The organism is Streptomyces sp. NPDC001663, from assembly GCF_042893105.1.
In the GTDB taxonomy this organism is placed as follows: Bacteria; Actinomycetota; Actinomycetes; order Streptomycetales; family Streptomycetaceae; genus Streptomyces.
Window position 1 is genome coordinate 1 of sequence record NZ_JBIAUR010000026.1, and the last position, 55,753, is coordinate 55,753.

General features: G+C 70.6%; 52 protein-coding genes and 1 pseudogene. 19 read left to right on the forward strand and 34 right to left on the reverse strand.

Features of this window, described 5'->3' with window-relative positions:
• Positions 1-699: 699 nt before the first annotated feature.
• On the forward strand, positions 700-1,734 hold the full coding sequence (trpS, locus tag ACFY1L_RS50500) for a tryptophan--tRNA ligase (protein WP_388841897.1): 1,035 nt from the start codon (positions 700-702) through the stop codon (positions 1,732-1,734).
• Here trpS and ACFY1L_RS50505 read toward each other — a convergent pair.
• Positions 1,665-2,690 carry a GlxA family transcriptional regulator gene (locus tag ACFY1L_RS50505; RefSeq protein WP_388841900.1) on the reverse strand — a complete coding sequence of 342 codons (1,026 nt, stop codon included), beginning with the start codon at positions 2,688-2,690 and terminating at the stop codon, positions 1,665-1,667. The genes trpS and ACFY1L_RS50505 overlap by 70 nt on opposite strands.
• 75 nt (positions 2,691-2,765) lie before the next feature.
• Between ACFY1L_RS50505 and ACFY1L_RS50510 the strand changes: the two genes are divergently transcribed.
• Positions 2,766-3,350, forward strand: a complete 585-nt coding sequence (locus tag ACFY1L_RS50510; RefSeq protein ID WP_388841902.1) for a cysteine hydrolase family protein — start codon at positions 2,766-2,768, stop codon at positions 3,348-3,350.
• Between the two features lie 22 nt (positions 3,351-3,372).
• Here ACFY1L_RS50510 and proC read toward each other — a convergent pair whose 3' ends face one another.
• The 3 genes from proC to ACFY1L_RS50525 form a co-directional block, all read right to left on the reverse strand.
• The gene (gene proC, locus ACFY1L_RS50515) at positions 3,373-4,185 is read right to left on the reverse strand and encodes a pyrroline-5-carboxylate reductase (protein WP_388841904.1); all 813 of its coding nucleotides are present in this window, start codon (positions 4,183-4,185) and stop codon (positions 3,373-3,375) included.
• Between the two features lie 280 nt (positions 4,186-4,465).
• Positions 4,466-5,257 carry an ABC transporter permease gene (locus ACFY1L_RS50520; protein ID WP_388841906.1) on the reverse strand — a complete coding sequence of 264 codons (792 nt, stop codon included), beginning with the start codon at positions 5,255-5,257 and terminating at the stop codon, positions 4,466-4,468.
• On the reverse strand, positions 5,254-6,063 hold the full coding sequence (locus ACFY1L_RS50525) for an ABC transporter ATP-binding protein (protein WP_388841908.1): 810 nt from the start codon (positions 6,061-6,063) through the stop codon (positions 5,254-5,256). The genes ACFY1L_RS50520 and ACFY1L_RS50525 overlap by 4 nt, the downstream gene beginning before the upstream one ends.
• A gap of 297 nt (positions 6,064-6,360) precedes the next feature.
• Between ACFY1L_RS50525 and ACFY1L_RS50530 the strand changes: the two genes are divergently transcribed.
• Positions 6,361-7,794, forward strand: coding sequence for a SulP family inorganic anion transporter (locus tag ACFY1L_RS50530; protein WP_388842165.1), 1,434 nt, complete (start codon positions 6,361-6,363; stop codon positions 7,792-7,794).
• Here the strand turns inward: ACFY1L_RS50530 and ACFY1L_RS50535 are convergent.
• The 4 genes from ACFY1L_RS50535 to ACFY1L_RS50550 all read right to left on the reverse strand — a co-directional run bounded on the left by ACFY1L_RS50535 (position 7,758) and on the right by ACFY1L_RS50550 (position 9,850).
• On the reverse strand, positions 7,758-8,528 hold the full coding sequence (locus ACFY1L_RS50535; protein WP_388841910.1) for a class I SAM-dependent methyltransferase: 771 nt from the start codon (positions 8,526-8,528) through the stop codon (positions 7,758-7,760). The two genes, ACFY1L_RS50530 and ACFY1L_RS50535, sit on opposite strands and share 37 nt — an antisense overlap.
• Positions 8,529-8,610: 82 nt before the next feature.
• Positions 8,611-9,114: an EamA/RhaT family transporter gene (locus ACFY1L_RS50540; RefSeq protein WP_388841912.1), complete on the reverse strand. Its 504-nt coding sequence runs from the start codon at positions 9,112-9,114 to the stop codon at positions 8,611-8,613.
• A gap of 43 nt (positions 9,115-9,157) precedes the next feature.
• Positions 9,158-9,445 (reverse strand): SH3 domain-containing protein, encoded by a 288-nt coding sequence (locus ACFY1L_RS50545; protein WP_388842167.1) that lies wholly within the window; start codon positions 9,443-9,445, stop codon positions 9,158-9,160.
• A 78-nt stretch (positions 9,446-9,523) separates the two neighbouring features.
• Positions 9,524-9,850, reverse strand: coding sequence for an SH3 domain-containing protein (locus ACFY1L_RS50550; protein WP_388841914.1), 327 nt, complete (start codon positions 9,848-9,850; stop codon positions 9,524-9,526).
• Between the two features lie 182 nt (positions 9,851-10,032).
• Between ACFY1L_RS50550 and ACFY1L_RS50555 the strand changes: the two genes are divergently transcribed.
• On the forward strand, positions 10,033-12,141 hold the full coding sequence (locus ACFY1L_RS50555) for a serine/threonine-protein kinase (RefSeq protein WP_388841916.1): 2,109 nt from the start codon (positions 10,033-10,035) through the stop codon (positions 12,139-12,141).
• Between the two features lie 68 nt (positions 12,142-12,209).
• Here ACFY1L_RS50555 and ilvD read toward each other — a convergent pair whose 3' ends face one another.
• The 4 genes from ilvD to ACFY1L_RS50575 form a co-directional block, all read right to left on the reverse strand.
• Positions 12,210-14,063 (reverse strand): dihydroxy-acid dehydratase, encoded by a 1,854-nt coding sequence (ilvD, locus tag ACFY1L_RS50560; protein ID WP_388841918.1) that lies wholly within the window; start codon positions 14,061-14,063, stop codon positions 12,210-12,212.
• A 156-nt stretch (positions 14,064-14,219) separates the two neighbouring features.
• Positions 14,220-14,828 (reverse strand): TetR family transcriptional regulator, encoded by a 609-nt coding sequence (locus tag ACFY1L_RS50565; RefSeq protein ID WP_388841920.1) that lies wholly within the window; start codon positions 14,826-14,828, stop codon positions 14,220-14,222.
• A complete protein-coding gene (locus ACFY1L_RS50570) occupies positions 14,825-15,649 on the reverse strand; it encodes a sugar phosphate isomerase/epimerase family protein (protein ID WP_388841922.1) in 825 nt (274 codons plus the stop codon). Before ACFY1L_RS50570 ends, ACFY1L_RS50565 begins: the two co-directional genes overlap by 4 nt.
• Before the next feature lie 115 nt (positions 15,650-15,764).
• On the reverse strand, positions 15,765-16,706 hold the full coding sequence (locus ACFY1L_RS50575; RefSeq protein WP_388841924.1) for a Ppx/GppA family phosphatase: 942 nt from the start codon (positions 16,704-16,706) through the stop codon (positions 15,765-15,767).
• A 71-nt stretch (positions 16,707-16,777) separates the two neighbouring features.
• Between ACFY1L_RS50575 and ACFY1L_RS50580 the strand changes: the two genes are divergently transcribed.
• The gene (locus ACFY1L_RS50580) at positions 16,778-17,626 is read left to right on the forward strand and encodes a hypothetical protein (protein WP_388841926.1); all 849 of its coding nucleotides are present in this window, start codon (positions 16,778-16,780) and stop codon (positions 17,624-17,626) included.
• A gap of 21 nt (positions 17,627-17,647) precedes the next feature.
• Here the strand turns inward: ACFY1L_RS50580 and ACFY1L_RS50585 are convergent, their stop codons facing one another.
• Positions 17,648-19,348, reverse strand: a complete 1,701-nt coding sequence (locus tag ACFY1L_RS50585) for a hypothetical protein (RefSeq protein WP_388841928.1) — start codon at positions 19,346-19,348, stop codon at positions 17,648-17,650.
• 197 nt (positions 19,349-19,545) lie between these two features.
• Between ACFY1L_RS50585 and radA the strand changes: the two genes are divergently transcribed.
• Positions 19,546-20,955 (forward strand): DNA repair protein RadA, encoded by a 1,410-nt coding sequence (radA, locus tag ACFY1L_RS50590; RefSeq protein WP_388841930.1) that lies wholly within the window; start codon positions 19,546-19,548, stop codon positions 20,953-20,955.
• An 80-nt stretch (positions 20,956-21,035) separates the two neighbouring features.
• Positions 21,036-22,160 carry a DNA integrity scanning diadenylate cyclase DisA gene (gene disA, locus ACFY1L_RS50595; RefSeq protein ID WP_388841932.1) on the forward strand — a complete coding sequence of 375 codons (1,125 nt, stop codon included), beginning with the start codon at positions 21,036-21,038 and terminating at the stop codon, positions 22,158-22,160.
• Between the two features lie 35 nt (positions 22,161-22,195).
• On the opposite strand, the gene ACFY1L_RS50600 is transcribed toward disA, so the two are convergent.
• Positions 22,196-23,002, reverse strand: coding sequence for a hypothetical protein (locus ACFY1L_RS50600; RefSeq protein WP_388841934.1), 807 nt, complete (start codon positions 23,000-23,002; stop codon positions 22,196-22,198).
• Between the two features lie 165 nt (positions 23,003-23,167).
• Between ACFY1L_RS50600 and ACFY1L_RS50605 the strand changes: the two genes are divergently transcribed.
• The 5 genes from ACFY1L_RS50605 to cseC all read left to right on the forward strand — a co-directional run bounded on the left by ACFY1L_RS50605 (position 23,168) and on the right by cseC (position 27,681).
• Entirely contained in the window at positions 23,168-24,067 is a 900-nt protein-coding gene (locus ACFY1L_RS50605; RefSeq protein WP_388841936.1) for an A/G-specific adenine glycosylase, read from the forward strand.
• Positions 24,068-24,329: 262 nt separating this feature from the next.
• The gene (locus ACFY1L_RS50610; RefSeq protein ID WP_388841938.1) at positions 24,330-24,869 is read left to right on the forward strand and encodes a SigE family RNA polymerase sigma factor; all 540 of its coding nucleotides are present in this window, start codon (positions 24,330-24,332) and stop codon (positions 24,867-24,869) included.
• Positions 24,857-25,492, forward strand: coding sequence for a hypothetical protein (locus ACFY1L_RS50615; RefSeq protein WP_388841940.1), 636 nt, complete (start codon positions 24,857-24,859; stop codon positions 25,490-25,492). Before ACFY1L_RS50610 ends, ACFY1L_RS50615 begins: the two co-directional genes overlap by 13 nt.
• A gap of 105 nt (positions 25,493-25,597) precedes the next feature.
• Positions 25,598-26,302 carry a two-component system response regulator CseB gene (cseB, locus tag ACFY1L_RS50620; protein WP_388841942.1) on the forward strand — a complete coding sequence of 235 codons (705 nt, stop codon included), beginning with the start codon at positions 25,598-25,600 and terminating at the stop codon, positions 26,300-26,302.
• A 71-nt stretch (positions 26,303-26,373) separates the two neighbouring features.
• Positions 26,374-27,681 carry a two-component system sensor histidine kinase CseC gene (cseC, locus tag ACFY1L_RS50625; RefSeq protein WP_388841944.1) on the forward strand — a complete coding sequence of 436 codons (1,308 nt, stop codon included), beginning with the start codon at positions 26,374-26,376 and terminating at the stop codon, positions 27,679-27,681.
• Positions 27,682-27,703: 22 nt separating this feature from the next.
• On the opposite strand, the gene ACFY1L_RS50630 is transcribed toward cseC, so the two are convergent.
• From ACFY1L_RS50630 to ACFY1L_RS50645, 4 genes are all read right to left on the reverse strand, one after another.
• The gene (locus tag ACFY1L_RS50630; protein ID WP_388841946.1) at positions 27,704-28,561 is read right to left on the reverse strand and encodes a class I SAM-dependent methyltransferase; all 858 of its coding nucleotides are present in this window, start codon (positions 28,559-28,561) and stop codon (positions 27,704-27,706) included.
• Entirely contained in the window at positions 28,558-28,992 is a 435-nt protein-coding gene (locus tag ACFY1L_RS50635; RefSeq protein WP_388841948.1) for a VOC family protein, read from the reverse strand. The genes ACFY1L_RS50630 and ACFY1L_RS50635 overlap by 4 nt, the downstream gene beginning before the upstream one ends.
• Positions 28,989-29,480 (reverse strand): helix-turn-helix transcriptional regulator, encoded by a 492-nt coding sequence (locus tag ACFY1L_RS50640; RefSeq protein WP_388842169.1) that lies wholly within the window; start codon positions 29,478-29,480, stop codon positions 28,989-28,991. Before ACFY1L_RS50640 ends, ACFY1L_RS50635 begins: the two co-directional genes overlap by 4 nt.
• A 1,095-nt stretch (positions 29,481-30,575) precedes the next feature.
• Complete coding sequence (locus ACFY1L_RS50645; RefSeq protein ID WP_388841950.1) at positions 30,576-32,168, reverse strand: MDR family MFS transporter; 1,593 nt, start codon at positions 32,166-32,168, stop codon at positions 30,576-30,578.
• Between the two features lie 175 nt (positions 32,169-32,343).
• Here ACFY1L_RS50645 and ACFY1L_RS50650 point away from each other — a divergent pair, with 175 nt between their 5' ends.
• A complete protein-coding gene (locus ACFY1L_RS50650) occupies positions 32,344-32,952 on the forward strand; it encodes a TetR/AcrR family transcriptional regulator (RefSeq protein ID WP_388841952.1) in 609 nt (202 codons plus the stop codon).
• Positions 32,953-32,965: 13 nt separating this feature from the next.
• Here ACFY1L_RS50650 and ACFY1L_RS50655 read toward each other — a convergent pair whose 3' ends face one another.
• Positions 32,966-33,661 carry a M23 family metallopeptidase gene (locus ACFY1L_RS50655; protein ID WP_388841954.1) on the reverse strand — a complete coding sequence of 232 codons (696 nt, stop codon included), beginning with the start codon at positions 33,659-33,661 and terminating at the stop codon, positions 32,966-32,968.
• A gap of 389 nt (positions 33,662-34,050) precedes the next feature.
• Between ACFY1L_RS50655 and ACFY1L_RS50660 the strand changes: the two genes are divergently transcribed.
• The 3 genes and pseudogenes from ACFY1L_RS50660 to ACFY1L_RS50670 form a co-directional block, all read left to right on the forward strand.
• Positions 34,051-37,221, forward strand: coding sequence for an NACHT domain-containing protein (locus ACFY1L_RS50660; protein ID WP_388841956.1), 3,171 nt, complete (start codon positions 34,051-34,053; stop codon positions 37,219-37,221).
• A gap of 116 nt (positions 37,222-37,337) precedes the next feature.
• A complete protein-coding gene (locus ACFY1L_RS50665; protein WP_388841958.1) occupies positions 37,338-37,937 on the forward strand; it encodes an HAD family acid phosphatase in 600 nt (199 codons plus the stop codon).
• 115 nt (positions 37,938-38,052) lie between these two features.
• Positions 38,053-38,172: pseudogene (locus tag ACFY1L_RS50670) on the forward strand (hypothetical protein); the annotation flags it as partial.
• Between the two features lie 206 nt (positions 38,173-38,378).
• Here the strand turns inward: ACFY1L_RS50670 and ACFY1L_RS50675 are convergent.
• A complete protein-coding gene (locus ACFY1L_RS50675) occupies positions 38,379-40,904 on the reverse strand; it encodes an ATP-dependent Clp protease ATP-binding subunit (RefSeq protein WP_388841960.1) in 2,526 nt (841 codons plus the stop codon).
• A gap of 430 nt (positions 40,905-41,334) precedes the next feature.
• Here ACFY1L_RS50675 and ACFY1L_RS50680 point away from each other — a divergent pair, with 430 nt between their 5' ends.
• A complete protein-coding gene (locus tag ACFY1L_RS50680) occupies positions 41,335-41,922 on the forward strand; it encodes an SCO3374 family protein (RefSeq protein WP_388841962.1) in 588 nt (195 codons plus the stop codon).
• 38 nt (positions 41,923-41,960) lie between these two features.
• Here the strand turns inward: ACFY1L_RS50680 and ACFY1L_RS50685 are convergent, their stop codons facing one another.
• The 10 genes from ACFY1L_RS50685 to ACFY1L_RS50730 all read right to left on the reverse strand — a co-directional run bounded on the left by ACFY1L_RS50685 (position 41,961) and on the right by ACFY1L_RS50730 (position 50,191).
• Entirely contained in the window at positions 41,961-42,296 is a 336-nt protein-coding gene (locus ACFY1L_RS50685; RefSeq protein WP_030942666.1) for an Lsr2 family protein, read from the reverse strand.
• Between the two features lie 265 nt (positions 42,297-42,561).
• The gene (locus ACFY1L_RS50690; protein ID WP_361275225.1) at positions 42,562-43,113 is read right to left on the reverse strand and encodes an amino-acid N-acetyltransferase; all 552 of its coding nucleotides are present in this window, start codon (positions 43,111-43,113) and stop codon (positions 42,562-42,564) included.
• 9 nt (positions 43,114-43,122) lie between these two features.
• A complete protein-coding gene (locus ACFY1L_RS50695) occupies positions 43,123-43,554 on the reverse strand; it encodes a BlaI/MecI/CopY family transcriptional regulator (RefSeq protein WP_388841964.1) in 432 nt (143 codons plus the stop codon).
• 169 nt (positions 43,555-43,723) lie between these two features.
• Positions 43,724-43,903, reverse strand: coding sequence for a hypothetical protein (locus ACFY1L_RS50700; protein WP_388841966.1), 180 nt, complete (start codon positions 43,901-43,903; stop codon positions 43,724-43,726).
• A gap of 72 nt (positions 43,904-43,975) precedes the next feature.
• A complete protein-coding gene (locus ACFY1L_RS50705; protein WP_388842171.1) occupies positions 43,976-44,647 on the reverse strand; it encodes a hypothetical protein in 672 nt (223 codons plus the stop codon).
• 123 nt (positions 44,648-44,770) lie between these two features.
• Positions 44,771-45,568, reverse strand: coding sequence for a type III pantothenate kinase (locus ACFY1L_RS50710; protein ID WP_361275217.1), 798 nt, complete (start codon positions 45,566-45,568; stop codon positions 44,771-44,773).
• Positions 45,569-45,577: 9 nt separating this feature from the next.
• Positions 45,578-46,555 carry a carboxylating nicotinate-nucleotide diphosphorylase gene (gene nadC / locus ACFY1L_RS50715; RefSeq protein WP_388841968.1) on the reverse strand — a complete coding sequence of 326 codons (978 nt, stop codon included), beginning with the start codon at positions 46,553-46,555 and terminating at the stop codon, positions 45,578-45,580.
• Between the two features lie 5 nt (positions 46,556-46,560).
• Complete coding sequence (locus ACFY1L_RS50720; protein WP_388841970.1) at positions 46,561-48,276, reverse strand: L-aspartate oxidase; 1,716 nt, start codon at positions 48,274-48,276, stop codon at positions 46,561-46,563.
• On the reverse strand, positions 48,273-49,265 hold the full coding sequence (panC, locus tag ACFY1L_RS50725; protein ID WP_388841972.1) for a pantoate--beta-alanine ligase: 993 nt from the start codon (positions 49,263-49,265) through the stop codon (positions 48,273-48,275). Before panC ends, ACFY1L_RS50720 begins: the two co-directional genes overlap by 4 nt.
• Entirely contained in the window at positions 49,262-50,191 is a 930-nt protein-coding gene (locus tag ACFY1L_RS50730; protein ID WP_388841974.1) for a Rossmann-like and DUF2520 domain-containing protein, read from the reverse strand. Before ACFY1L_RS50730 ends, panC begins: the two co-directional genes overlap by 4 nt.
• Before the next feature lie 173 nt (positions 50,192-50,364).
• On the opposite strand from ACFY1L_RS50730, the gene ACFY1L_RS50735 reads away from it, so the two are divergent.
• Positions 50,365-51,528 carry a threonine aldolase family protein gene (locus ACFY1L_RS50735; protein WP_388841976.1) on the forward strand — a complete coding sequence of 388 codons (1,164 nt, stop codon included), beginning with the start codon at positions 50,365-50,367 and terminating at the stop codon, positions 51,526-51,528.
• A 3-nt stretch (positions 51,529-51,531) separates the two neighbouring features.
• On the opposite strand, the gene ACFY1L_RS50740 is transcribed toward ACFY1L_RS50735, so the two are convergent.
• Positions 51,532-51,735, reverse strand: coding sequence for a hypothetical protein (locus ACFY1L_RS50740; protein WP_388841978.1), 204 nt, complete (start codon positions 51,733-51,735; stop codon positions 51,532-51,534).
• A gap of 160 nt (positions 51,736-51,895) precedes the next feature.
• Here ACFY1L_RS50740 and ACFY1L_RS50745 point away from each other — a divergent pair, with 160 nt between their 5' ends.
• Positions 51,896-52,999, forward strand: coding sequence for a DUF5937 family protein (locus ACFY1L_RS50745; RefSeq protein WP_388841980.1), 1,104 nt, complete (start codon positions 51,896-51,898; stop codon positions 52,997-52,999).
• A 21-nt stretch (positions 53,000-53,020) separates the two neighbouring features.
• Here ACFY1L_RS50745 and ACFY1L_RS50750 read toward each other — a convergent pair whose 3' ends face one another.
• The 3 genes from ACFY1L_RS50750 to ACFY1L_RS50760 all read right to left on the reverse strand — a co-directional run bounded on the left by ACFY1L_RS50750 (position 53,021) and on the right by ACFY1L_RS50760 (position 55,658).
• Entirely contained in the window at positions 53,021-53,653 is a 633-nt protein-coding gene (locus ACFY1L_RS50750; RefSeq protein ID WP_388841982.1) for an AAA family ATPase, read from the reverse strand.
• A gap of 68 nt (positions 53,654-53,721) precedes the next feature.
• Positions 53,722-54,393, reverse strand: a complete 672-nt coding sequence (locus ACFY1L_RS50755; protein ID WP_388841984.1) for a response regulator — start codon at positions 54,391-54,393, stop codon at positions 53,722-53,724.
• A gap of 65 nt (positions 54,394-54,458) precedes the next feature.
• The gene (locus tag ACFY1L_RS50760) at positions 54,459-55,658 is read right to left on the reverse strand and encodes a sensor histidine kinase (RefSeq protein WP_388841986.1); all 1,200 of its coding nucleotides are present in this window, start codon (positions 55,656-55,658) and stop codon (positions 54,459-54,461) included.
• Positions 55,659-55,753 lie beyond the last annotated feature (95 nt).

Genomic DNA, 55,753 nt, shown 5'->3' on the forward strand with positions numbered 1-55,753 from the left:
GGCGTTGATTTTTGGCACGCTGTTGAGTTCTCAAGGAACGGACGCTTCCTTCGTACTCACCCTCACGGGCTTTCCTTCGGGCGCTTCCCTTCGGTCTTGCGTTTCCGACTCTATCAGACCGTTTCCCGGCCCGATTTCCTCGGCGCTTTCCAGGTTCCCGCTTTCGCGTTTCCCTTTCCGGCGATTCCGACTCTATCAGATCCTTTCGGACCTGACTCCCAGTCAGCGGGGCTTGTCCTCGCGGCCCGCTGGGCCGTTCCGACGAGTGAGACTTTAGCGGATTCCCGGCTCCCGAGCTAATCGGGACCGCGTCCTTTCGAACGGGGATTCCTCATTTCGCAAATACACATGCCAATTAATCGACGCCGGACAGATCGACTCGGCTGCCGAGTAGTGGTTGGTACTTGCGGAATGGCTGTCCGGGGACCGACCGAAGTCGGCGCTCACGTCGGACAACTCGGAGAACACTACGTACCGGGCCGAGGCGTGTCAACTCGCCTCCGGGCCGCACCCGTGAGGCGTACTCTGGCGCCATGACTACGCGTACGTGCACCCAGCTGTGGTGGGCCGCCTGACGGCGGCCGAGTTCACGTATGCACTCAACGGCCGCCGCCTCGGCGGCCGTTCTCGTTTCTCCCTCCAGAACTCCTGAGGGGCGGCCGGCCGGGACGGCGGCTCCGACCAGAAGGTGGAGTGGAGATGACACGGGTTTTCAGCGGGGTCAAGCCGACCGGGCACCTGACGCTGGGGAACTACCTGGGAGCCATGCGGCAGTGGGTCACGGTCGACCAGCACCGGGCGGACGCGCTGTTCTGCGTCGTAGACCTGCACGCGCTGACTGTGGACCACGATCCGGCGCGGGTGCGCAGGCTCAGTCGGCAGGCGGCGACGCTGTTGCTGGCGGTGGGGCTGGATCCGGAGCTGTGCACCGTGTTCGTCCAGAGTCATGTCGATGAGCACGCGCGGCTGTCGTACGTGCTCGAGTGCGTGGCGACCGACGGTGAGATGCGCCGGATGATCCAGTACAAGGAGAAAGCGGCTCGTGAGCGGGAGCGGGGCGGAAGTGTGCGGCTGTCGCTGCTGACGTATCCGGTGCTGATGGCGGCGGACATCCTCGCGTACGGGGCCGACGAGGTGCCGGTGGGGGACGACCAGGCGCAGCACGTGGAGCTGACACGGGATCTGGCCGTGCGGTTCAACCAGCGCTACGGGCATACGTTCGTGGTGCCTCGGGCGACGCTTCCGGCGGTGGGCGCGCGGGTCATGAACCTGCAGGATCCGATGTCGAAGATGGGGAAGAGCGACGATGCCGGGCCTGGGATCGTCTATCTGCTCGACGAGCCGGATGTGGTGCGGAAGAAGGTCATGCGGGCCGTGACCGACAGCGGGCGGGAGGTCGTGTACGACAGGGAAACGCGGCCGGGCCTCGCCAATCTGCTGGAGATCCTCGCCGCGTGCACGGGTGGGAACCCCGAGGAGCTGAGCGGTGTATATGAGTCGTACGGGTCCTTGAAGAAGGACACCGCAGCAGCCGTGGTCGAGCTCCTCAGGCCCGTACAGGAGAGGCACAGGGCGCTGTGCGCCGATCCGGGCTATGTGGAAGGGGTGCTGCGGGATGGTGCGGAGAAGGCTCGGGCGATGGCCCGGCCGACCGTGGATGCCGCTTATCGCGCGATCGGGTTGCTGCCGGCGGCGCCGGTCGATACCGGACTCGTGCTGAAGGCCGCTCGGTAGGCGCGTGGGCTGGTGGCGAGTCGCGATGCGAAGTGCTGGCGCATCGTGACCTCGCTGCCGAAGCCGGCGCGGCGGGCTACTTCGGGCATGGGCAGGTCGGTTCGCTCGAGGAGTTTCTGGGCTGCGGCGAGGCGCTGGTCGAGGAGCCAGCGGAGCGGTGGTGTGCCGGTCTCTGCCGTGAAGTGGCGGGCGAAGCTGCGCGGGGACATGCCTGCGCGGGCAGCCAGGTCGGCGACCGTGAGTGGTTCGTGCAGGTGGCGCAGGGCGTGTTCGCGTACGGCGGCGAGGGTGTCGGCGTCGCGGTCGGCTCGCGGAGTCGGGTGCTCGATGAACTGTGCCTGGGTTCCGGTGCGGAAGGGGGCGGTGACCATCGAGCGGGCGATGGTGGCGGCCGCTTCGGCACCGTGGGCCTGGCGGACGAGGTGGATGCAGAGGTCGATGCCTGCTGCGGTGCCTGCCGCGGTCCAGATGTTGTCGTCCTCGATGAAGAGAGCGTCAGGGACGAGGGTGACTTGGGGATGGTGTGCGCGGAAGAGCTCGACGAGGTTCCAGTGGGTGATGGCGCGGCGGCCGTCGAGGAGGCCGGCTTGGGCGAGGGTGAAGGCGCCGCCGCAGAGTCCGGCAATGGTGGTGCCGCGGGCGTGCGCGCGGTGGAGGGCTTCGAGGACGGGGGTGGGTGCGGGTGTGAGGTGGTCGTCGAGGCCGGGGATCACGATCAGATCCGCGCGCGACAGCCAGGCGAGGGAGCGGTCGGGGAGGAGAGCCATGCCTCCGCGCATCGGAATGGGGGTGGTGTCGGTGGCGACGCGGCGGAGGTCGAAGGCGGGAGCTCCGCGGTCGGTGCGGTCGGTGCCCCAGACCTCGGTGATGACGGAGACGTCGAAGGCGCGGATGCCGGGGAAGGCGACGAGGGCGACGCGGTAGGTGTTCTCTGCGGCCTCTGCGGCGTTCTCCATGGCTGGCAGTAAACCATCGATCGCTGTCTTTTCACCCTCTGGGGAGAGCTCGCTGCCGGCGGGAGGATCGTGGGCATGGAGATCGCGGAGAACGCAGCACTGGTGGTCGTGGACGTGCAGAAGGGCTTCGAGGAGGCCGACTTCTGGGGGCCTCGGAACAACCCGGGAGCCGATGACAACATCGCGGCGCTCATCGACGTCTGGCAGTCGACGGGGCGGCCGGTCGTCTTCGTACGGCATGACTCGCCGAAGCCTCGGTCGCCGCTGCGGCCGGGGTACGAGGGGAACGACTTCAAGGAGTACGTGCAGGAGAGGAGGGGGAAGGGGGCCGGTGCCGAGCTGTTCGTCACGAAGACCGTGAACTCGGCCTTCCTCGGGACGCCGGATCTGGCTGCCTGGCTGACGGCGGAGGGGATCTCGCAGTTCGTGCTGGTCGGGATCCAGACCAACATGTGCGTGGAGACGACGGCTCGTATGGGAGGGAATCTCGGGTACGACGTGGTGGTCGCGTACGACGCGACGTACACCTTCGATCTGGAGGGGCCGTTCGGCTGGCGGCGCAGTGCGGACGAGGTTGCGCAGGCGTCGGCGGTGTCGCTGCACGGGGGCGGCTTCGCGCGCGTGGTGACCTCTAAGGAGGTGGTGGACGCCGCGGGGTGACCGCCCCCGGGCGGTGGGAGCGTCAGCTCTTGTTGCCGGAGGCCAGTTCGCGGCTGCGGTCGCGGGCGGCTTCGAGGGCGGCGATGAGTGCGGCTCGTACGCCGTGGTTCTCGAGTTCGCGGATGGCGTTGATGGTCGTGCCCGCGGGGGACGTGACGTTCTCCCGGAGCTTGACCGGGTGTTCGCCGCTGTCGCGGAGCATGGTCGCGGCGCCGATCGCGGACTGGACGATGAGGTCGTGGGCCTTGTCGCGGGGCAGGCCGAGGAGGATGCCGGCGTCCGTCATGGCTTCGACCAGGTAGAAGAAGTAGGCCGGGCCGGAGCCGGAGAGAGCGGTGCAGGCGTCCTGCTGGGACTCGGGGACGCGGAGCGTCTTGCCGACGGCGCCGAAGATCTCCTCGGTGTGGGCGAGGTGGTCGGCGGTGGCGTGGGTGCCGGCGGAGATGACGGACATGGCCTCGTCGACGAGGGCGGGGGTGTTCGTCATGACGCGGACGACCGGGGTGCCGGTGGCGAGGCGGTCCTCGATGGAGGCGGTGGTGATGCCGGCGGCTCCGCTGATGACCAGGCGGTCGGCGGGGACGTGGGGGGCGAGTTCGTCGAGGAGGGCGCCCATGTCCTGCGGCTTGACCGTGAGGATCAGGGTGTCGGCGGTCTTGGCGGCTTCCGGGTTGGTGACCGGGGTGACTCCGTAGCGGGTGCGGAGTTCTTCGGCTCGTTCCTGGCGGCGGGCGGTGACCAGGAGGTCGGCGGGGGCCCAGCCGCCGCGGATCATTCCGCTGAGCAGGGCTTCGCCGATCTTGCCGGTGCCGAGGACTGCGACTTTCTGGGTCATGGCGCGGGTGCCTCCGGTGGTTGCGTCGTCCGGGTTCATCCTTGCACCGGGGGCGGGTGTGCGGCTCGGGTGTCCGGTGGGCGGGACGTTGCCCTGCGGGTGGGCGTCGGGCTTTTCTCGCCCCCGCCGCCCCTACCCGTCCCGTCCCAGGGGCGCTGCCCCTTCGGCCCCGCCAGGGGGCTCCGCCCCCTGGACCCCCGATCGGCCTGAACGGCCTCGTCCTCAAACGCCGGACAGGCTGGATGGTACCGACCGGCATCCACCGGGCCGGCCCGCTCCGTCACGCTGTCCTTCGCCTCAGTGTTGCGGCTCCCAGGCCAAGTACAAGCAGGGCGCAGCCCGCCACGATCAGGGCGTCCCGTACGAAGTTGGCTGTCATGTCCGTGTGTTTGAGGACCTCGTTCATGCCGTCCACCGCGTAGGACATGGGGAGGACGTCGGAGATGGCTTCCAGGGCGGGGTGCATGTTGTCGCGTGGGGTGAAGAGGCCGCAGAGGAGGAGCTGAGGGAAGATCACCGCCGGCATGAACTGGACCGCCTGGAATTCGGAGGCCGCGAAGGCCGAGACGAAGAGGCCGAGGGCGGTGCCGAGCAGGGCGTCGAGCAGGGCCACCAGGAGCAGGAGCCAGGGGCTGCCCGTGACGTCCAGGCCCAGGAACCAGACCGCGAGGCCCGTGGCCAGGGCCGACTGGATGATCGCGAGGGTGCCGAAGGCGAGGGCGTAGCCGGCGATCAGGTCGCCCTTGCCCAGCGGCATGGCGAGGAGGCGTTCGAGGGTGCCGGAGGTGCGTTCGCGCAGGGTGGCGATGGACGTGACCAGGAACATCGTGATGAGGGGGAAGATGCCGAGGAGTGACGCGCCGATGTTGTCGAAGGTGCGCGGGCTGCCGTCGAAGACGTAGCGCAGCAGGAACAGCATCACGCAGGGGATGAGGATCATCATCGCGATGGTGCGCGGGTCGTGGCGGAGCTGGTGCAGGACCCGGGCCGCGGTGGCGGTGGTGCGGGAGGCGTTCAGGGCGCTGGTGGGCGCGGGCGTCATCGTCGTACCGGACGGGGTCGTCATGGTCATGGGGTCGTCTCCTTTTCGCGGGCGGCGGCCGTCGCCTCGTCGACCAGGTGCAGGAAGGCCGCCTCGACCGTGTCCGAGCCGGTGCGGGTGCGCAGGGCGTCGGGGGTGTCGTCGGCGAGGATCTCGCCCTCGCGCATCAGGAGCAGGCGGTGGCAGCGCTCGGCCTCGTCCATGACGTGGGAGGAGATGAGGAGGGTGGCGCCGCGGGTGGCGGCGATGTCGTGGAAGAGGTTCCAGAGGTCGCGGCGGAGGACCGGGTCCAGGCCGACGGTCGGTTCGTCGAGGACCAGGAGTTCGGGGGTGCCGAGGAGGGCGACGGCGAGGGAGACGCGACTGCGCTGGCCGCCGGAGAGGTTGCCGGCGAGGACGTCGGCGTGGCTGGTGAGGTCCACGTCGGTGAGGACGCGGTCGACGTCCTGGCGGCGGTCGGCGCCCGCGCGGCCCGGGGCGAGGATCGCCGTGAAGTAGTCGAGGTTCTGACGGACCGTCAAGTCGTCGTAGACGGAGGGGGCCTGGGTGACGTAGCCGATGCGGGTGCGGAGGGTGGGGTGGCCGGCGGGGCGACCGAGGACGTCCAGGGTGCCGGTGACCTTGGCCTGGGTGCCGACGATCGAGCGCATGAGGGTCGACTTGCCGCAGCCGGACGGGCCGAGCAGGCCGGTGATCTGGCCACGGGGGACGGTGAAGTCGAGGCCGCGCAGGACGGTTCGGGGGCCGCGGACGACGGTCAGGCCCTCGGCCCGGACGGCGGTACGGGCGCCTTCCGGGTCCGGCGGGTCGGCGGCGTTCCGGGTTTTATTCATCATGCGATGAACATTCCTCCTCCGGAGCGGGCCGTGTCAAGCGCGGCATGTCAGACGGGATGCAGGCGGGTCGTACGGGGGCGCAGGCGCGCGTGGGTGCGAACGGAGCGAGGGGGTCCGGTTCCTATGCCTCCGGGTTCACCGGGCGGACACATGTGCCCAGTGCGCGATCAACTCCCCTGACCGACAATGGATTTCAGTGCGAGGTCATATGCCGCGCACGGAACTTCGCCGTGCCCTCCCCCGGTTCGGCACCCACGCATCTCCCGCTCGATCACCGGAGGTGCTCCCGTCATGCGCATGCGTTGTGGCGTACGCAAGGCCGATCTGTTCGCTTCTCTCGTCGTGTTTCTCGTCGCGCTTCCGTTGTGCGTGGGCGTGGCCATCGCCTCGGGTGTGCCCGCCGAACTGGGGCTGGTCACCGGCATCGTCGGCGGGCTGGTCGCCGGGGCGCTGCCCGGCAGCAGCCTGCAGGTGAGCGGGCCGGCGGCCGGGCTGACGGTGCTCGTGTACGAGGCCGTCGACTCGTACGGCGTCGAGGTGCTCGGCGTGCTGGTTCTCGGCGCCGGGCTGGTGCAGCTGGGGCTCGGGGCGCTGCGCCTGGGGCGGTGGTTCCGGGCCGTGTCGGCGGCTGTTGTGCAGGGGATGCTCGCCGGCATCGGGCTGGTGCTGGTCGCCGGGCAGGTGTACTCGCTGGGCGACGCGGCCGCGCCCGCGACCGGGCTCGGGAAGATCGCCGGGCTGGTGTCGCTGCCGGGCCTGGTCGATTCCGTGGCGTTGTCAGTGGGGGGTGCCACCATTGCCGTATTGCTGCTGTGGCCGCGTTGGCGCAGGGGTGCGCGGGTGGTGCCTGCGCCGTTGGTGGCGGTGGCGGTGGTGTCGGCGGTGACCGGGGTGTTCGACCTGGGGGTGCGGCGGGTCGACGTGCGCGGGCTCGTCGACGCGGTGCGGGTGCCGGAGGCGGCGGACTTCGGACGGCTTACGGAAGTGGGGGTGATCGGGACCGTTGTGGCGTTCGCGCTGATCGCGTCGGCGGAGTCGTTGTTCAGCGCGGCTGCGGTGGACCGGCTGCATCGCGGGCCGCGGACGGATTACAACCGGGAGCTGATGGCGCAGGGCGCGGGGAACGCGGTGTGCGGGGTGCTGGGGGCCCTGCCGATGACCGCGGTGATCGTGCGCAGCGCGGCGAATGTGCAGGCGGGGGCGCGGACCAAGGCCTCGCGGGTGCTGCACGGGGCGTGGCTGCTTCTGTTCACGGCCGTCGTGCCCGGGGTGCTCGGGGTGATTCCGGTGGCGGCGCTGGCCGGACTGCTGGTGTACGCCGGGTGCAGGCTCGTTCCGGTGCGGGAGGTGCGGGCACTGTGGCGCGGGCACCGGGGCGAGGTGGTCGTGCTGGTGGTGACGGCGGGAGCGATCGTCGTCGGGAATCTGCTGGAGGGCGTGTTGGTGGGGCTGGCGCTGGCCGTGGGCAAGACCGCGTGGGACGTCAGCCATGTGCATGTGGAGACCGAGGACCGGGGGGACGCGGGGGTCGTCGTACGGGTGTTGGGGCATGCGACGTTCCTGCGGCTGCCGAAGCTGCTGGAGGCGTTGGAGGCGCTGCCGCACGACCGGGCTGTGCGGCTGGAGTTGGGCGGCTTGCGGCATGTGGACCATGCGTGTGCGGCGGCCCTGGAGGGGTGGGCCGCCGCGCGGGGTCATGAACCGATGGCCACGAGCAGCTCGACGACGTAGGTCTCCTCGACGATCCCGTCCGGGAAGACGGCGAGCAGGTGGTCCCGCTCCTCGGCGAGGAAGGCGCGGGCGTTCTCCTCGCCGTGGACGAGGAAGATCGAGTGGCTGCCGATGTTGGCCAGGTGCCGGTCGACGGGGACGTGGCGGCTCCAGCGGACCCTTCGGTGCTCGAAGTGCAGGCGGCCGGTGGGGTCGGCGAGGGCGGAGCGGACACCGCTGCCGTTTCTGTCCACGATCCCGTCGCCGCCGAAGTGACGCCCGATCCGGACCGTCTGCTCGTCGATCCACGGCACGTCCAGGGCGCTCGTGTTCCACCACAGCGCGAGCGCCCCGCCCGGCCGCAGCACGCGCAGGGCCTCCGGCACCGAGTGGGCCGGGTCGGTCCAGTGCCAGGCCTGGGCGTAGGTGAGGAAGTCGGCGGAGGCGGTGGCGAGCGGGAGGGCGTTGCCGCTGCCGCGGACGATCGGGACGTCGGGGAGGCTGCGGCGGAACTGTGCCGCCATGCCCTCCCCGGGCTCCACGGCGATGACGTCGGCGCCGCGGGCGCGCAGCAGGGCGGTCGCGATGCCGGTGCCGGCGCCGATGTCCGCGACGCGGGCGCCCGTCAGCGATCGGCCGGCCATGTCTTCGACCGCGTCGAAGAGGGCGGGCGGGTAGGAAGGGCGGTTGGCGGCGTACTGGGCTGCGGCGACGTTGAAGGAGTGCGCGCGGGTGGTGTGGGAGGAAGCCGTCATACGGCCATGGTGGCCCGGATGCGTGCAGGGGGCAGTGAGTTTTTGGTGAGAGGCGGCTGAGGCCGCCGCCGAGATCCGTCGGCTAGGAGCGGCGGCGCTTCTTCCTCTGCGGGTTGCCTGTGCGGCGGGACGTGCGCTTCTCGTGTTGTTTCAGGGCCGTCTCGTACTCCTCGCGGTGGAGTTTCTCGCCGGGGGCCTCGGTGAGGGAGCGGAAGAAGTAGGCGAGGAGGGAGCCGACGAAGCCGATGGCCAGGAGACCGCGGAGGGAGGCCTGGCGGTCGGGGTCGGGGCGCTTGCCGAAGGAGTCCCAGGTGTGGCGGAAGGCCAGCGCGCTGCAGACCGCGAACATGACGACGATCAGGACGGTGACGAAGGCGCCGGTGTCGGCGAGTTGGACGCCGTCGAAGGCGAAGCGGAGGACGAGGCAGGAGGCGGCCGCGGTGGCGAGGGAGCCGACGGCGACTCCGATGCGGCGGGGGGTGTAGCCGTTGTCGTGGTTCACCCAGGTGGTGCCGAAGAAGCGGAGGGGTTCTGGGCGGGGGCCCGTGGAGCCCGCGGTGTCCTGGGTGCCGGTTTCGTCGCTCACGGGACGATTATGGCTCCCGGGTTGCCGCGGGCTCCCTGCGGGTTCAGCCGCAGCGGGAGGCTATGTAGCCGTCGCTGCCGGTTTTGACGTAGGTATCCGAGATGTACTCACCGCTGTCGATGTTGTCCCAGATGTTCGACGTGCCGTAGTAACCCGAGACCGTCGTGCCGGGCGTCTGGCAGAAGATCGGGACGCTCGATCCTTCGGGCAGGACACGCACGATGGTGTAGTTCGTGCCGGGTCCGCTGCGGACGTTCACTCGGACACCGGGTGCGATCGGGTAGGTCTTCACGGTGGCCGCGTTCGCGGTGGCCGCCGAGCCCATCACCATGAGCAGGGCGCCGGCCGCGCCCGCGAACAGGACGGATCTACGTCTTCCGGAAGTCATCAGGGTCCTTCGGAGAGTTGGTCAGCCGCAGCGGGAGGCCACGTAGCCGTCGGTACCGGTGAGCACGTAGGCGTCGGAGACGAACTCGCCGTCGTCGATGTTGTCCCAGATCTTCGAGGTGCCGTACGGGCCGGTCACCGTCGTGCCCGGTGTCTGGCAGTAGATCGGGACCTTCGCGCCCTCGGGAAGGACCCGGACGATGCCGTACTGGGTTCCCGGGCCGCTGCGGACATTGAGGCGGACGCCCGGTGCGACCGGGTAGTAGTGCACGGCTGCCGTGACGGCGGCGGCCGCCGTGACGGCCTTCCCCTCGCCGCTCTCGGCTTCTTCGACGTGGTCAACAGACATGAAAAACCTCCCCCGTTGAGCCCCATGAATGCCATGGGGTCCCGTTCATTCCCCTAAAACACGCCATGAAACACATGTACGCAACTCGCTCGCGAACGCTAGCAAGCCGCCTCCGTCTCGTACGAATCATCGACTAGGCTCCGTGCGTCGCGCGCGCGGATGAACAGCACGGGGGTGGTCCCATGGCGCCACAGCACAACACCGGAGCGGGCGCGGAAGCGGAACTTCCCGAGTACGCCGGTCACTACCGCCTGGAGTCGTGCCTCGGCTCGGGCGGCATGGGTGTCGTGCATCTCGCGCGGAGCACCTCCGGGATGAAGCTCGCCGTAAAGGTCGTACACGCCGAGTTCGCCAAGGACCCCGAGTTCAGAGGGCGGTTCCGGCAGGAGGTCGCTGCGGCGCGGCGGGTCAGCGGTGCCTTCACCGCGTCCGTGGTCGACGCCGACCCGGAGGCCGAACGGCCTTGGATGGCCACGCTGTTCATTCCGGGGCCGACCCTCTCCGATCATGTGAAGCGGAACGGGCCCATGCCTCCTGCGCAGTTGCGCCGTCTGATGGCGGGACTGGCCGAGGCGCTCCGCGACATCCATCGCGTCGGGGTCGTGCACCGGGATCTGAAGCCGAGCAATGTGCTGCTCGCCGAGGACGGGCCGAAGGTCATCGACTTCGGTATTTCTCGGCCAAAGGACAGCGAACTGCGCACGGAGACCGGGAAGTTGATCGGCACCCCTCCCTTCATGGCCCCGGAGCAGTTCCGGCGGCCGCGGGAGGTGGGGCCCGCCGCCGACGTGTTCGCGCTCGGGTCCGTCCTGGTGCACGCGTCGACCGGGCGCGGTCCGTTCGACTCCGACAGTCCCTACGTGGTCGCCTACCAGGTCGTACACGACGAGCCGGATCTGACCGGCGTACCGGAGGACCTGGCGCCGCTGGTGCTGCGCTGCCTCGCCAAGGAGCCCGAGGACCGTCCCACGCCCGACGAACTCATGCGGGAACTGCGGTCGGTGTCCGCCTCGTACGACACACAGGCGTTCATACCGGCGCAGCGCACGGTGGGCGATCCCCCGCCTCCGGAGCCCCGCGCCAAGGCCTCGCCGTCGCAGCCGCCGGCCAAGGGGCGCCTGCGCAGGAAGACGCTGCTCGTGGCCGGTGCGCTCGTCCTGGTCACGGGCGGTGTGTTCGCATCGGTTCAACTGCTCGGCCAGGAGTCCTCCCCCGCGAAGGGGGCCACACCACACGCCACCACCTCTGCGGGAGTTCGTACGTGGGCGACGACGCCGGTGTCCGGTGGCGAGGGCCCGCCCCGCTGCTCGTACGGCGTGGGGAAGCTGGTCTGTGTCCGGCCCGGCGTGGTCTTCGCCGTCGCCCCGTCCGACGGCAGCCTGCTGTGGCGGCATCGTGCGGATACGACGCGTTGGAGTGTCCCGCCGGTGCTCTCAGGAGGTCTCGTACAGCCCTTGGCCGACCACGGCCACCGACTGGAGGCGCTGGACCCCGCTTCGGGCAAGGCACGCTGGGAGCGGAACGTGACCGCCTACAACCTGGTGAAGCAAGTCGGCGGCATGCTCCTGCTGACCCACGCGGACGGCACGGTCAGCGGCGTGGACAGCGCGACCGGCGACACCAAGTGGACCCGGACGATACCGGGGAGCTACCGCACGTCCTCCTTCGTCTCCTTCGCGGGCGACCGGCTGGCGTACATGACGAGCGTCTCCTACGACGGGTCGAGAACGCGCGTCACCGCCGTGGATCCGGTCACCGGCGACGTGCGGTGGGACACCCGGCTGAACGGCTCCCTCAAGCCCTTCGGCGCCTCCGGCGGCTCCGTGTTCTTCCTCTCCGTCGACAACGTGTACGGGGACACGCACGCGGTGGTCCGCTACACACCGGAATCCAGCTCGGCGCTCAGGGTGCCGCTGCCCGTGAAGCGCCAGAGCGCCCGCGCCACCGTGCGCGGCGACGTCGTCTACCTGCTGGCCACAGGAGGCTCCCTCGAAGCCGTCGACATGGGCAAACGCAAGCAGCTGTGGCACCTCGAGACGTCCGTGAGCCGGGGTTCGGCACCGGTCGTCGACAGCCGTCACGTCTACATCAGCGCCGCCGACGGACGCCTGCTCGCCGTGGACGCCCGCAAGGGGACACTGGCCGGACAGACTCCCGCACGCCTCGGGAGCGACACAGGCGACGTGCCGGCCAGCCTGCCCGAGCCCGTCATCGCCGACTCCCGCGTCTACGCCACCGCCCCCGACGGCACCGTCTTCGCCGTCAACGCCCGCAAGCCGTCGGCCTGGTGACGCAAAAGGGGCCGCCTCCGAAGAGACGGCCCCTGTGAAACCTCAGCCCGGCTTCGAGCGGCGAGCCCTCAGCCCAGCTTCGAAACGTCCCGCACCGCGCCCTTGTCCGCGCTGGTCGCCATCGCCGCGTAGGCCCGCAGTGCCGCCGAGACCTTGCGCTCGCGGAACTTCGGGGCGTACACCCCACCCAGCGCCGCCTCGCGTCGCGCCAGCTCCGTCTCGTCGACCAGGAGCTCGATCGTGCGGTTCGGGATGTCGATGCGGATGCGGTCGCCGTCCTCGACGAGCGCGATCGTGCCGCCGGACGCGGCCTCCGGGGACGCGTGGCCGATGGACAGGCCCGAGGTGCCGCCCGAGAAGCGGCCGTCCGTGATCAGCGCGCAGGTCTTGCCGAGGCCGCGGCCCTTGAGGAAGGACGTCGGGTAGAGCATCTCCTGCATGCCCGGGCCGCCCTTGGGACCCTCGTAGCGGATGACGACGACATCGCCGTCCGTCACCTGCTTGTTGAGGATCTTCTCGACGGCCTCCTCCTGCGACTCGCAGACGACCGCCGGGCCCTCGAAGGTCCAGATCGACTCGTCGACGCCGGCCGTCTTCACCACGCAGCCGTCGACCGCCAGGTTGCCCTTGAGGACCGCCAGGCCGCCGTCCTTGGAGTACGCGTGCTCGGCGGAGCGGATGCAGCCCTCCGCCGCGTCCTCGTCCAGCGCCTCCCAGCGCTCGGACTGGGAGAAGGCCTCCGCGGAACGGACGCAGCCAGGGGCCGCGTGCCACAGTTCGACCGCCTCAGGGGACGGCGAGCCGCCGCGCACGTCCCACGTCTTCAGCCAGTCCGCCAGGGACGGGCTGTGGACCGAGTGGACGTTCTCGTTCAGCAGACCGGCGCGGTGCAGCTCGCCGAGCAGGGCGGGGATGCCGCCGGCGCGGTGCACGTCCTCCATGTAGTACGTGCGGGTCTTCGCGACGTTCGGGGCGACCTTCGCCAGGCACGGCACGCGGCGTGAGACCTCGTTGATCTCCTCCAGGCCGAACGGGACGCCCGCCTCCTGGGCCGCCGCCAGCAGGTGCAGGATCGTGTTGGTCGAGCCGCCCATCGCGATGTCCAGGGCCATCGCGTTCTCGAAGGCGGAGAAGGTCGCGATCGAGCAGGGCAGGACCGTGTCGTCGTCCTGCTCGTAGTAGCGACGGGTGATGTCCATCACCGTGCGGGCCGCGTCGACGTACAGCTGCTTGCGGGCCGTGTGGGTGGCCAGCACCGAGCCGTTGCCGGGGAGGGAGAGGCCGATGGCCTCGGTCAGGCAGTTCATCGAGTTGGCGGTGAACATGCCGGAACAGCTGCCGCAGGTCGGACAGGCGTTCTCCTCGATACGGAGGATGTCCTCGTCCGAGATCTTGTCGTTCACGGCGTCGGAGATCGCGTCGACCAGGTCGAGCGTACGGACTGTGCCGTCGACCAGCGTGGCGCGGCCGGCCTCCATCGGGCCACCGGAGACGAAGACCGTCGGGATGTTCAGGCGCAGGGCCGCGTTCAGCATGCCCGGCGTGATCTTGTCGCAGTTGGAGATGCAGATCAGGGCGTCGGCGCAGTGCGCCTCGACCATGTACTCCACCGAGTCCGCGATCAGGTCCCGGGACGGGAGCGAGTAGAGCATGCCTCCATGCCCCATCGCGATGCCGTCGTCCACGGCGATCGTGTTGAACTCGCGCGGGATGCCGCCCGCCTCCACGATCGCCTCGCTGACGATCCGGCCGACCGGCTGCAGATGGGTGTGGCCCGGCACGAACTCCGTGAAGGAGTTGGCGACCGCGATGATCGGCTTGCGACCGATGTCCGCGCCGGGTACACCGGAGGCGCGCATAAGGGCGCGGGCGCCCGCCATGTTGCGGCCGTGGGTGACTGTGCGGGACCTCAGCTCGGGCATCGTCGCTCGCTCCTTCAGAGACGGTCGTCAGAGACTTCAGAGACGGTCGTAAGAGACTTCTGACTGCTAACGAGCGTACGCCGGTCATCCAGGGGTCGGGACAGGGTGTCCGGATTGCGGAATGCCCGTCTCGACAACGCGGCGGGGACCCGGCGCTCAGGGCCCGGTCAGATGCCCCTGCACCACCGGCGCCACCCGCGCGATGATCTGCTCCACGTCCGCCGAAACCAGCGGCTCCACCTTGATCACGTACCGCAGCATCGCGCACCCCACGAGCTGCGCGGCCGCCAGTTCGGCGCGCAGCTCCGCGTCCGGCAGGTCCAGTTGGGCGGCGATGCGGCGCAGCAGCTGGGAGGCGATCAGCCGGCGGAAGACGGCGGCCGCGGCCTCGTTGTTGACGGCGGAGCGCACGATCGCCAGCAGGGGCGTACGGGTGGTGGGGTTCTCCCAGATGCCGAAGATGAAGCGGGTCAGGCGCTCGCCGACCTCCGCCGCCGGGCCCTCGGCCACCGCCTCCGGCGCGTTCAGCGCGGGCGCGAAGGCGACCTCGATCGCCGCCTCGAAGACCTGCTCCTTGGTGCCGAAGTAGTGGTGCACCAGCGCCGAGTCCACGCCGGCCGCCTTCGCGATGCCCCGTACCGAGGTCTTCTCGTAGCCGCGTTCGGAGAACTCCTCGCGGGCCACGGTCAGGATGCGGTCGCGGGTGTCGGCCGATTCCGTACGAGTACGTCGGCCCCGGCGCCTGGAGGAGGCGGCCTCGGTCACGGCCTGGGCACCTTCACGGCCGAGGCGAGATGGAGGCGCGTGAAGGCCAGCGCCTCCGCCAGGTCGGCCTCGCGTTCGGCGCCGGACATGGCGCGCCTGGTGTTGACCTCGATGACGACATGGCCGTCGAAGCCGGTCAGGGCGAGGCGTTCCAGCAGCTCGGCGCAGGGCTGGGTGCCACGCCCCGGCACGAGGTGCTCGTCCTTCGCCGAGCCCCTGCCGTCCGCGAGGTGGACGTGGCCGAGGCGGTCGCCCATGCGGTCGACCATGTGCATCGCGTCGGAGCGGGCGGTCGCGCTGTGACTGAGGTCGATCGTGAAGTGACGGTAGTCCTCCTTCGTCACGTCCCAGTCGGGGGCGTACGCGAGCATCTCGCGGTCGCGGTAGCGCCAGGGGTACATGTTCTCGACGGCGAACCGCACGTCCGTCTCGTTCGCCATGCGCCAGATCCCGGCGACGAAGTCACGGGCGTACTGGCGCTGCCAGCGGAACGGCGGGTGGACGACGACCGTCGTCGCGCCGAGCTTCTCGGCCGCCGCCCGGGCGCGCTGCAGCTTGACCCACGGGTCGGTGGACCACACGCGCTGCGTGATGAGCAGGCAGGGGGCGTGGACCGCCAGGATCGGGATGCGGTGGTAGTCGCTGAGTCTGCGCAGTGCCTCTATGTCCTGGCTGACCGGGTCGGTCCACACCATGACCTCGACCCCGTCGTACCCGAGGCGCGCGGCGATCTCGAACGCCGTCGCCGTGGACTCCGGGTACACGGAGGCCGTGGACAGCGCGACCTTCGCATCCGGGATGCGTACGACTGGCTCCGCCATGCCGACAGGTTACGGGGTGCGGGTGGCCGGGGGCCGCGCGCCTATTCGCCGTTGTGGGATTCGCCATAGGCGGGTGTGGGTTCGTGGGGGCTTGTCGCGCTGTTCCCCGCGCCCCTCAAAGCACCTGCGCGGACCCCATGTGATCCAGTCGACGCAGGATCACGCCCTCCCGCAGGGCCCAGGGGCAGACCTCCAGGCTCTCCACGCCGAACAGGTCCATCGCGCCCTCGGCCACCAGGGCGCCCGCGAGCAACTGTCCCGCACGGCCCTCCGAGACGCCCGGCAGCTCCGAGCGCTGGGCGGTCGACATTCCCGCCAGCTGTGGGACCCAGGCCTCAAGGGACTCGCGCTTGAGTTCCCGCTGGACGTACAGGCCCTCCGTGGAGCGGGCCGCGCCTGCAATGCGAGCCAGTTGCTTGAAGGTCTTGGACGTGGCCACGACGTGATCCGGGGCGCCGAAGCGGGTGAACTCGCCCACCGTGCGGGCGATCTGGGCGCGTACGTGGCGTCGCAGGGCCCTTATGGACTCCGGGTCGGGCGGGTCGCCGGGGAGCCAGCCGCTGGTGAGGCGGCCGGCGCCGAGCGGGAGGGAGACCGCGGCGTCCGGTTCCTCGTCGATGCCGTAGGCGATCTCCAGGGAGCCGCCGCCGATGTCGAGGACGAGCAGCTTGCCCGCGGACCAGCCGAACCAGCGGCGGGCGGCGAGGAAGGTGAGCCGGGCCTCCTCCTCGCCGGTGAGGACCTGCAGCTCGACGCCGGTCTCGGTCTGCACGCGCGCGAGGACGTCGTCGGCGTTGCTGGCCTCGCGCACGGCGGAGGTCGCGAACGGGAGGAGGTCTTCGACGCCCTTGTCCTCGGCTGCCTGGAGCGCCTCGTGGACGACGCCGATCAGTTTGTCGACGCCGTCGGGGCCGATCGCCCCCGACTCGTCGAGGAGTTGGGCAAGGCGCAACTCCGCCTTGTGCGAATGCGCGGGCAGCGGGCGCGCGCCCGGGTGCGCATCCACCACCAGCAGATGCACCGTGTTCGATCCAACGTCGAGGACACCGAGTCTCATGTACGGAACGCTACTGCCACCTGGGCAGTCCTCCGTATTCCATGGGGCGGCGGGGGCCTTACGCTGGTCCTGTGCCAAAGACGAAAACGGCGAAGAAGGACAAGTCCGCCAAGGGTTCTTCGCAGGTGAAGCCGGCGAAGAAGGCGACGATGTCGAAGAAGGCCCGGGAAGCAGACGAGAAGGGCCTCGACTTCGCGCGCGCGTGGGTGGAATTCCCTGATCCGGCGGACGACGAGCAGGTCTTCCGGTGCGATCTGACATGGCTGACCTCTCGCTGGAACTGCATCTTCGGCAGCGGCTGCCAGGGCATTCAGGCGGGCCGCGCGGACGACGGGTGCTGCACGCTGGGCGCCCACTTCTCCGACGAGGACGACGAGAAGCGCGTGGCCGGGCATGTGGCGAGGCTCACGCCGGAGATCTGGCAGCACCACGACGAGGGCATGGAGCACGGCTGGGTCTCGGAGGACGAGGACGGCGACCGCCAGACGCGTCCTTACAAGGGCTCGTGCATCTTCCAGAACCGGCCCGGGTTCGCGGGCGGCGCGGGCTGCTCGCTGCACATCCTCGCCCTGAAGGAGGGCCGCGAGCCGCTGGAGACCAAGCCGGACGTCTGCTGGCAGCTGCCGGTCCGGCGCACCTACGACTGGATCGACCGGCCCGACGACACCCGTGTGCTCCAGGTCTCGATCGGTGAGTACGACCGCCGGGGCTGGGGTCCGGGCGGCCATGACCTGCACTGGTGGTGCACGTCGGCGACCTCGGCGCACGGCGCGGGCGACCCGGTGTACGTGTCCTACCGGGCGGAGCTGACCGAGCTGATGGGCAAGGCCGGCTATGACCGCCTCGTCGAGCTGTGCGAGCAGCGGCTGGCCTCGCAGCTGCCCCTGCTGGCACCGCATCCGGCGGACCCCGTCGACTGACGGCATTCGGGCCTACGAGGCCTACGGCGCCGGCGAGGAGGACGGGCTCGGGGCGCCGCTGCCCGTGGGCCCGGGTGTCGGGCCGCCCGGATCGGACGGGGCCGAGCCCGTGGGGGTGGGCTGCGGGTCGGAGGACGAGGGCGGGTCGCTCGAGGTGGGGTTCGTGGGTGCCGTGGCGGTCGGGGTCGGTTCCGGGTCGGTCGGCGACGGGTCGTGCGGGCTCGTCGGTGCGGGGTCGGTGGGGCTGGGCGCGGTGCCGTAGCCCTCGATGGAGACGACGGCTCCGGCCGGTGAGATCGCCACCTGCGCGCTCCAGGAGCCGGACGGCTCGCGCAGAGAGTCGACGTACACCTTGATCGTCAACGACTGGCCCGGCGCGAGCGTTCCCGAGGACTGGCTCAGGTAGAGCCAGGAGACTCCCGTGGCCGCCGACCAGCGCACGGATTCGGAGCCGGTCGCGGTGAGGGTGACGAGCGTGGTGTCGCCGCTGTTGCCGGCCGAGACCTCGAGGTGTCCGGCGCCCTTCGCGCCGGCGATGCTGATGACCTCCACGGAGACATCGGGCTCGGCGCCGTTGCGGAAGCGGTTGTCGGTCTTGGTGCTGGCGTTTCCGGCGTTCTCGTAGCCACCCGCCGCCTCGCCGTCGAGGCTGTCGGGGCCGTGCGCCTCGCTGGCGGTGGCGGAGCGCCCGTCGACGGCCTCGGCGGCCGGTGAGCCGCGGTAGGCGGCCCAGAGGGCGAGCACGGGGGCCGCCACGACGGTGGCGACGACCGTCGTGGTGACGGCACGCGCGCGTAGGCGGTCCCGGCGGGCGGCGTGGTCCTTCGGGTCCATGGGGAAGCCGCGCCGGTCGAACCGGGGCACCACCCCGCCACGCGCGCGTGGCCGGTGCTCCAGCGCCATGTGCACGGCCGCGCGCGGTGCCTCCAGGACGGGGAGCTCGGCGGGGGTGACCATCGCGCCGGGCCAGCGGCCGGGCATGCCGCGCTCGGCGCTGCGGCGACAGCGTGGGCAGTCGTCGACGTGCCGGACGAGCTCCTTGCGCAGGGCCGAGCTGAGCACCAGCTGGTTGTCGCCGGTGAGCCGGGCGACGCTCGGGCAGCCGCCGGTCTCGACGACGGCGAGGGCCGCGCGCGTGCGCTCGACCTCGCAGGCGGCGGAGGCCAGCAGTTCGCGGGCGTTCGCGAGATCCATGCCGAGCACCGCGGCGACCTCGTGGGCGGCGAGGTGGTGGCGCACGGCGAGTTCGAGGGCCTCGCGCTGCTCCGGGCTGGTGCCGGCGGCCTCCGGCCAGGCGAGCAGGGCGAGTTCGCGGCGGCGCTGCTCCTGGACCTCGTCGGCGACGGGAGGTTCGGCGGGCTGCTGCTTCTCGGAGCCGTGCCGCCCGGCTGCGTGCGTGCTCTGACGTTTCTGCTTGGCCTCGGCCAGCTTGCGCAGACAGGCCCAGCGGGCCAGCGCGTACAGCCAGGCGCGGCGGTCCCCGGCCGACTCCGGACCGCGGCGCTTCTCGGCGAGCGCGAGGGCCTCGCCCAGGGCCGCGGTCGCCGCGTCGTGGTCGCACAGCACGGACAGGCAGTAGGTGAACATCCCGTCCAGATACGGCTCGTAGCGCGCGGGAGGGCGCTGCGCCAGCGTGCGCGCCGCGCCGCGGTCACGAGCCTCCCGGCGCGCCCGGTGTGCGCCGGTGGTGCGGGTCGAGGTCTCCGGACTGCTGCTCGTCATCCGTGGACCGTAGGCGCCGGAGAGCAGGCCCTTCTTCCCCCTTGAGCACATTTACTCCGTACGGGTGAAACGATCCCTCAATAGGGGACAGGAACCCTTCGTTCCGTGGCCGGTTCGCGATGGGCGGTGGCCGATTCACCGGGGTGAGCATTCGGCCGGCGGCCGCGTTGTCAGTGGCGGCGGCTACGGTTCTCGACATGGCCACCCGCACCAAGACCACCAAGGACCGCCCGTCCTACCGCTGCACGGAGTGCGGCTGGCAGACGGCCAAGTGGCTCGGTCGCTGCCCCGAGTGCCAGGCCTGGGGGACGATCGAGGAGTACGGCGCGCCCGCGGTCCGTACGACGGCACCGGGCCGCGTGACCACCTCCGCGGTGCCCATCGGCCAGGTCGACGGCCGCCAGGCCGCCGCGCGCTCGACCGGCGTGCCGGAGCTGGACCGGGTGCTCGGCGGCGGGCTCGTGCCCGGCGCGGTGGTGCTGCTCGCGGGCGAGCCCGGTGTCGGCAAGTCGACGCTGCTGCTGGACGTGGCGGCCAAGTCGGCGAGCGACGAGCACCGCACGCTGTATGTCACGGGCGAGGAGTCGGCGAGTCAGGTGCGCATGCGCGCCGACCGCATCAAGGCCATCCACGACCACCTGTATCTCGCCGCCGAGACCGATCTGGCCGCCGTGCTCGGCCACTTGGACGCGGTGAAGCCCTCACTGCTCATCCTCGACTCGGTGCAGACGGTCGCCTCCCCGGAGATCGACGGCGCCCCCGGCGGCATGGCCCAGGTGCGCGAGGTGGCCGGCGCACTCATCCGCGCCTCCAAGGAGCGCGGCATGTCCACCCTCCTCGTGGGCCATGTCACCAAGGACGGCGCCATCGCCGGACCCCGCCTCCTCGAGCACCTCGTGGACGTCGTCCTCAGCTTCGAGGGCGACCGGCACGCGCGCCTGCGTCTCGTACGGGGCGTCAAGAACCGCTACGGCGCCACCGACGAGGTCGGCTGCTTCGAACTGCACGACGAGGGCATCACGGGCCTCGCCGACCCAAGCGGACTTTTCCTGACCAGACGTGACGAACCGGTCCCCGGCACCTGTCTGACGGTCACCCTGGAGGGCCGCCGCCCCCTGGTCGCCGAAGTCCAGGCGCTCACCGTCGACTCGCAGATCCCCTCCCCCAGGCGTACGACATCCGGGCTGGAGACCTCCCGCGTCTCGATGATGCTCGCCGTTCTGGAGCAGCGCGGCCGGATCAGCGCGCTCGGCAAGCGGGACATCTACTCCGCGACGGTCGGCGGAGTGAAGCTCTCGGAGCCGGCCGCCGACCTCGCGGTGGCCCTCGCGCTGGCGTCCGCGGCCAGCGACACCCCGCTGCCCAAGAACCTCGTCGCGATCGGCGAGGTGGGCCTTGCGGGCGAGGTCAGACGGGTCACGGGGGTCCAGCGACGGCTCGCGGAAGCGCACCGTCTGGGCTTCACCCACGCGCTCGTTCCGGGCGACCCCGGCAAGATCCCTCCCGGCATGAAGGTCCTGGAAGTCGCGGACATAGGGGACGCCCTGCGGGTCCTTCCGCGGTCCCGTCGTCGAGAGGCCCCACGGGACGAGGAGGACCGCCGGTAGACTTTGCCCTGGTCTCGCCCATCCGTACGAACAGAACGTTGACACGGGGGCGCCCCAGAACCTGCGACCGGAGGAGTGCAGTGGCAGCCAACGACCGGGCAGCAGCTCCCGGAAAGTCCGGTGGGAGTTCCGGTGCCGATGGCCTGATGCGCGCCTCTCTGAGCGCCGTGGCACCCGGCACGGCCCTGCGCGACGGCCTCGAGCGGGTACTCCGCGGCAACACCGGCGGACTCATCGTGCTCGGCTTCGACAAGACCGTCGAGGTCATGTGCACGGGCGGCTTCGTGCTGGACGTCGAGTTCACGGCCACGCGCCTGCGTGAGCTGTGCAAGCTCGACGGCGGCATCGTGCTGTCGTCCGACCTGTCGAAGATCCTGCGGGCGGGCGTGCAGTTCGTGCCCGACGCGACGATCCCGACCGAGGAGACGGGCACCCGGCACCGCACGGCGGACCGCGTCTCGAAGCAGGTCGGCTTCCCGGTGGTCTCCGTCTCGCAGTCGATGCGCCTGATCGCCCTCTACGTCGACGGTCAGCGCCGTGTCCTGGAGGACTCCGCGGCGATCCTGTCGCGCGCCAACCAGGCCCTCGCGACCCTGGAGCGCTACAAGCTCCGCCTGGACGAGGTCGCGGGCACGCTGTCGGCGCTGGAGATCGAGGACCTGGTGACGGTCCGGGACGTGTCGGCGGTGGCCCAGCGCCTGGAGATGGTGCGCCGCATTGCCACCGAAATCGCCGAATACGTGGTCGAACTGGGCACCGACGGGCGTCTCCTCGCCCTGCAGCTCGACGAGTTGATCGCCGGCGTGGAGCCCGAGCGCGAACTGGTGGTCCGGGACTACGTCCCCGAGCCCTCGGCCAAGCGCTCCCGCACGGTCGACGAGGCCCTGTACGAGCTCAACGCACTCACCCACGCCGAGCTCCTCGAACTGCCCATCGTGGCAAGGGCCCTGGGCTACACGGGCTCTCCGGAGGCCCTGGACTCGGCGGTGTCGCCGCGCGGCTTCCGTCTCCTGGCCAAGGTCCCGCGCCTCCCGGGCGCCATCATCGACCGCCTCGTGGAGCACTTCGGCGGCCTCCAGAAGCTCCTCGCGGCAAGCGTGGACGACCTGCAGACGGTCGACGGCGTCGGCGAGGCCCGCGCCCGAAGCGTGCGGGAGGGGCTGTCGAGGCTGGCGGAGAGCTCAATCCTGGAACGGTACGTCTAGACCCGGCGTCAGGGGCTGCGCCCCCCGCCGGTCGCTCAGTCGCTAGCGAGCACGAACGACGTCTGCACCTTCGCGAAGCCTGGTGCCGCCGCCTCCACCAGATACGTCCCCGCCCCGGCCGACCCCGCCGGAGGCGTGGCGCACTCGGGAGCGCTCGGCTTGCGGTCCCACGCCACGGTGTACGTGATGCTGCTGCCGGCGGGCGCCCGGAACAGCAGGCTGCCGGAGGTCTTGGGGCAGTCGGCTGAGGACCAGTAGTCGTCGTCGCTGCCCGCCTGCGTGATCGTCAGCACCGCCTTCTTCGGGCCGAGATCCACCTTGCAGTCGAGGCTGGAGGAGTTGGTCGCGGTCAGCAGCAGAGTGGGCGCCTGACCGGGCTCGTACGTGTTGTGCAGGCTGCGCACGGTCAACTTCACTGCGCCGGCGGTGCAGTTGGGCAGGGTGGAACCCGCCGGAATCGTGTCGTTCCGGCCGACGCCGCTGCCCGAACCACCACCGGCCGACCCGTCCGACCCGGCGGAGTCGCCGGATCCGGACCCGTCCGAGCCGCCCGACTCCGAACTGCCCCCGGAATCCGAGCCGCTGGAGGCGCCGGGGCTCGACTCGTCGCGTCCGCCCGGGGCTTGGCTGATGGCGGGACCCGAACTCGACGGCCCCGCGGTGATCGTGGGCGCGGGAGTCTTGCCGTTGGATCCGTCGTCCTTCTTGCCGCCGCCACCGCCCGACGTGACGATCCAGGTGATCAGCAGCGCCAACAAGGCAGCCACAGACACGAGTACGGCCCTCCGGCGCCAGTAGATGGAGGAGGGAAGCGGCCCGACAGGATTGCGCAGAGATCCCACGGCGCAAACTGTACGAGAGATCGGCACGTTCGCTTGCCCCACCCGCCGCCAGTAGCGCAACTTTTCCGGATCATCATTCCGGACGTCACGCCCTGCGACCCACCGCGCACCCCGAGGGGCAACGTCGGCCGAACCGCCGCAGGCCATGGCAGGATCGGAAGGGCCATGACTGCGCCCACGAAGCCCCCGCACAGCGACGCCCTGCACGCCCCCGTCATCGACTGGTTCGACGAGCACGCCCGCGACCTGCCCTGGCGCCGCCCGGAGGCCGGGCCCTGGGGCGTGATGGTCAGCGAGTTCATGCTGCAGCAGACGCCGGTCAGCCGCGTCCTGCCCGTCTACGAACAGTGGCTGGCCCGCTGGCCGCGCCCCGCCGACCTGGCCGAGGAGGCTCCCGGCGAGGCGGTGCGCGCCTGGGGCCGGCTCGGCTACCCGCGCCGCGCCCTGCGTCTGCACGGCGCCGCGGTCGCCATAACGGAACGGCACGGCGGCGACGTACCGACCGACCACACCCAGCTCCTCGCTCTGCCCGGCATCGGCGAGTACACGGCCGCGGCCGTCGCCTCCTTCGCCTACGGGCAGCGCCACGCCGTGCTCGACACCAACGTCCGCAGGGTTTTCGCGCGCGCCGTCACCGGTGTGCAGTTCCCGCCGAACGCCACCACCGCGGCCGAACGCAAGCTCGCCCGCGCCCTGTTGCCCGAGGACGAGCGGACCGCGTCCCGCTGGGCCGCCGCCTCCATGGAGCTCGGCGCACTGATCTGCACCGCCAAGAACGAGACCTGCCAGCGCTGTCCCATCGCCGCCCAGTGCGCCTGGCGGCTCGCGGGCAAGCCCGAGCACGACGGGCCGCCCCGCCGCGGCCAGACGTACGCGGGCACGGACCGCCAGGTCCGCGGCAAGCTCCTCGCTGTACTGCGCGAAGCCCACGCCCCCGTGCCGCAGGCGGCACTGGACCGGGTGTGGCACGAGCCGGTGCAGCGGGCTCGGGCGCTCGACGGGCTCGTGGCGGACGGTCTCGTGGAGCCGCTTCCCGGTGGTTTGTATCGGCTGCCGATGACGTAACCCGCCGTAACGTCACGCCGCATCACAGCCCATAACACCGCCAAATCCCCATATAACGGCGCCAATCGGTGCGCCTCTTTACCCCGTTCCTATGTCCGTTACACAACCGACGGACAGCCGAGTGCTAGCCGAGCGTTGCTTCGGACAGTGCCGTGACAACACCTCCGTAGCTTCATTTGCGTACCCGGCAGACCGGGTCGACACGGAGACAGACCGACGGCGAACAGGCCGGCCGGACACGGGGATCGGGAGGCGGTTCAACATGGCGCAGGGCGAGGTGCTCGAGTTCGAGGAGTACGTCCGCACCCGGCAGGACGCGCTGCTGCGCAGCGCCCGCCGGCTGGTCCCGGACCCGGTGGACGCGCAGGATCTGCTCCAGACGGCGCTGGTTCGGACGTACGGCCGCTGGGAGGGCATCGCGGACAAGCGGCTCGCGGACGCCTACCTGCGCCGGGTGATGATCAACACGCGTACCGAGTGGTGGCGGGCCCGCAAGCTGGAGGAGGTCCCGACCGAGCAGCTGCCGGACGCGAGCGTCGACGACTCCACCGAGCAGCACGCGGACCGCGCGCTCCTCATGGACATCATGAAGGTGCTGGCGCCGAAGCAGCGCAGTGTGGTCGTCCTGCGACACTGGGAGCAGATGTCGACGGAGGAGACGGCCGCCGCACTCGGCATGTCGGCGGGAACGGTCAAGAGCACGCTGCACCGGGCGCTCGCCCGGCTCCGCGAGGAGCTGGAGAGCCGCGATCTGGACGCACGCGCGCTGGAGCGTGGGGAGCGGGAGCGTTGCGCGGTCTGACGGACTCGGGCCGAGGGACCTTGCAGGCGGCGTTCACGGCGGTGGCCGTGCTCGCCGCCCTAGCCCTGTTCGTGTCCGCCTGCGCCACCGGCGGCACCGGCGCCCGTGACGAGGGCCCGGCGCACGCCGACTCGGTGGCCGGCGCCGCGGCCTCGCCCACGCCGAGCCCCTCCCGGACCGCTGCCCGGGTGGACGCGGTCAAGCTCGTCAAGGACGATCCGACGGTGTCGGCGGAGGTCAAGCGCGAGCTGAAGCCGTGCGTCGCCGACGAGTACCCGGTGGACGTGTCGTACGGCGATCTGACCTCGGGCTCGTCGGACGACGTCGTGGTGAATGTGCTGACCTGCGGGGACGCGGTGGGGGTCGGCTCGTACGTGTATCGCGAGGAAGGCGGTCGGTACGAGAATGTGTTCAAGGTCGAGGAGCCCCCGGTCTACGCGGAGATAGACCGCGGCGACCTGGTGGTGACCAAGCAGGTGTACGAGAAGGGTGACCCGGTGTCGAGTCCGTCCGGCGAGGTAGTGACCACGTACCAGTGGATCGCGGGTCGTTTCACCGTGCGGTTCCACCAGCGGAACGACTACAGCAATGCCGTCGGCGGCGACGCCTCGGCGTCGTCGTGAACCGATCGGGCCCCTCGGAACGATCCAGTAGTAGCGGATCGCTCCGCCGGCAGCACCACGTACGCCACGACCGACACGACCGACACGAGAACTGAGAGCAGCGGGATGGCAGACCAGACCCACGTCCTGTTCGTCGAGGACGACGACGTCATCCGCGAGGCCACGCAGCTCGCCCTGGAGCGCGACGGCTTCGCGGTAACGGCGATGCCCGACGGGCTGTCGGGCCTGGAGGCCTTCCGGGCGAACCGCCCCGACATCGCGCTGCTCGACGTCATGGTGCCCGGCCTCGACGGGGTCAGCCTGTGCCGTCGTATCCGCGACGAGTCGACCGTGCCGGTGATCATGCTGTCGGCGCGTGCCGACTCGATCGACGTGGTGCTGGGCCTGGAGGCGGGCGCCGACGACTACGTGACCAAGCCGTTCGACGGTGCCGTGCTGGTCGCGCGCATCCGGGCGGTGCTGCGGCGCTTCGGTCACGCGAGCGGCGGCGAGAAGCCGGACGACGACGACGCCGAGGTGGCCGGCGGGGTGCTGACCTTCGGTGAGCTGGAGATCGACACCGAGGGCATGGAGGTGCGCCGGGCCGGACAGCCGGTGGCACTGACGCCGACCGAGATGCGGCTTCTTCTCGAGTTCTCCTCCGCGCCGGGCACGGTCCTGTCGCGCGACAAGCTGCTGGAGCGCGTGTGGGACTACGGCTGGGGCGGGGACACCCGGGTGGTGGACGTCCATGTGCAGCGACTGCGTACGAAGATCGGCCAGGACCGGATCGAGACGGTCCGCGGCTTCGGCTACAAGCTGAAGGCCTGAGCAGGGGCGTCTGGGAAATGCGGGGGATCTTCGGGCGCCCTGGTGCGAATGATGCGAATGATGCGAATGACATGAGCGGTACAGGTATCCGTACCGGCCTGCGGTGGAAGCTCAGCGCGGCCATCGCGCTGGTCGGCGCGCTGGTGGCGATCGCGCTGAGCCTGGTCGTGCACAACGCGGCCCGGGTCTCGATGCTGGACAACGCGCGCGATCTCGCGGACGAGCGGGTGCAGATCGCGCAGCGCAACTACGAGCTGTCCAACCGGACGAACTTCCCGAACGTCAAGATCGACGATCCGCAGCTGCCGTCGGCGCTGCGGGCGAAGGTCGAGGAGGGCCGGCGGGCGACGTTCGTGACCGACCGGAGCAACGGCGTGCCGGACATCTGGGCGGCCGTACCGGTCAAGGACGGCCATGTGCTGTCGCTGCACACCGGGTTCACCGACCGCAGCACGGACATCCTCAACGACCTCGACCAGGCCCTGGTGATCGGTTCCATCGCGGTCGTCCTCGGCGGCAGCGCGCTCGGCGTGCTCATCGGCGGCCAGTTCTCGCGCCGGCTGCGCAAGGCGGCGGCCGCGGCCAACCAGGTCGCCAGGGGCGAGTCGGACGTACGGGTGCGGGACGCGATCGGCGGGCTCGTACGGGACGAGACCGACGACCTGGCGAGCGCGGTGGACGCCATGGCGGACACGCTGCAGCAGCGGCTCGAGGCCGAGCGCCGGGTGACCGCCGACATCGCGCACGAGCTCCGTACGCCGGTGACGGGCCTGCTGACCGCGGCGGAACTGCTGCCTCCGGGCCGCCCCACCGAACTGGTCCTGGACCGCGCGAAGGCCATGCGCACCCTCGTCGAGGACGTCCTGGAGGTGGCCCGACTCGACGGCGCCTCCGAGCGGGCCGAGCTGCAGGACATCCTGCTCGGCGAGTTCGTCGCCCGGCGTGTGGCGGTGAAGGACCCCGCCATCGAGGTGCGGGTGGTGCACGAGTCGGAGGTCACGACCGACCCGCGGCGCCTGGAGCGCGTGCTGTTCAACCTGCTCGCCAACGCCGCCCGGCACGGCAAGCCGCCGATCGAGGTCACCGTCGAGGGCCGCGTCATCCGGGTCCGCGACCACGGCCCCGGCTTCCCCGCCGACCTCCTCGCCGAGGGCCCGAGCCGCTTCCGCACGGGCAGCACCGACCGCGCGGGCCACGGCCACGGGCTGGGCCTGACGATCGCCGCCGGCCAGGCCCGCGTCCTGGGCGCCCGGCTGACCTTCCGCAACATCCGTCCGGCGGGGGCGCCGGACCATGTGCCGGCCGAGGGCGCGGTGGCGGTGCTGTGGCTGCCGGAGCACGCGCCGACGAACACGGGCAGCTATCCGATGCTGCCGTAGCCGGCCGCCGTGGGGTGCGGCGTCAGGTGGTGGCGAGGAGCAGCTCCTCTCCCCGTGACGGCCGTAGCCCGTCCGTCCGGCCCGCGAAGTAGCGCTTCTCGAGCTCGGCGGCCGACACGTGCCGGGCTTCCCGGAAGCCGGTCTCGCGGGCGAGGGCGAGTATCCGCTCGGGCCTGAAGAAGCTGAGGAAGGGAGTCCCGGCCGCCCGGGCACCCTTCATCGCGATCTCGAGCTGCGGGCGCTGGTCCGGCTCGACGTCCTCGATGGGCCGCATGAAGGTCGTGACGAACATCGAACCGGGCGCCAGACCGGCGACGAGCCGGAAGGTGGCCGCGATCGCCTCCCGGGTGAGATACATCGTGACGCCGGCGGAGGCCACGACGGCGGGCCGCGCCGTGTCGAGCCCGGCCGCGAGCAGCCGCTCCCACCAGTCCCCCTCGAAGTCGACGGGCACCAGGCGCAGCCACTCGGGGACACCGAGACCGAGATCCGCCAGCCGCTGCCGCTTCCAGGCCTGCGGACCGGCCTGGTCGACCTCGAACACCCGCAGCCCACCGTCGCCGACATCCGACCGTCGTTGGGCGAAGGTGTCCAGTCCGGCGCCGAGGACGACGTACTGATCCACCCCTTCCCCGGCGCGCTCCACGACCAGGTCCTCGACGAACCGGGCGCGGGCCACGATCGACGCCCGAGTCCGTCGCGTGGCGTGCACGTCCATGTCGGGCCGGTCTCGCCATCCCTCCCCCGGATCCGCGATCCGCAGCCCGGCCTCGTCCTCGATCACGTACGGGGGCGCATCGGCCTGCCGGTGCAGGGCCCGCCAGAGGGCGACCCGCACAGCCGTGTGATCCGCGGCGGCCTCCCCGTCCGTGCCCGTCACCCGAAGTCCTTGGAGAAGTCCAGCTCCTCGCTGCGCTCGGTCAGCGAGTACCAGTTGCCGTTGTCGTCGCGGAAGATCGCCTCGATGCCGTACGGCCGCTCCTGCGGCGACTGCAGGAACTCGACGCCGCGTGCCTTGAAGGTCTCGTAGTCCCCACGGCAGTCGTCCGTCCTGAACGCCCCGGCCCCCAACACCCCCTTGCTGACGAGCTTCTTCAGCGCCTCGGCGGACTCGGGGTCAAGACCGGGCCCGTCCAGACTCATCAGCGCCAGCTCGACACCGGGCTGGTCCTTGGCCCCGACAGTGATCCACTTCATGTCCCCCATGGCGACGTCGTCGCGCACCTCGAAGTCCAGCTTCTCGGTGAAGAAGGCCATGGTGCGCTGCTGGTCGAAGGTCCATACGGTGGTGATGCCCAGCCCCAGGATCATGGCTCTGCTCTCCCTGCTCTGTCGGGCCCTGCTCGGTCCGGCTCGGTGCCGGTGTCCTGTCCGTCACCGTAGGCAGGGCGGGGACCGGGGCGCTTCTTCGAAATTGTGGTGGGGAAGCCGCCGGCCCAGAGCATGGCGTAGCACCCGGGTATGAGGGAGGCACCGCGGCCGACGTGCTTGGTGCGGTACTCGCTCGGGGTGAGGCCGGTGCGGGCCTTGAAGCGGGCGGAGAAGGTCCCGAGGCTGCTGAACCCGACCAGGTTGCAGATCTCCGTGACGCTCAGATCGGCACTGCGGAGCATCTCCTCGGCCCGCTCGATCCGGCGGTGCGTCAGATACTGCCCGGGCGTCTCGCCGTACGCCTCCTTGAAGGCCCGGATGAAGTGGTACCGCGAATACCCGGCATGCGCAGCCACGCCGTCCAGATCCAGCCCAGAATCGGCCCAGTCCCGATCCATGGCGTCCTTGGCCAGCCGCAACTGCCGCATTTTGTCCATGGAGCCGATGGTGACACGGGACTCCGACAACAAACCGAGACCGCTGCCGCCGACCAGCGCATCCAGCCCGTCCGGCGTGCGGGGACGAGACCGCTGCCATGCCCGACCCGCACCCACCCGCACGCCCAGCCCGTCCGGCGCCCGAGGACATGACCGCTGCCATCCCCAACCCCCACCCACCCGCAGGGGCACGCTTGATCACTGCCGGTCACTTCAGCCCGTCCGGCGTTTGAGGACGAGGCCCCTAACGGGCCGAACGGGGTTCGGGACGGAGCCCCGGCGGGGTGCGGGGGCGAAGCCCCCCGGAGGGTGCAGGCGAAGCCCCCCGGAGGGTGCAGGCGAGCCCCGCGGAGGGTGCGGGAGCGACGCCCCGCAGAGGGTGCAGGGGACGAAGTCCCCGCTGGGGTGCAGGGGCGCAGCCCCGCGAGGGGAGCAGGGGACGAAGTCCCCGCCGGGGTCCAGAGGCACAACCCCGCGAAGGGTGCAGAGCACAAAGTCCCCGCCGGGGTCCAGAGGCACAACCCCGCGAAGGGTGCAGAGCACAAAGTCCCCGCCGGGGTCCAGAGGCACAACTCGCGGAGGGGAGCACGGGACGAAGTCCCCACCGGGGTCCAGAGGCACAACCCCGCGAAGGGTGCAGAGCACAAAGTCCCCGGCGGAGTGCAAAGGCGCAGCCCCGCGAGGGGTGCAGAGGACGAAGTCCCCGCCGGGGTCCAGGAGCGCAGTCCCCGCCGGGGTCCAGGAGCGCAGCCCCCGCCGGGGGTCCAGGAGCGCAGCCCCGCGAGGGGTGCAGAGGCGCAGCCCGGCAGGCCCTGCCGGGGTCCAGGAGCGCAGCCCCCGCCGGGGGTCCAGGAGCGCAGCCCCGCGAGGGGTGCAGAGGCGCAGCCCGGCAGGCCCTGCCGGGATCCAGGAACGCAGCCCCGCGGAGGGGGCAGGGGGCGCAGTCCCCGCCGGGGTCGAAGGGGCAGCGCCCCTGGAGATGGGACGGGTAGGGGCGGCGCGGGCGAGGAAACACGACGAAGGCCCCCCGGGGCGGACACCATCCGGGGGACCTTCAGCTCACTGTCGGATCAGAGGGTCAGAGGCTCAGACGGCCTCGACAACCGGCGCCTGCGCCACCGCATCCGCATCCTCGCCAGGCCTAGGCGCAGCCGGCCCCGCCCCACGAAGCGCGACCTCCTTCACGAACACCGCCGCCACCAGCGCGACCACGGCCACCACGGACCCCAGCAGGAAGGCGGAGTGCGTGCCCGACGACACCGCGTGCTGGTACGCCTCCCGCGCCACGGCCGGCAGCTTCTCCAGGCTCTTCGCGTCCAGCTGCGCCGACTTCTCGGTGATCTTCGACCCCAGCGCCCCGGCCCGCTCGGACATGACGTCCTGCACCCGGTTGTTGAACAGCGCGCCCATGATCGCGACACCGAAGGACGAACCCAGCGTCCGGAACAACGTGGTCGACGACGACGCGACGCCCATGTCCTTCATCTCGACGCTGTTCTGCGCCACCAGCATGGTGATCTGCATCAGGCAGCCCATCCCGAGCCCGACGACCGCCATGAACACACCGGACGTGAACCGCGAGGTCCCGGTGTCCATCGTGGACAGCAGGTACAGCCCGACGATCATCAGCACACTGCCGACGACCGGGAACACCTTGTACTTGCCGGTGTTCGTGGTCACCCGCCCCGCCACCATCGAGGTCACCAGCATCGCGCCGAGCATCGGCAGAAGCAGCAGCCCGGAGTTGGTCGCGGACGCCCCCTGCACCGACTGCTGGTACAGCGGCAGGAACAGCGTCGCACCGAACATCACGAACCCGGTGATGAAGCCGATGATCGACATCAGCGTGAAGTTGCGGCTGCGGAAGATGTGCAGCGGCACGACCGGCTCGGCGGCCTTGGTCTGCCAGAACACGAACCCGACCAGAGCGGCGACACCGATCCCGATGAGCTCCATGATCCGCGCGGAGGACCAGGCGTACTCCGAACCACCCCAGGTGGTGACCAGCACGATCGACGTGATGCCGACGGTCAGCAGCACGACACCGAGGTAGTCGATACCGGCCTTGGACCGCTTCTTCGGCAGATGCAGCACCGCACTGATCAGTCCGAGCGCGAAGACACCCAGCGGCAGGTTGATGTAGAACGACCAGCGCCAGCCCCAGTTGTCCGTGATGGTGCCGCCGACCAGCGGTCCGCCGATCATCGCGAGCGCCATGACACCGGCCATCATGCCCTGGTACTTGCCGCGCTCCCGCGGCGGAATCAGGTCACCGATGATCGCCATGACGCCGACCATCAGACCGCCGGCGCCGAGACCCTGGATCGCCCGGAAGCCGATCAGCTCGCCCATGTTCTGGGCCATGCCGCTGAGCGCGGAGCCGATCAGGAAGATCACGATCGAGGTCATGAAGGTGGCCTTGCGGCCGTACATGTCACCGAGTTTGCCCCACACCGGGGTGGCCGCCGCGGTGGCCAGCGTGTACGCCGTCACCACCCACGACAGGTGCTCGAGTCCGCCGAGCTCGCCCACGATCGTCGGCATCGCGGTGCCCACGATCATGTTGTCGAGCATCGCGAGCATCATGGTGATCATGAGCGCGAGCAGCACCACCCGCACGCTCTTGGGCTGTTTCTCCGCCCCTGGTTCGGTCGTGTCGACCGTCTGTGTGTCCGCCATCGTTCCCACTCCCCTAGGTACTGCGGTACTTCCGGTACTGACCCCAGCCGGCTACTTACTTGCCGCCCGGCTAGTTGACTACACTGGGGAAGGTAGACCCGTAACTAGCCGGGCGTCAAGTAAGTTTTCTAGCCGGGCGGCAAGCAAGTTCGCAGGGGGCGTGAGGAGCGCGACAATGGGCGGCACGATGGACGGCACCAAGCGGCAGCGCCGCGGCAACACCCGCCAGCGCATCCAGGACGTCGCGCTCGAACTCTTCGCCGAGCAGGGCTACGAGAAGACCTCGCTGCGCGAGATCGCCGAGCGTCTGGACGTCACCAAGGCAGCGCTGTACTACCACTTCAAGACGAAGGAAGAGATCCTCGTCAGCATCTTCGAGGACCTGTCCCATCCGATCGAGGAACTGATCGAGTGGGGCAAGGGCCAGCCGCACACCCTGGAGACGAAACAGGAGATCATCCGCCGCTACAACGAGGCGCTGTCCGAGGCGGCCCCGCTCTTCCGCTTCATGCAGGAGAACCAGGCGGCGGTGAAGGAACTGCGCATCGGCGAGATGTTCCGCAACCGCATGATGGGCATGCGCGACATCCTCATCGACCCGGCCGCCGACCTGGTCGACCAGGTCCGCTGCATCAGCGCGGTGTTCACGATGCACGCCGGGATGTTCGCCCTCAACGACCTGCCGGGCACCGACGAGGAGAAGCGCAAGGCGGTCCTGGAGGTCGCGACCGCCCTGGTGACCCAGGCGCACCAGGGCATGCACGCGACCCTCGAGACCCCCTAGGGCCTCTGGGCGATCAGACCTTCACGCCCTTGGTGCGCAGGAAGGCGACCGGGTCGACGGCCGAGCCGTAGTTCGGGGTCGTACGGATCTCGAAGTGCAGGTGCGGGCCGCTGGAGTTGCCGGTGTTGCCGGACCGGGCGATGTGCTGGCCGGTGGCGACGACCTGGCCGACCCTGACGTCGATCCGCGACAGGTGGGCGTACTGCGAGTAGGTCCCGTTGCCGTGCTTGATGACTATGGCGTTGCCGTACGCGGGTCCGTCGCCGGCGCCGTTGCCGCCGGCCTTGACGACCGTGCCGCCGTGCGCGGCGACGACGTTGGTGCCGCTCGGCACGGCGAAGTCCTGACCGCTGTGGGTGGACTGCCACATGCCGCCGGCCTGGGCGAAGCTCGCGGAGAGCGTGTACTTCTTCACCGGGTGGGCCCAGGAGACCGCCTTCTTCGCGGCAGCGGCCTTCTTGGCGGCGGCAGCCTTCTTCGCGGCGGCCGCGGCCTTCGCCTTGGCGGCAGCGGCGGTCTTGGCCGCCTTGGCCTGAGCGGCGGCCTGAGCCTGGACGGCGCTCGCCGCGCTGGAGGCGGAGGTGGCATCGGCGGCGGCCGCGACCCCGGCCCCCAGCACGACCGACGCTCCGAGGCCGGCGGCCAGGACGGCCGCACGGGTGCGCAGCAGGGACGTACGGGAAGAACGGGGGGTGACACGCGAAGACATCGAAACCTCAGGGGATCGGGGACAGAAAAGCCACCCGGCGCACATGCGGTCGCCGGATGGGCCATCCCTTGGTAACCCCGACCCCCGCGGACCCCAAAACGTGTGATCTACGACGGAAACTAGTACTTCAGCCCAAAACTTCACGCCTCTTGACACAGCACTGATTGAGGGATGAACCACCTCACGGCGGACCTGCGACGGCGGAATCGGTCGCGAGGTTCCAGGACAAAAGCTCCTTTGTCCGCATCCGGCAGGCCTACTGCATGGCGTAGTAGAGGCCGAATCGCCTGTGCGGCATGTCACCGGCCGAGAAGATCGCCGGTCCCCGGAATGTGACGGGCACTACCCTGAGTTGGCTGTGTCGGCATCCGTTTCGGGGGGGAACGCGCATGGACCCGTCAGTACTCGGCACCAAACTCGCGTCGAGCCTGGTCGGGCCCCTGGTGAAGAAGCTGTTCGTACGGGACGGCCCGGGCGCCGGCCTGGTCGACAAGCCCGTACGGCTCTCGGCGCTGGTGTCCTTCCGTGGGGAGAAGCGGACCCTCGGCAGGAGGGAGTTGCGCAAGCTCGTCCGGGAGCTGGTGGAGCGCGCGGCCCGCGAGACCCGGGAGGCGCCCCTGGAGCCCGGCGAGCTGGAGGCGGTCGCGGCGGCCCTGGAGCGGACGCTGTACGCCCTCGGCGATCTCGACCTCGACGACATGGAAGCCGTACGGCTCGGCTACGAGGCACTGGCCGACCGGCTGTTCGCAGAGGCGGGCGGTGACGACCTGCTGCGACTGCTCAGCTACGACTCCACCTTTCTCTACTTCCACCTGCTGAACAGCGCCTGCCTGCACATCCTGCACTTCTTCACACAGCGCTCCGCGTTCGTCGCCCGCACCCTGGTCGAGCAGAGCCGGCGGCTCGACGAGCTGATCCGGCTCACCGACGTACTCGTCGAGCGCCTGACTTCCCGCACCGCGCAGGACACGGTCTTCGAGCAGCAGTACGCCCGCTACATCGCGACCAGGCACAGCCGGCTGACCATCTACGGCATCGACCTCGACGAGTCCCGCGACTGGCCCCTGGACACGGCGTACCTGAGCCTGGAGGCGACCCGGAACGCCGACCACCAGGCCCTCGCGGTGGCCGCCGAGCCCGGCTCGGTCCTGCCCGAACGCCGGCCGCCGTCCGGCGCGCAGCCCGTCGAGCAGGCGCTGTCCGGGCACGAACGGGTTCTGCTGCGCGGCGTCGCCGGCTCCGGCAAGACGACACTCGTCCAGTGGCTGGCGGTCACCACCGCCCGCCAGGAGCAGCTCACCGGGCGGCTCGCCCACCTGATGGGCCGCGTGCCCTTCGTCCTGCCGCTGCGCACCCTCACCCGGGGCGGCGCGCTGCTGCCCGTTCCGGGGCACTTCCTGAGCGCGGTGAGCTGCCCGCTCGCCGGTTCCCAGCCGCCCGGCTGGGCGGACCGGGTGCTGGCCGCCGGGCGCGGGATCCTGCTGGTCGACGGCATCGACGAGGTACCGGAGGAGGAACGCGCGCGCACGCGGCGCTGGCTCTCCGACCTCCTCGCGGCCTTCCCGGGCAACCTGTGGCTGGTGACGTCGCGCCCCTCCGCCGTACGCGACGAATGGCTGGGAAGCGAGGACTTCACCGAGCTCACGCTGTCCCCCATGAACCGCGAGAACGTCGCGGTCTTCGTCCGGCGCTGGCACGAGGCGGCCGGCGCCTCCCCGGTGATGCGCGACGCGCTGCTCGGTGCCCTGCGCACCAAGCAGGACCTGGGACGGCTGGCGACCAACCCACTCATGTGCGCCCTGATCTGCGCCCTGCACCGCGAACGCCGGGGCTTTCTGCCGCGCGGCCGCAAGGCGCTGTACGACGCGGCGCTGTCCATGCTGCTGGAACGCCGGGACCGCGAACGCGACCTGGCGGTCGAGCTGGACGAGGAGTCCCAGATCGAGCTGCTGCAGCGGATCGCCTACTGGCTGATCCGCAACGGCCGGGCCGAGATGGAGCGCGCCGACGCCCTGAACCAACTGGAGCGGCTGCTGCCGTCCATGCCGTACGTCGCCGCCCAGGGCTCGGCCGAGGAGATCCTGCGCCACCTGCTGGTCCGCTCGGGCCTGCTGCGCGAACCGGCCGTGGGGGCCGTGGACTTCGTACACCGCACCTTCCAGGACTACCTGGGCGCACGGGCGGCCGTGGAGGAACGCGACTTCGACGTCCTCCTGCGCCATGCCCACCTCGACCAGTGGGAGGACGTCCTCCGCATGGCCGTGGCCCACGCCCGCCCGGACGAACGGGCGCGTCTGTTACGGGGGTTGGTGGAGCGCGGGGACCGGGAGGAGGAGCACCGGGGGCGGCTGCATCTGCTGGCCATGGCGTGTCTGGAACATGCGGCGAAGCTGGATCCGGCCGTACGGGAGGAAATTGAGCGGCGGGCGGGGGAGTTGATTCCGCCGCGGAACTATCACGAGGCGCAGAAACTTGCCGAACTCGGGCCGATTGTCCTGGAGTTACTGCCAGGGCCGGAGGGCGTGGACGACGAACTGGTTGCGGCCAGCGTCGTCCAGACCGCGGGGCTGATCGGAGGGGACTCGGCGCTGCCCTGCCTGGTCCGGTATCTGAATCACGAGAGTTCGGCCGTCGGGATGCAACTGGGCTTCCACTGGCACAGGTTCGACACCGACTCGTACGCGAGGGAGGTCATCAGTCACCTGCGCGAGAGGGACGACCGACCGACCATCACCGTGCATTCGCGTCAGGAGATCGAGGCACTGACCCGCCTAGGAGGTCACGGAAAGCTTGAGATGTTGGGCGACTTCTCGGACGTCGAGATCGCGGAGGCGCTCGCCGACTACCGGCTGGACCAACTGACGCTCTGGAACAACAACTTGGTCGACGACCTGTCGTTCCTCGCTCGCTTCGAAGACCTCCGGCGCCTCGTCCTCAATCGATGCAGCGCGCTCACCTCGATCGAGCCGCTGTCCCGGCTTCCTCTGGAGTCGCTGTATCTGGTCGATCTCCCCCGGCTGGAGGATCTGAGTCCGCTGACCGGGCTCAGCCGACTCACCGTGCTCAATATGCGCGCCGGGACGGAATGTCAGGGGCTCGGGGTCATACCGCGCGAGGCCCCCCTGAAGTGCATCTTCCTTCCCGGGAACGCACGGGACCTCTCACCTCTGTCCGGCTTCCCGTCGCTACGCCAACTCGGGCTGAACATAGACATCCCACCCACGCTCAAGGACTGGCAGGTTCTCGCGAGCCTGGAGAACTTGTCCATCCTGTCCCTGAGCCCGGCCGAACTCGCCTCCCTCGCGTCCTGTGGCCTCGCCCTGGAGCAGGTGCAAACGGTGGCGCTGATGCCCGTCCACGCGGATGTGGACCTCCGGCCCACCACAGCGGTATTCCCGGCAATGACCTTCCTTCAGCTGCTTGACACCGACGAGGTCGACCTCGCCCCGCTGGCCGCCCACCCCACCCTGCGCCGCATCACCACCCCACCCACCTGCCGCCCCCTCAACGCCGACAAGCTCCCCGACGCCATCCAGCTCAACCCGCGCCCGACGACGTAATGTGACGCACATCTCTGGCCACTTACCCTCCAGTAACCCTACGGTTCCCCTCGCGCCACCCTCGCCCACGAACATGCGCAGGACAACGGCATACGGATGTGAGAGGACCCCCCACCATGACAAGCCGACGCCCCTGGGCGCGCCGCACCGCCGTGACCGCCATCGCCACCTCGGCCCTGGTGGCACTGGCCGCCCCCGCCAACGCGGCGACGACCTCCGGGGACGTCGACTACGCGACCTGGCAGAAGGACTGCCAGACGGTGATGGACCAGGCCCTGCCCTACCTGAAGCAGCGCATCGCGGCCGCCAAGTCCGGCGAGAAGCAGGCGATCGTCTTCGACATCGACAACACCACCCTGGAGACCGACTACGGCTTCAGCTACCCGCAGCCGGCCAACAAGCCGGTCCTGAACGTCGCCGAGTACGCCCAGGAGCACGGCGTTTCCCTGTTCTTCGTGACGGCGCGCCCGGGGATCATCTACTGGCCGACCGAGTACAACCTCGAGCACGACGGCTACGACGTCTCCGGCCTCTACGTCCGCGGTCTGACCGACCTCTTCAAGGACGTCGCCGCCTACAAGACCGCCCAGCGCGTCGACATCGAGAACAAGGGCTACACGATCATCGCGAACATCGGCAACAGCGCCACCGACCTGTCGGGCGGCCACGCCGAGAAGACGTTCAAACTGCCGGACTACGACGGCCAGTTGTCGTAACGGCACGTCGGCCGAATCTCCCCCGTCGACATCTCCCGCATCCACCGCGGGCGCATGGCAACGCCACGTAAAATCCGAGGAGTTGTCACAGCGCGCACTCGACGGGGGACGACGTATGGGCGCCGATTCACAACACAGCGAAGCCGACGACTCCGGCGGCCACGTCCTGGCGGGAATCGAGCTCGCCGACGCGGTCGCCGCCGTCCGTGACCAGCTCGTCGAGGCGGCGGTGCGCGGCTCGGGCCGGCCGCTCTCCTTCGAAGTCGGCGACATCAGCATGGAGTTGCAACCAGACCGCGCTGCATGCCGGCCGTCTGATCGCGGGCCGCCCCGGTCTGAAGGTCACGTTCGTGGAGCCGGCCGGCGGCACCTCCGTCTCCTACCGCTGACACGCCGAAGGGGCCGGCGCCGCACGGGCACCGGCCCCTTCGGGCTCGAGGCTTACGCCTCCTTGCTCAGGTTCGGACCGGCACCGCCGGCCGCCTGCTCGATCGGCGGGACGTCGGGCAGTGCCGACTTCTCCTCACCGCGGAAGGTGAAGGTCTGGGTCTCGCCCTCGCCCTCGGTGTCCACGACCACGATGTGACCGGGGCGCAGCTCGCCGAAGAGGATCTTCTCCGACAGCGTGTCCTCGATCTCGCGCTGGATGGTGCGACGCAGCGGACGCGCACCCAGCACCGGGTCGTAACCCTTCTTGGACAGCAGCTCCTTGGCGGACTGGGAGAGCTCGATGCCCATGTCCCGGTCCTTGAGGCGCTCGTCCACCTTGCCGACCATCAGGTCGACGATCGCGAGGATGTCGGCCTGGGTCAGCTGCGGGAAGACGACCACGTCGTCCACGCGGTTGAGGAACTCGGGGCGGAAGTGCTGCTTGAGCTCGTCCGAGACCTTGTTCTTCATGCGCTCGTAGTTGGACTTGGTGTCACCCGCGGCGGCGAAGCCGAGGTTGAAGCCCTTGGAGATGTCCCGGGTGCCGAGGTTGGTCGTCATGATGATGACCGTGTTCTTGAAGTCCACGACCCGGCCCTGGGAGTCGGTCAGCCGACCGTCCTCCAGGATCTGCAGAAGGCTGTTGAAGATGTCCGGGTGAGCCTTTTCGACCTCGTCGAAGAGGACCACCGAGAACGGCTTGCGGCGGACCTTCTCGGTCAGCTGGCCGCCCTCTTCGTAGCCCACGTATCCGGGGGGCGAACCGAACAGACGCGAGACCGTGTGCTTCTCGCTGAACTCCGACATGTCGAGGGAGATCAGCGCGTCCTCGTCACCGAAGAGGAACTCGGCGAGCGCCTTGGACAGCTCGGTCTTACCGACACCGGACGGACCGGCGAAGATGAACGAACCACCGGGACGCTTCGGGTCCTTCAGACCGGCCCGCGTACGACGGATCGCCTTCGACAGCGCCTTGACGGCGTCGACCTGGCCGATGACCCGCTTGTGGAGCTCGTCCTCCATGCGCAGCAGACGCGAGGACTCTTCCTCGGTCAGCTTGAAGACCGGGATGCCGGTGGCGGTCGCGAGGACCTCGGCGATCAGCTCGCCGTCGACCTCGGCGACGACGTCCATGTCGCCGGCCTTCCACTCCTTCTCGCGCTTGGCCTTGGCGGCCAGGAGCTGCTTCTCCTTGTCGCGCAGGGAGGCGGCCTTCTCGAAGTCCTGCGAGTCGATCGCGGACTCCTTGTCGCGGCGGACGCCGGCGATCTTCTCGTCGAACTCGCGCAGGTCCGGCGGCGCGGTCATCCGGCGGATGCGCATCCGGGAACCGGCCTCGTCGATCAGGTCGATCGCCTTGTCCGGCAGGAAGCGGTCCGAGATGTACCGGTCGGCCAGGGTGGCGGCCTGGACCAGTGCCTCGTCCGTGATGGAGACGCGGTGGTGGGCCTCGTACCGGTCGCGCAGACCCTTGAGGATCTCGATCGTGTGCGGCAGGGACGGCTCGGCGACCTGGATGGGCTGGAAGCGGCGCTCGAGGGCCGCGTCCTTCTCCAGGTGCTTGCGGTACTCGTCCAGCGTGGTCGCACCGATGGTCTGCAGCTCACCGCGGGCCAGCATCGGCTTCAGGATCGAAGCGGCGTCGATGGCGCCCTCGGCGGCACCCGCACCGACCAGCGTGTGCAGCTCGTCGATGAACAGGATGATGTCGCCGCGGGTGCGGATCTCCTTGAGCACCTTCTTCAGGCGCTCCTCGAAGTCACCGCGGTAGCGGGAGCCGGCGACCAGCGCACCGAGGTCCAGGGTGTAGAGGTGCTTGTCCTTGAGGGTCTCGGGCACCTCGCCCTTGACGATGGCCTGGGCGAGACCCTCGACGACGGCGGTCTTGCCGACGCCGGGCTCACCGATCAGGACCGGGTTGTTCTTGGTACGGCGGGACAGCACCTGCATGACCCGCTCGATCTCCTTCTCGCGCCCGATGACCGGGTCGAGCTTGGACTCACGAGCGGCCTGGGTGAGGTTCCGGCCGAACTGGTCGAGGACCAGGGACGTCGAGGGGGTGCCCTCGGCAGGCCCGCCGGCGGCGGCGGTCTCCTTGCCCTGGTAACCGGAGAGCAGCTGGATGACCTGCTGCCGCACCCGGTTGAGATCTGCGCCCAGCTTGACCAGGACCTGGGCGGCGACGCCCTCGCCCTCACGGATCAGGCCGAGCAGGATGTGCTCCGTGCCGATGTAGTTGTGGCCCAGCTGAAGGGCCTCGCGGAGCGACAGCTCCAGGACCTTCTTGGCACGGGGGGTGAAGGGGATGTGCCCGGACGGGGCCTGCTGCCCCTGCCCGATGATCTCCTCCACCTGCTGGCGGACCGCCTCGAGCGAAATCCCGAGGCTCTCAAGGGCCTTGGCGGCGACACCCTCACCCTCGTGGATCAGGCCCAGGAGGATGTGCTCGGTGCCGATGTAGTTGTGGTTGAGCATCCGGGCTTCTTCCTGAGCCAGGACGACAACCCGCCGCGCGCGGTCGGTGAACCTCTCGAACATCGTTAATCGCTCCTCAGAGCGGTCAGGCAGTGGGGGGAACTTCCCCTCCCTGTCCTTCCGCAGCTTAGTCCCGCAAGCGGGGACCGCTCATTCCAACTGCCGACACCGTCGATGGCCTCCTGACCCCGAACGCCGACATCTGCTCCAACCCGATGGTGCGAGACGATGTTCCCGCAGGCCAGGTGGTTACCCTCACCATCAGTACGCCGATGGCGAACGTGAGACGCCCTGCCCTGCGTGTCGCCCCCTCCCACTAGGGATGTCTTACCCGCCGGCACTGACAGTCCATGCCGCGCGCACCCGTTCCCTCCGCTATGGGCGAACAACCTTGCGCCGCTCCGCACCCCCGCACGCCCCCTCTTCCAGCACTCTGCGCATACGCGAGAACACCCAGCGTAACTCGCAAGCCCTCCGGGCGGTTGCACTTGGCATGGTTGGCACCCTCACCTCGGTCCCGGTCCCCCGACGGCCGCTCGATGCGAGCGATCAGGTCCGCCGGTGGTACGAGAACGAACTGGGCTGGGCGACAGTGCCCGCGCACGCGGAAGTCCCCGGTTCTCCGGTACGGCTTCGGGTGGGCGAGCGCTTCGACGTCCTGGACGTCCCGGCCGAGGCGGGCCGGGCGGGACTGCGCCACCTCGCGCCGGACTCCCCGGTGGCCGTGCAGGGCGACCGGATGCGGCTGCTGGTGGCCGCGGGCGGCGCGGAGGATCTGCCGGGGCTGCTGGACTGGCTGGAGTGGGGCGCGCTGGCGCTCGATCTGACGACGCTCGGCGAGGGCTGCGTCATGGACGCGCCGCTGCTCCCCGGGACGGAGCCGGGCGCCGTGCAGGGGGCCGCCGTATGGCTGCGGCCCCCCGAGCCGGGGTGCGAGGTCGAGGCCTCGCTGCCGACGCTGTCGGCCCTGGGGGGCGGTGGGGGCGCCCCCGATCTCGTACGACTCGTGGACACGATGGCAACGCAGTGCCATCGGTTGCGGCTGCGGCGCGCGTGCGGCCGGCCGCCTGCCTTCCCATAAGCCAGTGATCAGGCATAGGCCTTCTCGTGGACCGATGATCAGGCGTTGGCCTTCTCGTAGGCCTCGCGAATGGACGCCGGAACGCGGCCGCGGTCGTTGACCTCGTAACCGTTCTCCTTGGCCCACGCGCGGATCTGCGCGGTGTCCTGGCTGCCACCGGAAGCGGCACGCGCCTTTCCACGCCCACCCGAAGCACGGCCTCCGGTGCGACGACCGCCCTTCACGTAAGGCTCGAGAAGGCCGCGGAGCTTGTCCGCATTGGCGGTCGTGAGATCGATCTCGTACGTCTTGCCGTCCAACGCGAACGTGACGGTCTCGTCCGCCTCGCCGCCGTCGATGTCATCGACAAGAAGGACCTGAACCTTCTGTGCCACCGGATTTCCTTTCATCCATAACTTGAGGGACCGGGGGCCTGCGGCGTCCGCCGTTTCGCCGTCCCCTGATATATGCAGTACTGCAGTACGTCGGAAAGCAAACCGCTTTTCCGGGAAAAACACAAACCCTTCGGAGAGACCGGCAGCGAGACAGACAGCGGGGCACAGAGTGGGGCCGACAGTCCGTCCCAGTCCGGAAACATGCGCGTTTCGGACATAGGGAACCGGGGCAGGGGGCGGCGGAATACGCCGCGATGATCGGCGATCACAGATGCAGAAGCATCCGGCTGTTGCCCAAGGTGTTCGGTTTCACCCGTTCGAGACCGAGGAACTCTGCCACACCCTCGTCATAGGAACGCAGTAGCTCCGCGTAGACATCGGTGTCCACGGGTGTCTCACCGATCTCGACGAAGCCGTGCTTGCCGAAGAAGTCCACTTCGAAGGTCAGACAGAAAACTCGGCGAACACCGAGCCAGCGCGCGGTGTGCAGCAACTTCTCCAGCAACTGATGCCCGACGCCGGCTCCCTTCAGGCCGGGCTTCACTGCGAGAGTGCGGACTTCCGCCAGGTCTTCCCACATCACGTGCAGGGCGCCGCAGCCGACAACCTCGGCGTTGTCGTCCCGTTCGGCGACCCAGAACTCCTGGATGTCCTCGTAAAGCGTCACCGTCGCTTTGTCGAGCAGGATGCGGCCACGGACGTACGTGTCAAGGAGTCGGCGCACAGCCGGGACATCGCTGGTACGGGCCCGCCGGACGGTGATGGCTTTAGCGCTGACTTCGGGGCCTTCGGGGCCTTCAGGACTCTCTGCTGACATGAGCGGACGCTATCGCCCGCCGCCCTCCTGTGCCGACCCGGGGTTCTCACCCGCGGTATCGCCACCGGTATCCGGGGCCGCTTCGGATGTTTCCGGGCCTTGGACCATGCGTACGGCGTCTCGCAGGGCATGTCGCTGTTCGTCGCTCATCATCCCGAAGAACGCGACGAGAGCAGCTGCGGGGTTGTCACTCTGCGACCAGGCGTCGTTCATCAGAGCCGCCGCGTACGCGGCCCTGGTGGAGACCGCCTCATATCGATAGGCCCGGCCTTCGGCCTCGCGGCGTACCCAGCCCTTCTGATGGAGATTGTCCAAAACGGTCATCACCGTGGTGTACGCGATGGACCGTTCCTGCTGAAGGTCTTCCAGGACTTCCCGAACGGTCACCGGGCGGTTCCACTTCCACACCCGCGTCATGACCGCGTCTTCGAGTTCTCCCAATGGGCGAGGCACAGCTCAGCACAATAGTGGGAGAACTCCTCATTGGCCTGCCGGACGGGCACTTCAGTGACAAACAGGAACAAAAAGGGCGCACGACTCGAAAAACGCGATCATGCGCGGGAGTCGTGCGCCGATGCGGCGCCCGTGGGGAACGGCCCCGGCGGGAGGGTCAGCCGTCGGTCTTCGCGGAGCCCTGCCGGGCCCCTTCCGCGCGCGCGATGGCGGCGTCGACGACCGCGTCCTCCTTGGCCTTGTTGGCCCCGCCCTGGGTCTTCACGATCACCCTGATCACGCCGATGAAGAACACGGCCATGACGACCGGGGGCACGAGCGCGGAGACGTAGTCCATGTGTCCAGGGTAGCCATGGGGCGAAAGGGCGGACGGGGCGGGGTTGGGGAGGTTCGCGCGGTTCGGGCCGTCTCAGCCCGCGGCGAGCTGCTGGGGCAGGTTCGCGCCGGCCGGCGGGGTCGGCTTGCGACGCGGGAAGACCTCGCCGGGGGTCGGGATGGGGCGGCTCGGCTTCGGAGCGGCCGGGGCGGGAGCGGGCTTCGGCGTCGCCGGCTTCTCCGCGGGCTTCTTCTCGGGCTTCCTGGCGGGATCCCGGTCCGCCTCCTCGACGGGGGCCGCGCCGGTGCCGCTCAGGCCGCCCGTGAGGCCGCCGGGGAGGGCCGTGAGGCGGGTGCGGCAGGCGGGGACGGTCGGGGCGGCCGGGCGGCCCGTTCCGCGCGCGAGACGGGCGTGTACGTCCTGCTCCGCGAGCACCTGGCAGCGGGCCAGCAGGGCGGCCGCGGCCGGGTTGCCGCTCAGGGCCCTCAGCGCGGCGAGGTCGTCGGGTTCCGGGCGGCACCCGGCGCCCAGCACCTCATCGAGGAGCGTGAGATAGCCGGCCGCGGTGCCGGGCAGGGCGGCGCGGTAGCGGGCGAGGTCGGCCACCAGGAACGCCCGCAGCCGGGCACCCTCGCACATCGCCTCGTCGAGGGACTCGGCGAGACGGAGGCAGTCCTGGACGTCCTGGGCCGAGCCGGGGCTTGACTGAAGGGCGAGGGCGAGAGCGCGGCGGAGCACACGCAGCTCCTCCGCGCCGAACGCCATGCCGCCGCGGGATCCGTATGGCGTGGGCATGCGGCGACGATACGCGCTAATCAGACAAACTCGACATAGGGGGCGGGTGTGGCGCCGCCGAGCCACCCGGTTGGGCCGCAGGGCGGCCCGGGCTCACATCCGCGACACGTTCCGCTCGTACACCAGCCGCAGCCCGACCAGCGTCAGCCACGGCTCGTGCTCGTCGATCACCGACGACTCCCCCAGGACCATCGGTGCCAGTCCGCCGGTCGCGATCACCGTGACGTCGTCCGGGTCCTCCGCCAGCTCCCGCGCCATCCGGCCGACGACCCCGTCGACCTGCCCGGCGAAGCCGTAGATGATCCCGGACTGCATCGCCTCGACCGTGTTCTTGCCGATCACGCTCCGGGGCCGGGCCACCTCGATCTTGCGCAGCTGTGCGCCCCGGACGCCGAGTGCCTCGACGGAGATCTCGATGCCGGGGGCGATGACGCCGCCGACGTACTCCCCGCGCGCGGAGACCGCGTCGAACGTCGTCGCCGTACCGAAGTCCACGACGATCGCCGGTCCCCCGTACAGCTCGACGGCGGCGACCGCGTTGATGATGCGGTCGGCGCCGACCTCCTTGGGGTTGTCGGTCAGGATCGGCACACCGGTCTTCACGCCGGGCTCCACGAGGACGGCGGGCACGTCGCCGTAGTAGCGCCGGGTCACCTCGCGCAGTTCGTGCAGCACGGAGGGGACGGTCGCGCAGATGGCGATGCCGTCGATGCCGTCGCCCAGTTCGTCACCGAGGAGCGGGTGCATGCCCATGAGGCCCTGCAACAGCACCGCCAGCTCGTCCGCGGTGCGGCGCGCGTCGGTGGAGATGCGCCAGTGCTCGACGATGTCGTCCCCGTCGAACAGGCCCAGGACGGTGTGCGTGTTCCCTACGTCGATCGTCAGCAGCATGGCCCGTACCTACTCCGCCGCTCGCAGGTCGAGACCGATGTCCAGGATCGGCGAGGAGTGGGTGAGGGCGCCCACGGCGAGGTAGTCCACGCCGGTGTCCGCGTATGCCTTCGCGTTCTCCAGGGTGAGCCGGCCCGAGGCCTCCAGGGCGGCGCGGCCGTGCACGAGCGCCACCGCCTCCTCGCACTCGCCGGGCGTGAAGTTGTCCAGCAGGATCAGGTCGGCGCCGGCGTCCACGCCCTCGCGCAGCTGGTGCAGGGTGTCGACCTCGACCTCGATCGGCACCTCCGGGAAGGCCTCCCGTACGGCCTTGAAGGCCTGGGCGACACCGCCCGCGGCGACGACGTGGTTGTCCTTGACGAGCGCCGCGTCCGAGAGCGACATGCGGTGGTTGACGCCGCCGCCGCAGCGGACCGCGTACTTCTCCAGGGAGCGCAGGCCCGGGGTCGTCTTCCGCGTGTCACGCACGCGCGCCTTCGTGCCCTCGAGAACGTCCGCCCACGCGCGCGTGGCGGTCGCAATGCCGGACAGGCGGCACAGGAGGTTGAGGGCGCTGCGTTCGGCGGTGAGCAGGTCACGCGTGCGCGTGGTGACCGACAGGAGCTTCTGCCCGGCCTCCACCCGCTCTCCGTCCTCGACGTGCCGCTCGACCTCGAACTCGTCCTCGCAGACCACGGAGATCACCGCTTCGGCGACCCTGAGGCCTGCCACCACGCCCGCCTCGCGGGCGGTGAAGTCGGCGGTGGCGACGGCGTCTTCGGAGATGGTCGCGACGGTGGTCACGTCCAGGCCGTGGTCGAGGTCCTCCTGGATGGCGACGTTGGCGATGTCCTCGACCTCCACGGGGTCGAGTCCCGCGTCGGCCAGGAGTTGTGCGAGCGCGGGGTCGAGCCCGCACTCCAGGTATTCGGCGTCGGCGTCGGCGCCGCAGGCACAGCCGTCGCCGCAGCCGCCGTTCGACGCGAGGGGGAGGTCGGGGGTGCTCACTTCTGTCACTGCTCCTGGAGGGGCTGCCGGGTCGGGGGGAAGTCTGCGGTATCGGTGGTGTGTACGGCGAGCGTCCGGTCGGGATTCAGCCGTACGACGATGTGGCGGTGCCAGGTCGTGTCGTCGCGCTCGGCGTGGTCCTCGCGCCAGTGGCAGCCGCGGGTCTCCTCGCGCAGGCGGGCGGCGGCGACCAGGACGCGGGCCACGCACAGGAGGTTGGTGGCCTCCCAGGTGTCGACGCCGGGCTCGGAGGTCTTGCCGTTCTCGGCGAGGACGTCGCGGGCGTCGGTGTGCAGCTGCTGGAGCTGTTCGGCGGCCTTCTCCAGGGATTCCGCCGAGCGCAGGACGCCCGCACCGTCGGTCATGATCCGCTGGATCGCGAAACGGGCCTCGGGGGCGAGCAGCGGGTGGGCCGGCGTCTCGGGGTGCTCGACCGGTTCGGGCACGCGCGCGTGGAGGCCGTTCGCCGCATGGGTCGAAGCGATGTCGGCGACGATGCGCTCGGCGTAGACCAGGCCCTCCAGAAGGGAGTTGGAGGCAAGCCGGTTGGCGCCGTGCACGCCCGTGCAGGCGACCTCGCCGCACGCGTACAGGCCGGGGACGGTCGTACGGCCCTGGGAGTCCGTGCGCACGCCTCCGGAGGCGTAGTGGGCGGCCGGTGCTATCGGGATGGGCTCGGTGACCGGGTCGATGCCGTGGGCACGGCAGGCGGCGAGGATCGTCGGGAAGCGGTGCTCCCACATGTCGGCGCCGAAGTGCCGGGCGTCGAGGAACATGTGCTCGGCGTCCTGCTCCTGCATGCGGCGCATGATGCCCTTGGCGACGATGTCCCGGGGCGCGAGCTCGGCCAGCTCGTGCTGTCCGACCATGAAGCGCACGCCGTCGGCGTCGACCAGGTGGGCGCCCTCGCCGCGTACGGCCTCGGAGACCAGCGGCTGCTGGCCCTCGGCGTCCGGGCCGAGGAACAGCACGGTCGGGTGGAACTGCACGAACTCGAGGTCGGAGACCTCGGCGCCCGCGCGCAGGGCGAGCGCCACGCCGTCGCCGGTCGACACCGACGGGTTGGTGGTCGCCGAGAAGACCTGGCCCATGCCGCCGGTCGCGAGGACCACCGCGGGGGCGTGCACGGCGCCCACGCCGTCGTGCTGGCCCTCGCCCATGACGTGCAGCGATACACCTGCCGTACGGCCGTCGGCGTCCGTCAGCAGGTCCAGCACGAGTGCGTTCTCGATCGTGCGCACCCCACGCGCGCGTGCCGCCTCGACCAGCGCCCGGGAGATCTCCGCGCCGGTCGCGTCGCCGCCCGCGTGCGCGATGCGGCGGCGGTGGTGGCCGCCCTCGCGGGTGAGCTCCAGGGCGCCTTCCTCGGACTCGTCGAAGTGGGCGCCGGTCGCGATGAGGCGGCGTACGGCGTCGGGCCCCTCGGTGACGAGGATCCGTACGGCGTCCTCGTCGCACAGGCCCGCGCCCGCCACCAGGGTGTCGTCCAGGTGCTGCTCGGGGGTGTCACCCTCGCCGAGGGCCGCGGCGATGCCGCCCTGCGCCCAGCGGGTGGAGCCGTCGTCGAGGCGGGCCTTGGTGACGACGACCGTCTTCAGACCGGCGGCCTCGCAGCGCAGGGCCGCGGTCAGGCCGGCGACGCCGGAGCCGACGACCACCACGTCCGCGGCGATGGACCACCCGGGGGCGGGTGCGTGCAGTCGTATGCCTGTGCTGGTCACGAGGCGGCTCCGAAGGTGAGAGGAAGGTTGTCGATCAGCCGGGTCGTCCCCACCCGGGCGGCGACGGCGAGGACGGCCCCGCCGGTGAAGTCGTCCTCGATCTCGGTGAAGTCGGACGGGTCGACGAGCGCGAGGTAGTCCAGCTCCAGCGGCGGCGACAGGCGCGCGGCCTCGTCCAGGACCAGCCGGGCGGCGGCGCGGACGGCCGACGGGGCGCCCGGGAGCGCCTTCGCGACGGCGTGCGCGTCGGCCGCCGCGCGCGACTCCCCTATGGCGCTGAGCGCTTCGGCACGCGCGTGCGTGGCGGGCACTTCGCGTGCCCGTGCGCGCAGCGCCTCCTGGGCGGCGTGCCGGTCGCGGCCCGCGAACAGTGCGTGCGAGAGGGAGAGCGCCGTGCGCCGCTCCTCGGGCGAGAGGTAGCGGTTGCGGCTGGAGAGCGCCAGGCCGTCCTCCTCGCGCACGGTGGGCACGCCGACGATCTCCACGCCGAAGTTCAGGTCCCGCACCATGCGGCGGATCAGCGCGAGCTGCTGGGCGTCCTTCTGGCCGTAGAGGGCGATGTCGGGGCGCGTGAGATGCAGGAGCTTGGCGACGACGGTGAGCATGCCGTCGAAGTGGCCGGGGCGCGAGGCGCCCTCCAGGCGCTCCCCCATGGGGCCCGCGCTGATGCGGACCTGGGGTTCGCCGCCCGGGTAGACCTCGTCCGTGGAAGGCGCGAACACGGCGTCCGCGCCGGACTGTTCGGCGATCTTGATGTCCGCGTCCAGGGTGCGCGGGTAGCGGTCGAGATCCTCACCCTTGCCGAACTGCAGGGGGTTCACGAAGACGGTGACGACGACCTCGCCGCCGGGTCCGGCGATCTCGCGCGCCGTGCGGATCAGCGTGGCGTGGCCCTCGTGCAGGGCGCCCATGGTCATCACCACGGCGCGGCGGCCCGTACGCGTGCGTGCGTGCAGTTCGTCGGCGGTGCGCAGCAGGGCGGTGGTCATCGGGCGTCTCCCTCGGCGCCGTCGGTCCCGTTGGCGAGTACCCCGAGGAGGTCCTCGGCGAGCTCCGGCTTCAGCAGCCCGTGGGCGAGCGCCCGGTCGGCGGTGGCGCGGGCCATCGCCAGGTAGCCGGCGACGGTCTGCGGGGCGTGCCTGCGCAGCTCCGCGACGTGCGCGGCGACCGTGCCCGCGTCCCCGCGCGCGACGGGGCCCGTCAGCGCCGCGTCGCCGGAGCGCAGGGCGTTGTCGAGGGCCGCGCCGAGCAGCGGGCCGAGCATCCGGTCGGGGGCCTCGACACCGGCCTCCCGCAGCAGCTCCATGGACTGCGCGACCAGTGTCACCAGGTGGTTGGCGCCCAGCGCGAGCGCCGCGTGGTACAGCGGGCGCCTCTCCTCGGCGATCCACTCCGGCTCGCCGCCCATCTCGATGACGAGGGCCTCGGCGGCCAGCCGCAGCTCCTCGGGCGCGGTGACCCCGAAGGAGCAGCCCGCGAGGCGCTGGACGTCCACCTGCGTGCCCGTGAAGGTCATCGCCGGGTGCAGCGCCAGCGGCAGCGCGCCCGCGCGCAGGGCGGGGTCCAGGACCCTGGCGCCGTACCGCCCCGAGGTGTGCACGAGCAGCTGGCCCGGCCGTACGGCCCCGGTCTCGGCGAGGCCCTCCACCAGGCCGGGCAGTGCGTCGTCCGGGACGGTCAGCAGGACCAGGTCGGCGCGCTCGAGCACCTCGGCGGGCGTGACGAGGGGTACGTCCGGGAGCATCTGCGCGGCACGCCTCCGGGAGGCGTCGGAGACCCCGGAGACGGCCACCGGACGGTGCCCGGCGAGCTGCAGGGACGCGGCCAGCGCGGGACCCACACGACCGGCGCCGACGACGCCGACGGTGAGCCGCGCGGGGCGGTCCCTGGGGTCTGGCTGTTGGCTTGTACTCACTCGACGGCGGCCTTCCCGTTCCAGTCCGCTCCGGGTACCGGACGATTTCTCGTCATGTTAACGCGATCGGTTCGAGAGCCGTTCGGTTGTCCACAGGCTGTGGGTTATCGCACGTCGTACGGGCACGGAAATGCTGGTGCCCGCGGGAAGGGGCGCGGGAGATGATCCGGGGCATGAGCGATACGGCGGAGCAGGTTGAAGAGCGGTCGGCGGAGGAGCAGTTGCGGGAGCGGCGCCGAGCCGCCGTGCGGGCGGCGCGGCGGGTCCTGTGGCGCGGAGGTCTCGGCCTCACGATCCGGCAGCGGCTCGCGTCGCTGGCGGAGGCCGCACCCGAGGTGTACGACCTGGAGGAGGCCGCGGACATCTACGGGAACGGGGTCGTGGCGGCCCTGGAGGAACGGGTGGCGACCCTGCTGGGCAAAGAGGCCGCCGCGTTCTTCCCCACGGGCACGATGGCCCAGCAGGTCGCCCTGCGCTGCTGGGCGGCCCGCACCGGCAACCCGACGGTCGCCCTGCACCCCCTGGCCCACCCGGAAGTCCACGAACGGCATGCCTTCACCCAGGTCAGCGGCTTGCGCACGGTGCGCCTGACCAGCGAGCCCCGGCTGCCCACGGCCGACGAGGTCCGCGACTTCGACGAGCCCTATGGCGCGCTGATGCTCGAACTGCCCCTCAGGGACGCCGGATTCGTCCTGCCCACCTGGGAGGAGCTCACCGAGGTCGTGGCGGCGGCGCGCGAGCGCGACGCAGTGGTGCATTTCGACGGCGCGCGCCTGTGGGAGACCACCGTCCACTTCGGCCGTCCCCTGGACGAGATCGCGGACCTGGCGGACAGCGTCTACGTGTCGTTCTACAAGTCCCTGGAGGGCTTCGCCGGCGCGGCGCTCGCCGGCCCGAAGACGCTCGTGGCGGAGGCGAAGACCTGGCGCCACCGGTACGGCGGGATGGTCTTCCAGCAGTTCCCCACAGCGCTGTCGGCGCTCGCCGGCCTGGAGCGGGAGCTGCCCAGGCTGCCGGAGTACGTCCGCCACGCGCGCGTGGTGGCGGCCGCACTGCGGGAGGGGTTCGACGAGGCCGGCGTGGCGTGGGCGCGCGTGCACCCCGAGGAGCCGCACACCCACCAGTTCCAGGTCTGGCTGCCGTACGACCCCGACCTACTGGTCGAGACGGCGGTGCGGCAGGCGGAGGAGACGGGGACGTATCTGTTCACCGGCTACTGGGAGCGCGGCGGGCCGGGCCTGGCCCTCACCGAGGTCACGGTCGGCGCCGCCGGCCTGGAGTGGACGGCCCACGACGTGAAGGCGGCGGTGGCGGACTTCGTGACCCGGCTGCCGTAGGGCTCAGTGGGTGGGGCGCAGCCAGTGGATCAGGAGGCGGCGGATCCGCCCATGGGCCGGCCGCCCGGCGACGACGGCACGGAACTGCCGGTAGTCGCTCCACTCGCGCACGACCTGCCAGTCGTGGGCGCCCGGCGCGGGCGGGGCGGGCTCGCCGAGCCGCTGGGCGCGGTAGGTGTCGAGGAGGTACTGCTGCGTGATGCTCATGGCTGGTCGCCTTCTCGGGACGCTTCCCGTACGTGGGGATGGGCTCCGCGGCTGCCCCGGTCGTCCCAGGCTGCGCCGCCGTGACGGCGGACGTCGCGTCGATTGACGGCGGCCGTCAATCGACGGCGGCGTTGTCAGTGGCGGGGTGCACCATGAGGTCATGAGCGTGCACATCGACATCGCGGGGCTGCGGCCGGAGAGGGTCGCCGTCGTCCCCTCGCCCCTGGCCGAGCTCGGCATGGCGCTGCACGCGCTGTCCGAGCCGGGGCACCATCCGGGGCTGCAGGGCTGGGTGACGGGCGTGACGGCCCGGCTGGACCCGCATCTGGCCGACCGGATGTGCGAGGCGGACTTCCTGTGGCGGTCGACGTTCTCGGACCTGTTCCTGCCGTACGCGGGCGTCCCGGGCGGCGCCGCCCTCCCGGGGGCCACGCTCGCCGAGGAGCTGGATTTGCTGGACAAGCTGACGGACGAGCAGTTCGTGGACGCCGCGCTGGAGTTCAGCTGCGCGCTGCCCTACGGCGTCGGGCCCGGCCCGCTCGTCGACGCCGAACTGCGCCGGCTCTCCCTGGAGCTGGCCGCCGCGCGAGGACCGCGTCAGGAGCGGTTCACCGAGCTGCTGCTGACCGACCCGCCCAGGATCCGGGCCTGGCTGCGGCAGTTCCTCCAGGGCTGCGACGAGGCGTTCTTCGCGGAGACCTGGTCCCGGCTGCGCCACCAGCTCACGGCGGACGCCCGCCACAAGACCGACCTCATGCGCCGCAAGGGCCTGGCCGAGGCGCTGGCCGCCGCGTCCCCGGCGATCACGGTCGACGAGGCCGCCGCCGAGATCACGGTCGACAAGCTGAGCGTGGGCCGTGCCTCCACGCGGGACGGCACCCTCCTCCTCGTACCGACCAGTCTCGGCTGGCCCCACCTGGCCGTCCTGTACCGGCCCGGCTGGCAGCCGGTGCTGCACTACCCGGTCGGCTCCCCGGAGCTCGCGGCCCCGCCCTCCGTCGAGCAGCTCACCCTGCGGATGACCGCCCTGTCCCACCCCGTGCGGATGCGGATCTGCCGCTACCTGGCCCGCAGCGCCCACACCACGAGCGAGCTGGCGCAGGCGCAGGGCGTGACGGCCCCGGAGATATCCCGGCACCTGGGCGTCCTGAAGAAGGCGGGCCTGATCACCACGCGGCGCCGCGGCCGGTACGTCCAGCACCAGCTGGACATAGCCGTCGTGGCCCGGCTGGGCAGCGACTTCCTGGAGGGCATCCTGCGCTGAGCGGCGGCCCGCCCGCCCGGCTCAGTCGAACCGGATGTGCCGGATGCCCACCCGCACCTGCCTGAGCCGCGTCCGCAGCGCGCCCTCGTTGTTCGGCCGCAGCTGCAGGCCGGCGAGCACGGCGATGCGGTCCGCCGTCTTCGGCACGGTCGAGTGGTCCGTCCACAGGTGCTCGGCGAACTCCGGCTCCTGCAGCCGCTCCAGGCAGTGGTCGAGCTGCTGCACGGCCCAGGTCTCGCGTCCCAGACCGGCGTTCTTCCCGGCGACGTACTGAAGGAGGTGCCCGAAGCCGCGCTCGCGCAGTCGTTTGAGGACGGTCTCGCGCTGGGCGAGGAGAGTGAAGTGCCGTACGTCGTGGCCGAGTTCACGCAGCCGGCCCACGGTCTCCTCGAAGCAGCCGGAGTCGGTGACCGTCATGGGCGCGATCACGACTCCGTCGTGCTTGGTGAGGGCGAGGTCGAGCACCTCGACCACGCCCTGCCGCCAGGAGGTCAAGTCCTGGAAGTTTCCGCGCAGTTCGGGCGGAAGCATCCGGCGCAGACCGAATCCGGCGTGCTCGGGGTCGCAGATGACGCTGCCCCTCAGGCGCCGCTGGATCTCGTGCGCGGTCTGTGTCTTGCCGCCCCCGAAAGGGCCGTTGATCCACAGGAGCATGCGCAGACCCTAGTGGGCACCGGTTACGCGAGGGTCACGCCGCCCGTGGATCAGCCGTCGCCGATGGATCAGCCGTGCCCGCCCGCGCGCACCAGCCCGGTCTCGTACGCCAGGACCACCACCTGCACCCGGTCGCGCAGCCCCAACTTGGTGAGGATGCGGCCGACATGGGTCTTCACCGTCGCCTCGGACAGCACGAGCCGGGCCGCGATCTCGCCGTTCGACAGGCCCTGCGCGACCAGGACCATGACCTCGCGCTCGCGGTCGGTGAGCCGCTCCAGCTCCTTGTGCTGGGGCTCCTTGCCGGCGCTCGGCAGCATCGGCGCGAAACGGTCGAGCAGGCGGCGCGTGGTCGAGGGGGCCACCACCGCGTCGCCGCTGTGCACGGAGCGGATGGCGGTGAGGAGTTCGCCGGGCGGCACGTCCTTGAGCATGAAGCCGGAGGCGCCCGCCTTCAGCCCCGAGAAGGCGTACTCGTCGAGGTCGAAGGTGGTCAGGATCAGCACCTTCGGCGGATTCGCCTCCTGGCAGATGCGACGGGTGGTCTCCACGCCGTCCAGCTTCGGCATGCGCACATCCATCAGCACCACGTCGACAGCCGTGGCGCGCAGCACCTGGAGGGCCTCGACACCGTCCCCCGCCTCCGCAACGACCTCCATGTCCGGCTGCGCGGCGAGCACCATCCGGAACCCGGTGCGCAGCAGCACCTGGTCGTCGACGAGCATCACGCGGATCGTCATCGGGGTCCTCTTCCGTCTCCGTCTACAAGGCCGTTACAGGTGTCAATACGGGGCATGCGTCGGCGTCAGTGCGCCGGTTTGAGCGGCAGCAGGGCACTGATGCGGAATCCTCCGCCCGGCCGCGGCCCCGCGTCCAGCGTGCCGCCGACCATACCGACCCGCTCGCGCATCCCGATCAGGCCGTGCCCCTGGCCGTCGGCGCCGCCCTCCTCGTAGAGCTCGTGCGGGGCGCCCTTGCCGTCGTCCTCGACGAGGAGGCCGAGCCCGTCGTCGAAGTAGACCAGCCGCACGCTCGCACCCGCGTTGGGCCCGCCGTGCTTGCGCGTGTTCGTCAGCGCCTCCTGCACGATGCGGTACGCGGTGAGCTCGACGCCGCTGGGCAGCGGGCGCGGGGTGCCCTCGACCTTGAAGTCGACGGGCAGGCCCGAGGTGCGGCACTGCTCGATCAGCTCGTCGATCTGCTCGACGTCGGGCTGCGGGACGTACTCGCCGACCTCCTGGTGCTCGCCGGTGCGCAGCACGCCGAGCAGGCGGCGCATCTCGGCGAGGGCCTGGCGGCCGGTGGAGGAGATGGTCTCCAGGGCCTTCTTGGCCTGGTCGGGGGCGGCGTCCAGGACGTAGGCGGCACCGTCGGCCTGCACCACCATCACCGACACGTTGTGCGCGACGACATCGTGCAGCTCGCGCGCGATCCGGGCGCGCTCGGCGGCCACCGCGACCTTGGCCTGCGCCTCGCGCTCCTTCTCCAGCCGGGCGGCACGCTCCTCCAGCTGCGCGAAGTAGGCGCGGCGGGTGCGGATCGAGTCGCCGAGCACCCAGGCGAGTGCGAACGGCACCGTCAGGAAAACCGCCTTCGCGGCATTGCCCAGCGCGCTCCCGTCCTGCGGCCAGCGCAGCTGCGCCAGCGGCGCCGCACACAGCCCCACGGCCAGCGCGAGCCGGGAGGCCCATCGGGCGCCCGTCGCCGCCACCGTGTAGACGATCACCAGCATCGCGAAGTCGGCGGCCATCGTCTGGACGTTCAGCACCAGCTGCGCCAGACCGAGCCCCATCGCCAGCAGCAGCATCTTCTCCGGCATGCGCCGGCGCAGCGCGATCACCAGGCACAGCAGAAACGTGATCGGAACGATCAGCGCCGGGGCCTCGGTGCCCCGGACCGCCGAACTGGCGGTTCCGCTCAGCAGCGAGATCCCGAACAGGAAGACGGCCCAGAAGGTGTCGACCCCTGTCGGGTGTCTGCGGAGGAAGTCATAGAGGCGCTGCACGTAACCCAGCGTAGGGAAGCCGGATGCGTGCAGGGGTCAACCGGAGGACCGATCCGCATCCGGCGCGCATACTCCGCAAGGTGGAGGCTTCGTTC

Bases quoted from the DNA above. Each gene is read 5' to 3' on its own strand.
- cseC (WP_388841944.1), top strand. From the start codon at position 26,374: ATGAGCGGTACAGGTATCCGTACCGGCCTGCGGTGGAAGCTCAGCGCG.
- ACFY1L_RS50660 (WP_388841956.1), top strand. From the start codon at position 34,051: ATGGACCCGTCAGTACTCGGCACCAAACTCGCGTCGAGCCTGGTCGGG.
- ilvD (WP_388841918.1), bottom strand. From the start codon at position 14,063: ATGCCCGAGCTGAGGTCCCGCACAGTCACCCACGGCCGCAACATGGCG.
- ACFY1L_RS50740 (WP_388841978.1), bottom strand. From the start codon at position 51,735: ATGAGCATCACGCAGCAGTACCTCCTCGACACCTACCGCGCCCAGCGG.
- ACFY1L_RS50675 (WP_388841960.1), bottom strand. From the start codon at position 40,904: ATGTTCGAGAGGTTCACCGACCGCGCGCGGCGGGTTGTCGTCCTGGCT.
- ACFY1L_RS50700 (WP_388841966.1), bottom strand. From the start codon at position 43,903: ATGGACTACGTCTCCGCGCTCGTGCCCCCGGTCGTCATGGCCGTGTTC.
- ACFY1L_RS50680 (WP_388841962.1), top strand. From the start codon at position 41,335: ATGGTTGGCACCCTCACCTCGGTCCCGGTCCCCCGACGGCCGCTCGAT.
- panC (WP_388841972.1), bottom strand. From the start codon at position 49,265: ATGACCACCGCCCTGCTGCGCACCGCCGACGAACTGCACGCACGCACG.
- ACFY1L_RS50505 (WP_388841900.1), bottom strand. From the start codon at position 2,690: ATGGAGAACGCCGCAGAGGCCGCAGAGAACACCTACCGCGTCGCCCTC.
- ACFY1L_RS50710 (WP_361275217.1), bottom strand. From the start codon at position 45,568: ATGCTGCTGACGATCGACGTAGGGAACACGCACACCGTCCTGGGCCTG.
- ACFY1L_RS50550 (WP_388841914.1), bottom strand. From the start codon at position 9,850: ATGTCTGTTGACCACGTCGAAGAAGCCGAGAGCGGCGAGGGGAAGGCC.
- ACFY1L_RS50610 (WP_388841938.1), top strand. From the start codon at position 24,330: ATGGCGCAGGGCGAGGTGCTCGAGTTCGAGGAGTACGTCCGCACCCGG.
- ACFY1L_RS50745 (WP_388841980.1), top strand. From the start codon at position 51,896: ATGAGCGTGCACATCGACATCGCGGGGCTGCGGCCGGAGAGGGTCGCC.
- ACFY1L_RS50585 (WP_388841928.1), bottom strand. From the start codon at position 19,348: ATGACGAGCAGCAGTCCGGAGACCTCGACCCGCACCACCGGCGCACAC.
- cseB (WP_388841942.1), top strand. From the start codon at position 25,598: ATGGCAGACCAGACCCACGTCCTGTTCGTCGAGGACGACGACGTCATC.
- ACFY1L_RS50655 (WP_388841954.1), bottom strand. From the start codon at position 33,661: ATGTCTTCGCGTGTCACCCCCCGTTCTTCCCGTACGTCCCTGCTGCGC.
- ACFY1L_RS50535 (WP_388841910.1), bottom strand. From the start codon at position 8,528: ATGACGGCTTCCTCCCACACCACCCGCGCGCACTCCTTCAACGTCGCC.
- ACFY1L_RS50635 (WP_388841948.1), bottom strand. From the start codon at position 28,992: ATGATCCTGGGGCTGGGCATCACCACCGTATGGACCTTCGACCAGCAG.
- ACFY1L_RS50575 (WP_388841924.1), bottom strand. From the start codon at position 16,706: ATGAGACTCGGTGTCCTCGACGTTGGATCGAACACGGTGCATCTGCTG.
- radA (WP_388841930.1), top strand. From the start codon at position 19,546: ATGGCCACCCGCACCAAGACCACCAAGGACCGCCCGTCCTACCGCTGC.
- ACFY1L_RS50690 (WP_361275225.1), bottom strand. From the start codon at position 43,113: ATGTCAGCAGAGAGTCCTGAAGGCCCCGAAGGCCCCGAAGTCAGCGCT.
- ACFY1L_RS50520 (WP_388841906.1), bottom strand. From the start codon at position 5,257: ATGACCATGACGACCCCGTCCGGTACGACGATGACGCCCGCGCCCACC.
- ACFY1L_RS50755 (WP_388841984.1), bottom strand. From the start codon at position 54,393: ATGACGATCCGCGTGATGCTCGTCGACGACCAGGTGCTGCTGCGCACC.
- ACFY1L_RS50510 (WP_388841902.1), top strand. From the start codon at position 2,766: ATGGAGATCGCGGAGAACGCAGCACTGGTGGTCGTGGACGTGCAGAAG.
- ACFY1L_RS50640 (WP_388842169.1), bottom strand. From the start codon at position 29,480: ATGCGGCAGTTGCGGCTGGCCAAGGACGCCATGGATCGGGACTGGGCC.
- ACFY1L_RS50530 (WP_388842165.1), top strand. From the start codon at position 6,361: ATGCGTTGTGGCGTACGCAAGGCCGATCTGTTCGCTTCTCTCGTCGTG.
- ACFY1L_RS50605 (WP_388841936.1), top strand. From the start codon at position 23,168: ATGACTGCGCCCACGAAGCCCCCGCACAGCGACGCCCTGCACGCCCCC.
- ACFY1L_RS50735 (WP_388841976.1), top strand. From the start codon at position 50,365: ATGAGCGATACGGCGGAGCAGGTTGAAGAGCGGTCGGCGGAGGAGCAG.
- ACFY1L_RS50570 (WP_388841922.1), bottom strand. From the start codon at position 15,649: ATGGCGGAGCCAGTCGTACGCATCCCGGATGCGAAGGTCGCGCTGTCC.
- ACFY1L_RS50645 (WP_388841950.1), bottom strand. From the start codon at position 32,168: ATGGCGGACACACAGACGGTCGACACGACCGAACCAGGGGCGGAGAAA.
- proC (WP_388841904.1), bottom strand. From the start codon at position 4,185: ATGACCCAGAAAGTCGCAGTCCTCGGCACCGGCAAGATCGGCGAAGCC.
- ACFY1L_RS50545 (WP_388842167.1), bottom strand. From the start codon at position 9,445: ATGGTGATGGGCTCGGCGGCCACCGCGAACGCGGCCACCGTGAAGACC.
- ACFY1L_RS50750 (WP_388841982.1), bottom strand. From the start codon at position 53,653: ATGCTCCTGTGGATCAACGGCCCTTTCGGGGGCGGCAAGACACAGACC.
- ACFY1L_RS50525 (WP_388841908.1), bottom strand. From the start codon at position 6,063: ATGATGAATAAAACCCGGAACGCCGCCGACCCGCCGGACCCGGAAGGC.
- ACFY1L_RS50555 (WP_388841916.1), top strand. From the start codon at position 10,033: ATGGCGCCACAGCACAACACCGGAGCGGGCGCGGAAGCGGAACTTCCC.
- ACFY1L_RS50705 (WP_388842171.1), bottom strand. From the start codon at position 44,647: ATGGCGTTCGGCGCGGAGGAGCTGCGTGTGCTCCGCCGCGCTCTCGCC.
- ACFY1L_RS50650 (WP_388841952.1), top strand. From the start codon at position 32,344: ATGGGCGGCACGATGGACGGCACCAAGCGGCAGCGCCGCGGCAACACC.
- trpS (WP_388841897.1), top strand. From the start codon at position 700: ATGACACGGGTTTTCAGCGGGGTCAAGCCGACCGGGCACCTGACGCTG.
- ACFY1L_RS50665 (WP_388841958.1), top strand. From the start codon at position 37,338: ATGACAAGCCGACGCCCCTGGGCGCGCCGCACCGCCGTGACCGCCATC.